Here is a 56,885-nt window from a genome sequence, read left to right as displayed (position 1 = left end):
CACCGACGAATCGGGAGTGACCACGCTCGAAGAGCTGGACGGGAAGAAATTCAATCCCGGCATCCGGGGATCGGCCGCCGAGACGCTGACGACCAATGTCCTGTCGATGTTCGATATCAACGCGGACCTGGTGCATGGTGCCGTCGGTGACGCCGTGGAAGGCATCAAGAATCGCCAGCTTGTCGGCTACAGCAAATACGGGGCCGCGGATTCGGTGGATGCAACCCTGCAAGAGTTGATGACCAGCACCAAAATGCGCCTGATCGGCTTCTCCGACGAGCAGGAGAATGCGGCGAAAGAGTCCATGGAGGGTGTCGGTTTCATCACGCTTCCCGAAGGGCTCATTCCCGGTTCCGAAGCAATGCGGGTGCCCAAGCTCAACGTTTTCTTCCTGACCCGCACCGGTGTCATGGATGAGCAGACCGCCTATGACATCGCCCGCAGCATCCACCAGAACATGAATCTGCTGGTCGAAGCCTGGCCGCAGCTGGCCGACTACGACATTGCCGCCGATGCCGTCGCCACGATGGAGGCGGGTGTCACCTATCATCCGGGCGCGGAGCGTTACTGGAGAGAGGCCGCCGGAAGCTGACCGACATCCCGGGCCGTCAGGACGGCCGCGTGGGCTGACCAGGCGGGGAGCTGCGGGCACCCCGCCGCTGCCGTTATCGGAGAGAACATGACGCAGACATCGACCGCGATGCCGTATTGGGAAAGGCGCGGAGGACAGGCGCTTGGCGCATTGTTCGCGGCATTTGTCGCGCTGCACTTCTACAATGCCCTGTTCGGCCAGTTCGAACCGCTGGTTCAGCGACCGATCTTTGTCGGTTTCGGAATTGGCGGCGCGTTCTTTCTGTATGCCGCGCGGACCTCGAGGACGGGTGCGCGAAGCGGGATTGAACGGGCGGTGGATATCACGCTCGGTCTGCTGGCCTTTGGGGTTTGCCTCTACGCGATTGTCAATCGGGATCGCTTTTCGGATATCATGGTGCGCTATGGGCCGCTCGACAAGGCGGCCGGTCTGGTGGCTGTCCTGCTGACCCTTGAGGCGGCGCGCCGGGTGATCGGCTGGTTCCTGCCGCTGCTGGCGCTTTGCACCGTTGTTTATTTCTATTTCGGTCATGATCTGATCGAGGGTGCCTGGCGTCCGCCGCGCGTTTCGGCACGCACGGCTGTCGAGACATTCTACAGTTCGACCACCGGGCTCTTTGGCTACCTGGCCGATATCGGGGCCCGGGTCATCGTGATCTACGTGCTGCTGGGGGCGCTGCTGTTGTCCACCGGGGCGACCGATGCCTTCATGAAAATGGCCACATGGATCGCCGGGCGCTCTTATGGCGGCTCGGCAAAAGTCTGTGCCCTGTCTTCGGCGATGTTCGGGACGGTCACCGGCTCGGCGGTGGCCAATGTCATGGCGACCGGCTCGATCACCATTCCCACGATGAAGCGGCTGCGCTATCCGTCGGCATTTGCCGGGGCGGTCGAGGCAGTTGCCTCCTCCGCCGGGCAACTCACCCCGCCGGTGATGGGGGCGGCGGCCTTCATCATGGCTGAGTTCCTCAACATCCCCTATACCGATATTGTCATCGCGGCGATCGGTCCGGCATTTCTATACTATCTTGCCGTATGGCTCGGGGTGGATCTCTATGCGCGCCGCACAGAGCTGCAACCGACACCGAAGAGCGAAATGCCCGAACCGGCGGAATTCCTCGCGCTTGACAAGTCGATCCCGCTGTTTCTTCCCATCGCGGCGATGGTCTTTTTCCTGTTCAACGGCTACACGCCGAGCTATGCGGGTGCGGGTGCGATCATCATGCTGGTTTTGGCCTGTGTGGTGGTGCGACCATTCTCGCGCGACGGCAGAGAGCAGGGTGTGCTGGCCTGCTGGGCCAAGCTGGCGCGCGACGTCCATGGAGGGATGGTCGAAGCAGGGCGGGCGTTGGTGATGATCGCGGCGCTGCTGGCCTGCGCCGCCATCGTCGTCAAGGTTCTGACGGCGACGGGTGCCGGGGTCAAGGTCTCGAACCTGTTGTTTTCCGTGTCGGGTCAGGGGCTGATCGTGGCGTTGTTGCTGGCGGCTGTACTGGCGATCCTGCTGGGCATGGACGTTCCGACGACTGCCTCCTACGTGCTGGCAGCGGCGATTGCAGCGCCGAGCCTCGTACGGCTTGGCCTGCCCGAACTGACGGCTCATCTCTTCGTCTTCTACTATGCGATCCTGTCAGCCATCACGCCACCGGTCTGCGCCAGTGTCTATGCGGCCGCCGCCCTGGCGGGGGCCAATTTCTGGCGGGTGGCGGGGCGCGCGCTGATGCTGGCCGGAGCGATCTATGTGGTGCCATTTCTCTTTGTCTTCCGACCGGGCATCATGGGCCAAGGCACAGCGGGCCAAATCCTTCTGGACATGGGTGTGGCCTGCGCCGCGGTTTTTGCCGTCAGCGTTGGCACGAGCGGCTGGTTTCGTGGAAAGGTGCCGGCCCTCGGCCGGTTGCTGTTCCTGTCGGCGGCGGCCTTGCTGTTTTATGCCGCGCCGACGGCTGACATTCTTGGCGGGCTGGCGCTGGCTGGGCTTTTGGCGTGGCGGTTTCTGCAAGGAGCGCCGCAACCCGGCCGCGCCGGGTGACCCCCGAAAAGCGAAGAGCCGCCGCAGATAAACTCTGCGACGGCCCTTCGACATCCGAACCCGAAGGGGCGATACCTCCGGCCTCAGATTATTTTGAAGTTGGGAAAGGTAACTTCGTCGGTTGCCTTGACGAAGGTCACCTCTACCTTGGCCCCGATATGAACCTTCTCGGGATCGTCGGTCTGGATCCGGCTCATCATCCGGGGGCCTTCCTCCAGTTCGATCAACGCCACGACATAGGGCACGTCATCCGCGAATGCCGGGCCTGCCGGACGGCGCGCGATCGTGAAGGTATGCACCTCGCCACGCCCGCTCACGGTCTCGAAACGGAGATTGTCGGAATGGCAGTAAGGGCACACGGAGCGCGGATAGAAATGATGTTTGCCGCAATCGCCGCATAGCGGGATGTCGAGGCGGCCCTGGCGCGCGGCCTCCCAATAGGGGGCGCTGTCATGGTCGATCACCGGAAGCGGTTTTTCGGAACTCATCGGATCAGTCCTTCTGCAGGATTACGGTCGCACCCGAGGACAGGGTGCCTCCGGTGCCATGCACCAGCGCGGTCTCGGCGCCCTCGACCTGGCGTTCGCCGCCCTCGCCGCGAAGCTGCCGGGCGGCCTCGATCAACAGGAACATCCCGAACATGCCCGGATGCAGCGCCGAGAGGCCACCGCCACTGGTGTTCATCGGAAACGCTCCGCCCGGTGCCGTGCGCTGGCCCGACACGAAATCGCCGCCTTCGCCGGTCTTGCAGAAACCCAGAGCCTCGAGCGAGAGCAGAACAGTGATGGTAAAGCTGTCGTAGATCTCGACTACGTCGATATCGGAATGGCTCACCCCGGCCATCTTCATCGCGCGTTCCCCTGCCCTTTGCGCGGGAAGCAGGCGGGCGAGATCCGGCATCTCGCCGATGGCCCAATGGGTATGCGCTTCGCCATAGCCCTTTACCGCGACAGGCTTGGTTTCAAGATCCTTGGCCCGTTCGGCGGTGGTCATCACGATGGCACCGGCCCCGTCGGTGACGAGGCAGCAATCCAGCAGATGCAGCGGCTCCGAGATCATCGTGCTGGACAGCACGTCGTCGATGGAAAGCGGATCGCGCCGCGTCGCGTCGGGGTTCAACTGTGCCCATTTCCGGGTCGCGACGGCGATTTCGGCCAGGTTCTCGGAGGTGGTGCCGTATTCATGCATGTGGCGCTGTGCGGCCATCGCATAGCCGCCCACGGGCGTCGGCATTCCGTAGGGTGTCTCATGCTGCATGGACAGGACCGAGGGTCGACCACCCAGGTTGCGGCTACGCAGGGATTTCTGGTCCGAGCTGTAGACGATCAGCGCAACCTCGCAATAGCCTTCGCGCAGGGCCATGGCGGCGTGCGCGACGTGGGCCTCGAATGCCGAACCGCCAATATTCGTGCCGTCGACGAATGTCGGCATGATGTTGAGATACTCGCCAAGCGTCACCGTCGCCAGCTGGCCGGGCCCCGGCACCCCCCACATGCCGGCGGTCAGAAGACCATCTACATCGCTCAGTTCCAGCCCGGCTTCTTCGACGGCAGCCTTTGCCACCAATGCGGCATGGCCCAGGACCGAGGCCTTGGTGACAAACTTGCCGCCCTCCAGGGCCGCGTCGGCCACACCGACGATCACCGGATCTCGTCCGTTCTTCATATGCTCTTTCTCCTTCTTGTCGGGCCGTGCCGATCCGGTCCGGGCGGTCAGCCCGGACGCATTGTCTTGGCGATAAGCGTGCGCTGGATCTGCGAGGTGCCGCCGCCGATGGTGCTTTGCATCCCTTCGCGAAAGTAACGCTCCATGTCCGCTTCGGGCAGCATCGAGTGGCCGCCGAGGATCTGCATTCCGTTACGGGTGACTGTCTGAAGGGTCTCGGAAGCATAGAGTTTCGCCATCGAGACCTCTCGCATGCAGGGCGTCTTGGCCGCGGCCAGACTGGCGGCGCGATAGACCAGCAGCCGAGCCGCGTCGACCTGGGTCTGCATGTCCGCCAGCATGTGGCGGATCACCTGAAAGTCGAAGATCGGCTTGTCGAACTGGATCCGTTCGTGGGCATAGCGCAGGGCATCGTCGACCGCCGTCTGGGCATTGCCGACGTAGGCTGCGGCCACGGCCACACGTTCCAGTTCCAGATGGTCCGTGATGATCTTCCAGCCATCGTTCTCGGTGCCCAGCAGCGCATCGGCGGGCAGTTTCACGTCGTCCACGAAGATCTCGGTTGTGCCAGTTGCGCGGCGCGCCATTGTCGGCAGCTTGCGAATGTCCAGGCCTTCGGTGTTGTTGGGGATCAGGAAGACCGACAGCCCCTTGTGCTTGGGGGCGTCCGGATCGGTCCGGGTCAGCATTGCAAGGATGGCATTGTCAGCCGCAGCGCCCGAGCACCACAGTTTCTGCCCATTGAGGGCCCAGCCGTTGCCGTCACGCCGCGCGCGGGTCTTTGTCGAAGCCGCATCCGACCCGGCGCCCGGCTCGGAAATCGAGATCGAGAAGCGGATGTCGCCATCGAGGAAAGGCTGAATGTACCGCTCTTTCTGCTCGGGCGTGCCGAATTTCTCGACATTCATCGCGGTGAAGGTCGCCACCATCAGGCCGGTCGAGAAATCGAAACCGTACTTGGCCAGCCCCTCGCACATCAGCGCATAGTCCATGATGTCGCCACCAAGACCGCCGCTCTCTTCCGAAAACAGAATGCCGAGCCAGCCCTGCTTGGCCACCTTCTCGTAGGCCTCGTAGGGGTATTCGCGCTCGCGGTCGCATTTTCGGATATAATCGCGGCCGATCTCTTCATCGACGAAACGCTCGACGGTCGCGCGCCACATCTCCTGTTCCGGGGTCAAGAAGTTCATGAGGACGTTCCTTGTGTCTTTTCGTGCACCGCGCGGATCTTGTCCGGCTCTCCGGGGCGATCCAGACGCGCCTTGCGGATCAACAGGCTGAACGCGCAGCGAAGGACCGTTTCGTCGCGCTGGTTGATACCTTCCAGCTTGCTGGTCACGACGCCGTGCTTTTCGTCGTGATCCTTCAGATCGGTGATTTCGACGCGGGCCCAGAGGGTGTCGTTGATGAAGGTGGGCCGCAGAAAACGAAGATTGTCGCAGCCATAGAACGCCGCCAGCACAGAACTGTCGAAGGGGATCATCGCATTGACGATCGAAAACACCAGGCTGCCCTGCACCAGGCGCTGGCCATAAAGAGACGCCTTGGCGTGCTCGACGTTGGAATGCAACTCCAGCCAGTTTCCGGTCAACATGCAGAAATTGACGACATCGGTTTCGGTCATCGTCCGCCCGCTTGAAACGCCGGTCTGGCCAAGCGACAACTCTCCGAAAGGGTGACGTATCACGTTGAATTCTCCTGTTCGTCCGCCTTGGGTGACAAAACGATCAGGGCATCGGCAGCGGTCAATCCCTTCCCGTTCGCCCGAACCATCACAGGGTTGATTTCGATTTCCGAGATCAGATCGGCGTTCTCAGCGAAGAAAACAGATATGCGTGAAATCAGGTCTGCCAGGGCATCTCTGTCGGCCGGTTCCGCACCCCGCAATCCCTCCAGAAGCCGCGCGCCCGGACCCGAACGCAGCATGGACTGGGCGGTTTGCGGTGCTGCGGGCGCAAGCCGGATTTCGGCCGCATCGGTCAGTTCAACAAGAATGCCGCCAGGGCCGGCCAGAACGATCGGACCAAAGGTGTCGTCACGTTTGCAGCCGATGATCCATTCGGCCACGGCCCCTTCTTCCATTTCCTCGATCAACGCCGTACCGCCCGCAAATCGTTCCGCCATTTCGGCGGCGGCCTGTTTCGCCTCGTCGGGGGAAAGCCCCAATCGGACGAGCCCGTGATCGGATTTGTGCGGATAGTCATCATGACACATCTTGGCGACACAGCGCCCGTTGGCCGGATCACGTCGGGGCACCGGCACACCGATCCGTTGCAGCAGGGATTTCGCGTCGGCCTCGTGGACCACCTTGCGCCCGGCACGCTGCCAGTTTTCCAGTGTTTCCCTGTGGGTCATGTCACTTCTCCCGTGGTGGCCGCCAGCGCCGCAAGGCCCGATGCTGCCCGGGCCGGCGAATCGTAGACAGGGACAGCCCGTTCGCGCAGGGCCTCACCCGAGGCATTGCTGCGCGCCGAACCGGTCCAGACGATCAGAATCGGCTTGTCGGTGCGGTCGAACGCCTCGGCCAAAGCCTCGATGAACTGCTGATCCGGCACGAATGTGATAATTGCGATGGCAATATCCACGCCCGGATCGGCCGCTACGGCCTCCAGGCAACGGCCCACATAGGTGGGATTCGCCAGAACGACGCCGGTCAGATCGACCGGATTCGACACCGAGCCGTAGAACGGCACATAGCGCGACAGAGCGGTCTGCGTTGCCTCGTCCAAGACCGGAACCTCGAAGCCAGCGCTTTCGGCCAGGTCGGTCATCTCGACTCCGAGCCCGCCGGTGACTGAGATGATGCAGACCCGGTTGCCGGCAGGCCGCCTGCCTGCGGCGAGGGCCGTGACGGCATCGACGGCAGCCACGGATTCGCGGGCGCGGATAACCCCGGTTTCGCGGAAGACCGCGCTGATCACCCGGTCGTCCCCGGCCATGGCGCCGGTATGCGACTGGACCGCACGCGACCCGGCGCGGCTGCGGCCACCCTTGACCGCGACAACATGCTTCCCCGCCCTTGTCAGTCGTTGAGCCGCTTCGGCAAAGCGGCGTCCGTCGCGCAGCTCCTCGACGTAGCAAAGAACCACCCGCGTCTGGGGATCGTTGCCGAAATAATCGAGCAGATGCGCCGCGGTCAGGTCGGTTTCGTTGCCACTCGAGACGATGGCGTTGATGCCCACGCCGCGTTCGCCCAAGCGCAACGCCATAAGGCCTGCAAGCGCGCCGGACTGGGAAATCATCGCCACGGGACCGGGGCGAAGGCCGTTGAACATCGGGCTGAAGGTCAGTTGCAGGTCCGACGCGGGGCGCACCACGCCTTCGCAGTTCGGCCCCACCAGGCGAAACGGCGCGTCCTGCATGATCTTGCGCAGACGCTCTTCGTTCTCGTGCCCGTCGTCCCCGGCTTCCGAAAAGCCCGACGTCACCCCGACGACGACCTTCACGTTGAGCCGGGTGCAGGTTTCCAGAGCGTCAAGGGCGGCACCGACCGGGGTTGCCAGCACAACGACGTCGATCGGGCCGTCAATCTCTTCGAGGTCGCGCCCGGCCTGGAGGCCCTCGATCTCGCCGCCGGAGGGGTTCACGGGAATGATCTTGCCGCCGTAGCCGTTGCTCTTCAGCAGAGCCAGAACAGCCTGCCCCAACTTGCCCTTGGTGCGGGATGCGCCGACCACCGCGATGGTGCGCGGATCGAACAACCCGTCCAGTGCCTCGGCAACCGTGGGCCGGCATGCCGCCATTTGATTCGTGCTTGGCTCTGCCACAATTTCCTCCGTCAAGTGAAAAAGCATCGGCTCATTTCATCGATCTAACGACTGTTCGATTATTCTCGCAATGGATTTTGGTTCCGGACAGAGTGTGGCTGTCATAGCCGCAAACTAGGGCTTGACGTCGGAAAATTTCGCAAAACGAGGCAGCCGCGTGAAAATTGAGAATGGACCACTGAGCGATGTGAGGGTGATTGAACTGGGTCATGTGATCGCCGCACCGATGTGTGGCGCATTGCTGTCCGACTTCGGCGCCGACGTGGTCAAGATCGAACGTCCGGGACAGGGGGACATGCTCCGGGTGCTGAGCGCGCGCGCCAAGGATGGCGTCGGTGTGTGGTGGAAGACGCTGGCACGAAACAAACGTCTGATGGCGCTGGACTGGAAGAGTGAAGACGGTCGCGCCATTCTGCGCCGACTGGTCGAAAACGCCCATGTACTCATCGAGAACTTTCGCCCCGGCGTTCTGGAAAGAGCAGGGTTGGCACCAGAGGTCTTGCATGACTGGAACCCCGATCTGGTGATCGTGCGGATCTCGGGTTACGGCCAGACGGGGCCACGCGCCTCTTGGCCTGGTTTCGGTCGGGCCGGTGAAGCCATGAGCGGTCTGGCCCACATCACGGGCTTTGCTGACAATGCACCGATGCATCCCGGTTTCCCTGCGGCGGATTCGACGACCGGTCTAATGGCGGCCTACGGCACGATGATGGCGCTGCATGCGGTGCGAAACGGCAGTGCCCGGGGGCAGGTGGTAGACCTGGCCATTTTTGAGCCGCTCTTGCGTTTGATCGACTACCACGTGCCCACGCGCACCGGCGCGGGACTGCCGGTTGACCGAAATGGACTTCAGGCCCCGAATTCCTACGCCCCGGCGGGGGTGTTCCGTGCCCGGGACGGAAAATGGATCACCGTCAGCGCGGGCAGTGCGGCAACCGGGCGGCGCCTGCTGGAGGCGGCAGGTGGCAAGACATGGGCGGAACAGCCGCAGTTCCAGAGCCTCGACGGTTTTGCAGAGCATATGGACGAAATCGTCGACCGGCTCGGGGCATTCGTTGCCAAGCATGACGCGAAGGAGGCAATCGACATCTTTGACGCCCACGATGCGGTGGCAGCGATGGTCTATGACGTTGATGACATCCTGGCCGATCCTCAGATCGAAGCCCGGGGGAGTATTGTCGGTGTGGATGGCGACGACACCAAGGTCGTAGGGCCGGTGCCAAAGCTGGACAAGACGCCGGGGCGGCTGCGCTGGCTTGGGCGCGGCGAACTGGGCGCCGACAGCCGCGCGATCTTGCAGGAACTCGCCTATGACGCCGATGACATCGAAGCGCTGATTGAAAAGGGCGCCGTGGCCGAGCCGGGCCACTGATCCACGTCCGCAAGATCCAAGGAGGAAATCATGACCTATCAGATGACTTCAGAGCAGCAGGGAATCCGCGATGCCGTCCTGCGGATCTGCGAGGAATTCGACGACGAGTTTTGGCTGACCCGCGATCGCGAAGGCGGGTTCCCGCGGGAGTTGCATCAGAAACTGGCCCGCGATGGCTGGCTGGGGATTGCCATTCCCGAAGAATACGGGGGCTCCGGTCTTGGGATCGTCGATGCCGCGATCATGATGCAGGCCATTGCGGAATCCGGCGGCGGCAACAGTGCCGCCTCGGCGATCCACATGAACATCTTCGGCCTGAACCCGGTGGTGAAGTTTGGCACCGAAGACCAGAAAAAGAAGCATCTTCCGCCCTTGGTGGCAGGCGATGAACGTGCGTGTTTCGGCGTGACCGAACCCACGACCGGCCTGGACACCACCAAGCTGAAGACACGCGCCGTTCGTCAGGGCGACCGCTACGTGGTGCACGGCCAAAAGGTCTGGATTTCGACCGCCCAGATCGCCGACAAGATCCTGCTTCTGGCGCGCACGACCCCGCTTGAGGACGTCAAGAAACCGACAGAAGGCTTGAGCCTTTTTTACACCGATCTGGACCGAACATTCGTTAGCGTGCGCGAGATCGAAAAGATGGGCCGGAAATGTGTCGACTCGAACGAACTGTTCATCGACGGTCTTCCGATCCCGGCCGAGGACTTGATCGGGGAAGAGGGCCAGGGCTTTCGCCAGATCCTGCACGGGCTGAACCCCGAACGGGTCCTGGTCGCCGCCGAAGCGGTGGGCATCGGGCGCAACGCGCTTCGGCGTGCGGCGGATTACGCCAATGAGCGTGTCGTCTTTGGCAGGCCGATCGGACAGAACCAGGGTGTGCAGCACCCGCTGGCCGCCTGCTGGGCCGAGCTGGAAGCCGCTAACCTCATGGCGATGAACGCCGGCGCGCTTTACGATGCCGGCAAGCCCTGCGGAAACGAAGCCAACGCAGGCAAATACCTAGCCGGCGAAGCGGCGGTGAAAGCGACGCAGACCGCGCAGCTGACCTTTGGCGGATTTGGATATGCCAAGGAATACCATGTCGAGCGCCTGGTTCGGGAAGCGATTCTGTTCCGCATCGCGCCGGTGACCCCGCAACTGGTGCTTTCGTTCATCGCGGAACACGCGCTCGGCCTGCCAAAATCTTACTAGGAAGAACCAAAGGAAGACCCATGCGAATTCACGGAATGGATGCAGTTTTTGCCCCTCGCTCGGTGGCTGTGATTGGCGCCTCGGGCGACCCCAAGCGCATCGGCGGGAGGCCGGTGGACTTTTTGATAAGGCACGGCTTCGATGGCCCGATCCTGCCTATCAACCCCAAATCGCCCCAGGTGCAGGGCCTGGCGGCCTATCCGTCGATCTCGGAGGCCCCGACGACGCCCGACATGGCCGTGATCGCGCTGCCCGCGCCGCTGGCCGTTCAGGCAGTCGAGCAATGCGCGGCCCGCGGTGTTCGGGGCGCGGTGATCTTCAGCTCGGGCTTCTCGGAGGTTGATGCCGACGGGGCCGCGCTGCAGGCGCGCATGGTCGACATCGCGCGCGAGGGCGGCATGCGGCTCGTGGGGCCGAACTGTCTTGGCATCGCCAACGTTCGCCACAACCTCTATGCAACGTTCACTCCGGGGGTCGAGAAACACTTGCCAAAACCGGGCGGCGTTTCGATCGTCAGCCAGAGCGGCGCCTTTGGCTCCTATTGCATGACGCTCGTTCGAATGCGCGGCCTCGGGGTCAACATCTGGGCAACGACGGGCAATTCCTGCGATGTCGATTTTGCCGACGCGGTGGCCTATTGCGCGCAAGATGACGATACCCGCGTGATCATGGGATATCTCGAAGGCGCGACGGATCGCGACAGACTTGTCGAGGCCCTTGAAATGGCGCGGGCCCGGGAAAAGCCGGTGGTCATGATGAAGGTCGGACGCAGCGCGGTCGGCGCGGAGGCCGCGCAGTCGCACACGGCTTCGCTGGCCGGGGCCGATGCGGTCTATGACGCGGCTTTCCGGCAATACGGCGTTTACCGGGCGCAATCGGTCGATGAAATGTTCGATGTGACCTATGCTTGCGCGGAATCCGGTTCGATGATGCAGGGCGACCGGCTGGGCCTTGTTACGGTCTCGGGCGGCGTCGGAGTGCTTATGGCCGACGAGGCCGAGAAGCTGGAACTGGACGTGCCCGCGCTTCCCGATCATGCCCAGAAAAAGCTGAAGGAGGTGCTGCCTTTTGCCGGTGTCCGAAACCCGGTCGATGTGACGGCGCAGCTTGTCAACCAGATTGACCTCCTGGAAACCAACATGGATGTGTTGTTTGGCGATGGCGAGATCGACGGGGCGATTATCTTCATGTCGACGGTCGGTCTTGTCGCCGACCTGAACGAAGCCATTCGAAGCGGTCTGGAGCGGATTCGCGAGAAGTATCCCGGTCGGCCGATGCTATTCTGTTCGCTAACAGAGCCAGAGGGTCGTGCCGCATATGAAAAGTCAGGGTTCATCGTGTTCGAGGAACCTACCCGCGCCGTCCGCGCGATGGCCGCGTTGCGCTATTTCGCCCGATCCTTCGCACGAGCAGGCGAAAATGATCCGATACCCGAACTGTCCAACCTGTCGCCGTTGCCGGACGGAATGGTGAACGAGATCGAAGCCAAGGCCCTGCTTGCCGAGGCTGGCATCGGGATCGTGCACGAAACCCTGGCCACCACCCCCGAAGCGGCAGCCCAAGCAGCGCAAGAAATGGGATTCCCAGTTGTTCTGAAGATTGCCTCGCCCGACATCCTGCACAAATCCGACATCGGGGGCGTTGCGCTGGACCTGCGTTCGGTCGAAGATGTCCGCGCCGCCGGGGCACGGATCCTGAAGCTGGCATCCGAGAAAATGCCTGACGCGCGGATCGACGGGCTTGTCGTCGCCGAACAGGCAGAGCCCGGACTGGAAGCCATTCTTGGCGTGACCCAGGACCCGGCTTTCGGGCCGGTGGTCATGTTCGGTCTGGGCGGCGTGTTTGTCGAGGCTCTCGAAGACGTGTCGTTCCGTGTTGCGCCGTTCGGCCCGGCCGAAGCGAGTCGCATGATTGACGAAATCCGCAGCCGCAAACTTCTGGACGCATTCCGGGGCGCGCCTGAACGCGACATTGACGCGCTCGCCGACGCTCTTGCGCGGCTGTCTGCCTTTGCAGTGCAACACGGGGCAGCGCTTGATACCATTGATGTCAATCCATTGATCGTCGGGGCCAGCGGGCAGGGCGCTGTCGCCGCTGACGGTGTAATCATACCCACCGAGCGAGGAGGCCACTGATTACCGAGGCCGAAATCTCTCCTGCTATCCAAGCCGCGAGTGGCGCGCCTCCTGCGATTTTCTAACAGTTGACAGAATCTGTATGCGCAATCATTCTGCTTTACAGAACGCTGTGCACATAATCGCACGCAGGGGAGGGGAACATGGAAAACGCGCGTCAGGCCTTGGTAAAGACAGGCGGCGATCACATCGTGAAATCGGTGGCGCGCACCTGTCAAACTTTGGTGTACTTCGATGAAGTTCGCCGTCCGCTGTCGGTCGTTGAAGTAGCCAAGGAACTGGGGTACCCACAGTCGAGCACCTCGGCGCTGCTCAAAAGCTTGGTCAAGCTTGGATTTCTCTCGCACGACGCCGGGAGGAAGAGTTACTTTCCCACCGAGCGCGTTCCGCTTTTGGGTTCGTGGATGAATCCAGATCTGTTCGGCGAAGGCACGATCCACCGGCTGCTAAGGGCAGTTTCGGAACGCACACAGCATGTGGTGGTTTTGGCAACTAAGAACGGGGACGAAGCCGAGTATTTACAAGTTATCCGTCCGAAAAAATCGTCGATCCACCACATATCACTCGGGACGCGTCGTCCGCTGGGGAACTCGGGTGTTGGGCGTGTTCTGCTGAGCCGCTTCAGCGACGACGAAGTGAGTAGTCTGCTCCGCAAGATCAATGCTTATCGCGCGCCCGATCAACCGGCAGTGGACGTGAAGGCCTTCGTTGCCTCGCTGGCAGAAACCCGTGCGAAGGGATATTATCTTTCGACCGATCAGGTCGTTCAAGGGAGCGGGTTGATTTCCATGCCGTTTCCTAACCACCTGAGTTCGCGTCTTTTCGCTGTCGGGGTTGGTGCTCCAACTGATGTTATCTTGCGGTCCGAGAAAAAGATCGTAGGGATCATGCGCGAAGAAATCGTTCAAAAACTGAGAAAGATGAGTTAACGGTCCCTGACCTGCAGCAAGCGTCGTGAAATATGGTCCGACTTCACTAAAAAGAGGGACTAATCGGCGCCGAGGGCGAGGCGTTCGCCATCGCCAAGCATTACCTAAATGTGGGTCGCTGTTTCGTTTCCTTCACCTGTCTCGGTCTGTCAATTGCAGCCTATGAGGCGGCACTGCGCTATGCGGGCGAGCGAGAACAGTTCGGACGTAAGATCGCAGGGTTTCAGCTGGTACAGCAGATGATCGCTGAAATGATGACTGGCGCGGAAACCTCGCGGCTGCTGGCCTGCCGCGCCACCGACGCACTGGATCGTGGGGGTGCTGGATCGCGGCCGGGCCTGTCCCATGGCCAAGCGCCAAAATTCCGACACGGCACTGTGGGTTTGCGAGACCGCCTTGCAGGTGCACGGCGGGGCTGGCTACACCCGTGATTTCCCGGTCGAACGCTACTATCGCGATGTGCGACATCTCACGATTGCTGAAGGCACCAACCAGCTTCAGGCGCTGCTTCTGGCGCAGGGGGCTTTGGGCATCTCGGCCCTGCGGGGCTGACTGCCTTGCCCCCCGGCCCGAGGCAAAGCTTGGATCGAACTGCGTAACGCCGTTGGGCGGGAACGATCATGAAGTGGCTGCACTGTCTGTGCCGTTCCCGCCCGGGCGTGTTTCAGAACGCATTCAGGCCGGTCAGGTTGCGCCCAATGACCAGCTTCTGGATCTCGGTCGTTCCGTCCGGGATTGGCATTACCTTGGTATTGCGGAAGTGCCGTTCGACGGGAAACTCCTTTGTGATGCCGTTGCCGCCGTGGATCTGCACGGCCTTGCTGGCGATTTCGACAGCCATTTCCGTCGCATACCATTTCGCCATCGAGGTCTGGGTGTCGCAGCGCACGCCCAGGTCCAGAAGTTGCAGCCCGCGCTGGCACAACAATCGCGCCGCATCCAGCTGCGTAGCCATGTCGGCCAGGTAGCCCTGGATCAACTGGTGCCCGCCGATGGGCTTGCCGTGCTGTTCGCGTTCCTGCGCATATTTGACGGCACATTCCAGTGCTGCCTGGGCAATGCCAATGCTGGTCAGGCCGACAAACACGCGTGCGCTTTCAAACAGCTTCAAAGTCTGGAACAGGCCCCCGCCTGCATTACCGAGAACATGTTCGGCGGTGGTTTCGGCCCGGTCGAAAAACAATTCGCAGGTCGATGCACCAACAAGCCCCAGCTTGCGCAATTCGCGGCTTTCGTATCCGCCGGTGTCACGGTCGACGATGACCATGGCAATACCGTCATCCAGATTGCAGACAACGATGGCGAAATCCGACTGGGCCCCATTGGAAATCCAGAGCTTCTGGCCGGTGACGAAAATCTTGTCGCCCTCGCGGTCTGCGCGGGTTTTGACCTCGCGCACGTTCGAGCCGACCTCTGGTTCGGAAATACAGGTGGCACAGATTCGTTCGCTGCGCAGGAGCGGCTTCAGATAAGCCTCTTTCTGCGCCGGATTTCCCAGAAGGTTGACCGCAAACACGGCGTGGCCTTGGATCAGGACCGCAATTGCCAGATCTGCCCATATCCGGGCCAGTTCCTCGTAAAGGATGCCATAGGTCATGCGGTCGATTCCGGCACCGCCGTCTTTCTCGGGGATCAGGCCGCTGATCAGCCCAAATTCCTCGACCTTGGCGAACAATGATTTCAACGTGTCCGCGTCGGGCGGGTGGCCCAGCTCTTCGTATTTCTCCGCCAGCGGAGCGAACTCTGCCTCGGCCATCTTGCGGAAGTTCTCCAGCAACATGCGTTGCTCGTCTGTATAGATTGCCTGAGCGGCGGCGATCACGTTTTCCATAATTCTATTCCCTGTTTCAGCGGCCGAGAATGGTGACACAGGCGGCAGCTTCTTCTACCCCGTGCAAGCCCCCACCGTTTTCGGCGATGGCGTTCTGCGCCCCTTCGACCTGACGCGCGCCGGCTTCGCCGCGCAGTTGCGTGACCAGTTCAAAGACCTGCCCGATACCGGTGGCCCCGACCGGGTGGCCCTTGGATTCCAATCCGCCCGAGGGGTTCACCGGAATGCGTCCGCCGATCTTTGTGTCGCCGCGCAAACTGGCCGGGCCGCCCTCACCGAATTCGACAAACCCGAGGTTCTCGATCTGGATTACTTCACCGACGGCGGTGGCGTCATGCACTTCGGCCACCGACATATCCTCGGGGCCGAGCCCGGCTTGGTTATAGGCCTGAAGCGCGGCCAGCCGGGTCAGGTGGTTCTTGTAATCTTCCGGCGGACGATCGGTGCCCGAGCGCAGGATCGCGGCCTTGACCTTGATCGCGCGGGCGGGATCGAGCCCCAGCCGTTTGAGGCCCTCGCCCGTACAAAGCACCGCCGCCGCGGCACCGTCCGAAATCGGGGCGCACATCGGCAGCGTTAGCGGATAGGTGATGGGCGGGGCGGCCAGAACCTGATCGACACTCATTACATCGCGGTACTGCGCCAGCGGGTTATGCGCGGAATGTGCATGGTTCTTGGCGGCGACGGCGGCGAACTGTTCCTGCGTGGTGCCAAAGGTATTCATATGCAACCGCGCGAAGCCTGCATAGACATCCATGAACACGCTGTAGGGCTTGGGCGATTTGAATCCTTCGGGTTCCTCGACTCCGGCACCCAGATCGGCCAGCCGTTGCGCGACCTCGTCGCCGTTGCTGACGTCCCAGCCGCTGTCGAAGGCCGAAAACATTAACGCGCGGTCGTCGGAATACATCTTTTCGGCGCCTACGGCGAGGCAGCAATCGCCATTGCCCGCCTTGAGAAAATCCACCGCCAGTTTGAACCCGGTCGAGGCGCTGGCACAGGCGTTTTCGACATTCACCACCGGAATGCCCTGAAGGCCCATCTCGCGTAGTGCGATCTCGCCCCGTATCATGTGCTGGCCTTCCATGTGACCCTGCACCGCGTTCGAGAAGAACGCGCCGTCGATGCGATCAACCGTAACTCCGGCGTCTGAAAGGGCGGCGACGACGGCCTCGCCGGTCATGGCCTTGATGGTTTTGTCCCGGAATTTTCCGAACGGCGTCATCCCGATGCCAACGACGTAAATGTCCTGCATCGTTTGTCCTCCTGATCTAGTATCCGCGAAACTGCGGTTTTCTCTTTTCGTTGAACGCCGACAGGCCCTCGTGCATGTCCCAGGACCGCATGTGCGCGCGCAGGTTCAGCATCTCTTCGGACAGGGCGGCGGTTCCGTCCACGTCCATTGATCGGTTGGCAACCGCCTTCATACGGCGCAAAACCGCCGGGCTTTTGTCTGCCAGTCTGTCGGTAAAGGTCTGCACCGCGTCGCGCAGGTCTTCGTCCGCGACGACCTTGTTGACCAGCCCCCAGTCCATCATGTCCCGCGCCGAAACGTTCTCGCCCGAGAACAGCAGGTATTTCGCGCGGTTCAGGCCAATCCTGCGCGGCAGGACCGCCGCACCGCCTGCTCCGGGAAAGACCCCGAAATTGGAGTGTGCGTCGCCCATCTGCGCGCTTTCGGCGGCAAAGACCAGATCGCAGGCCATCACCATTTCCAGACCGCCCGCCATGGCCAGCCCGTTCACGGCGGCGATCATGGGTTTGGGGCCATGTCGCATCAGTCCAAACGTGTGATCGACGAGGTCGAGAAGATCCGGTTCGCCGGGCGCATGTTTGGCGCCCGCAACCTCTTTCAGGTCGGCGCCGGCGCAGAACGCCCGGCCCGAACCGGTCAGGACGATCGCGCGCACCGCGTCGTCTGCCATCGCCGCTTCCAGCACATCTGTCATCTCGCGCAGCATCTGCGTGGACATGGCGTTTAACTGGTCGGTCCGCTGGAAGGTGATCCATTCGGTTCGGGCTATCCGTTCGACGGATAGCGTTTGCTTGGCTTCAATCACGGTAAGCTCCTGAAAGATATGGATATTATGCCATTTTCAACTTGTCATTTCCAGCAATTTGCGCTGCTATGAGGCGGACCCGCACGCGGATAAACCGAACATTGGAGCCCGATATGAGCAACGCACCCCTGGCCGGCCTGAAAATCCTCAGCCTCGCCGAACAATTCCCCGGTCCCTATGCGACCATGCTGTTGTCGGACATGGGGGCCGAGGTGATCATGATCGAACGACCGGGCGTCGGCGATCCGGCCCGGCAGTTTCCGCCGCTGTTTCGGGCTCTGAATCGCGGCAAGCGCAGCGTGGCGCTTGACCTGAAATCCGCCGAGGGGTTGGCACGGTTTCGCGGTCTGGCCAAGGACTCGGATGTTATCGTCGAAGGGTTCCGACCCGGCAAACTGGCAGCCCTTGGTGCCGGGTTCGTAGACATGCGCCGGGTCAACCCACAGCTGGTATATGTGTCGATTTCGGGCTACGGGCAGGACGGCCCTTACCGTGACAGGGCGGGGCATGACCTGAGCTATGAGGGCGTTGGGGGCCTGCTGGCCGAACAGGCCGATGCCGGGCAGCCCGGTGCCGTGCCCGCGATCCCGCTGGCGGATGTTGGCGCGGCGCTGTTCGCGGCGATCGCAATCCTGTCGGCGGTGGTGTCGAGCCAGCGGACGGGGCAGGGGCGTTATGTGGATGTCTCGATGTCGGATGCGGTGGTTTCCATGCTGACCGCCTTCCTCGTTCCGGCCGCCAACGGCACGCCGCTGGGCGAGTTCATCGCCGAGCCGGGCTATGGCGTGTTCACCTGTAAAGACGGCAAGCTCATGACCTTGTCCATCGCGCATGAGGACTGGTTCTGGCAACCGTTCTGCGATGTGATCGACAGAGCGGATCTTGCGCCGTTGACAGGCCGCGACCGTGTCGCCCGCAAAGACGCGCTCCGCGAAGAGATCGCGGCGGTCATGGTGGGCAAGACGCGCGCCGAATGGGGCAATCTTCTGGACAAGGCGGGCGTGCCATGGGGACCGGTCAATTCGCTGGTCGAAACGCTGGACGACCCGCATGTTCGTGCGCGGCAGTTGCTGCGCACGATTGCGCATGAAGGCGGCAAGACCGAGACATTCCTCGTCCAACCTCTGAAATTCGACGATTTCGAATGTGCGACGCCTGGCCTGCCGCCAGAGCTGGGCGCTGACACTGACAGCGTTCTTGCAGCGGGCTCCGTCTGACGGAGCCCACCCACATTTGCGGTCAGCAGGCAAAGGAATATCCCCCGTTCACCGGATAGGTCTGGCCGGTGATCCAGCTGGCGGCATCAGAGCAGAGAAACAGGATCATTCCGGCGGGATCTTCCGGTTCGCCCAGACGGCGGATCACATATTGCGACAAGGCCCGCTTCTCGGTCGCTTCATCCGGGATCAGGTCGGCAACCGCCGGGGTTCTTGTGCCACCCAGAGCGACGCAATTCGCGGTAATCCCGAACCGGCCGCCGGCCTTGGCAATTGCCCGCATGAAGCCCGCCGCGCCGGCCTTGGCCCCGGAATAAACCGCCAGATGCGGTTCGCCGACGCGACCGGCATCGGAAATGACGGTTACGATGCGGCCATAGCCGCCCTTGACCATCAGGGGCATGGCGTGTCGGGTGCAGTTCAGAACCCCGTCGAAATTGGTGGCCATCCAGCGGCGCCATTCGGCGGGATCGGATTCCCAGAACGGAACAAGATCGTCCAGCCCCGATGTCGGCCCGGCATTGCCTGCGTTGTTGACCAGAATATCCACGCCGCCAAAGGCGGTCTGCGCCTCGGCAAACGCCGCGCGGACGGCATCGAAATCCGAGACATCGAAGGCCAGCGGCAGCGCCTTTGCCCCGGCGGCTTCCACTTCTGCGGCAACGCTCTGTGCCCGGTCGGCATGGAAATCGTTGACGACAACAGCACCCGCGCCGTGTTCCGCCAGATACAGCGCGACCTGACGGCCCACGCCCTGACCGGCCCCGGTCACGAAAGCGGTGCGTTCCTTGATGGCAAGCAATTCACTCATTTCAGTTCCCTTCCTATCCCAGCCATCTCTTGCGGCGGCGATAATGTTTGATGTCGCGATAGCTCTTTCGTTCGCCGGACGCGGTAACGCCAAGGTAGAATTCCTTGATGTCCTCATTGTCGGCGAGCTTGTCTGCCGGGCCGTCCATCACGATCCGTCCGTTTTCCATCACATAGGCATAGTCGGCGATGGACAGCGCTGCTGCGCTGTTCTGTTCGACCAGGAAAAAGGTGGTGCCTTCGGATTTGAGCTGCTTGAGAACGTCATAGACATCCCGGATCATCATCGGCGCCAGTCCCAGGGACGGCTCGTCGATCGCGATGATCTTGGGCTTGGCCATCATAGCCCGGCCGATCAGCAACAGTTGCTGTTCGCCGCCGGACATGAAGCCCGCGGTGCGGTTGCGCAGGTCCGCAAGCCGCGGAATCAGGGTATAAACATGATCCAGCCGGGTTTTCAGCTCGGCGGCGTTGGGCACCATATGCCCGCCCACGATCAGGTTTTGCTCAGACGTCAGATGACGCAGCACGCGCCGGCCCTCCATTACGTGGATCAGGCCGTTCTTCACAACCTTCGACGCTTCCATGTTCTGAACAGGGGTGCCGTCCAGAATGATGGACCCCGCCGAGACGTTGCCATCCTCGGATTTGAGCGTTCCCGAGATGGCCTTGAGTGTCGTGCTCTTGCCCGCGCCATTGCCGCCCAGCAGCGCAACACATTGACCTTCCTGCACTGTCATGGACACGCCTTTGAGCGCCAGGATGACATCGGAATATGTCACTTCTACGTTGTTGAGTTCCAGCATGGTCGTATTGCCCGGGGCTGAGGATAAGGACGGGCACCGCTGATGCGGTGCCCAGTTTGGTTCACCATTTCTTGACTTCAGGAATATCGACGCCGGTCGCTTCGATGGTGATTTTCCCGTTTTTGACGGTCCCGACATTCACTTTGAGGCCTTCCAATGGAAAAGGCGCTTCGGGAGTAAACGTGAGGGAGGGAAGAAAGCCGTGGGTTTCTTCGGTCGTGATCGTTTGAGCAAAAAGGGCTTCGCGTACTTTCTCGCCGGTCAGTCCTTCGGCGCCGTTCGCCTCGATCGCGTGCTGGATCACGGTCACGGTATAAAGACCCTGCGACACACCCATTGCTGTCACGACGTTCCAAGGTGCCTCGAGCCCGTACTCTGTAACCAATGTCTCGTAGAATTGTCGCGCGGGAGTGTCCTCATCGGCCGCAATCGCCATGCCGTAGGCTTCAAAGTCTCCCTCCAGTTGCTCAAGACCGCCAAGTGCCGCCCCCGAGGCTGGAAGACCGTTATGCGAACTCATCATGATCGGGATGTTCGCCCCATTGGCCTGCAGGCCACGTTTCGCGGCAACCACGATAGAGGTGTTCGTTTGGATAATCAGCGCCTCGGCCCCGGCCCGTACAACGCGGCGCATTTGCCCCGTCAGATCGGTGGGTTGCACCTCGGTATAAATGACCTCTACGAGGTCGATCTCTTTGGGGTGCTCTTCGGCATAGAGTTCAAGGCCCTTTGCCATGTCGACATAGGCAGGCGAGGCTTCGGAGGCGAGGATTGCAACCTTGAACGGTTCGTCTCCGCCGCGCTGTTCACGCATCCAGTTCAGAAAGCCCGCGCTTTCGTGCGAATAGGTCGGGCGTGGGTTGAAAATCCAGGCATCCGGCTGCCAGGCAAAACCGTAGGCCGCTGTCGCCATGAACATCGGAATTTTGTCTTCCGGCAGGCGTTCGGAAAGAGCCGCCACGTCAGGCCCGCCGAGCCCGACAACCGCAATCGGGTCCAGTTCCGATTTGATCCCGGGCCAGAGACTTGCCACCTGTGCCGCGTCATAGCGGGTTTCGTAATTCTTGTAGTTCAGCGTGACGCCAAGGTCCTGACCTCGGGTTTCATTCCACCAGGTGAACACGGCTTCGCGTCCGCCGGCCAGAATGGGCATGATGTCAGCATAGGGGCCGGAAAAGTCCGACAGCAGGGCCAGATTATAGATCTCTTCGGCCTTCGCTTTCAAAGGCATGGTCGCCGCGACGGCCATAGCGCCCGCTGCCAGAAAGCCGCGAAGCCCCCGTTTCGTTTGGTATGTCATGTTCTTCCTCCCAGGTTGAATGCCGCCCCAGATCAGTAAGGAAACGGCCAGATACGGTATGATGATTTCAGGATGTTCCAGCGGTGCATCAGCCCCTTGGGTTCAAGGATCATGAACATCGCGATCACGCCGCCAAGAACGACATTCATGCCGGCGAACACGATATCGCCGCCAAGAAAGGACACCGACTCGGCGATATTGGGGCCAACCGTCGCGATGATTTCCTGAATGATGCGGATGACGAAGACCCCGACCAGAGCCCCCACGATCGAGCCCATGCCGCCGACGATGATCATTGCCACGAAGAAGATCGAATGGAACAGGGTGAACTGATCCACCCCGACAAAGCGGATCAGATAGGCCCACAGCGCCCCGCCGACGCCGGCATAGAACGCTCCGATCAGAAAGGCATTCGCCTTTGTGGCCGCGACATTGATCCCCATGATCCCCGCTGCCACGTCGTCGTCCCGGACCGCCACAAATGCGCGGCCAAAGCGGGATCGCACGATCCCGAACGCGCCCGCGATCATGATTGCCGCGACTGCAAGATTCAGGTAGAACTGAGAAGTCTCGCCGACAAAGCGCAGTCCTAAAAGTTCTGCCGGCGGGACGGTGATCCCGTTTGACCCGCCCATCCAGCTCGATGGCAGGTTCAGGACGGCAAAGTGAAAGATGAACTGCGCCGCAATCGTGGTCAGAGCCAGGTAAAATCCCTTGATCCGTGCCGCAGTCAGGCCAAAGAGAAAACCGAACAGGGCGGCCGAGATCCCGGCCAGGGGAATCGTCAGCAGGAATGTCAGACCGGTCTTGGAGGCCAGTATCGAAGCCGTATAGGCCCCGACCCCCATGAACGCCGCCTGGCCCAGGTTGATCTGGCCCGCATAACCGGTGCAGATCTGAAGCCCGACAGCAATGACGGCGCTGATCAGCATCATGTTCAGGATGGCGATGATGCGCCCGCTCACCAGATAGGGTGCTGCCAGCATCAGAGCCATGAAAACGACCAGGGCAAGCGCCTGCCAGCGCGTCCGGACAACACGTCTGTCACTGCGATAGCTTGTGGAAAAAATGCCGGAAGGATCCATGGTTTACACCCGCTCGATTGTGCGCCAGCCGAACAGGCCGGTGGGCCGGATCAGTAGGATGGCGAGCATGATGATGTAAGGCACGACACTGCCAAGTGAGCCGCCGATCAACGGATCAAGGTAGTTGGTGGTCAGGCTCTGGGCGACACCGATGATCACACCCGCCAGGATCAGCCCGCCGATAGATTCCAACCCGGCAAACAATGCCACCGGCAGCGCGGCAAACCCGATATCCGAGGCCAGAAAGGTCAGCGACTTGCCGCTGAGAAAGATCATTGCACCAATCGTGGACAGGATTGCCCCGAGAACCCAGGCAAAGGCAATCGAACCCTTGACCGAAATGCCCATCGAGGATGCGACGACGTGATCTTCCGCCACTGCGGTCATCCGCAGGCCCGACCGGGTCCGGTTGAAGAACCACGACAGGCCGACAGCGGCAACAATGGTGATGATCCCGCCGATCAGCAGGTTCATCGGGATCAGCATATCGCCGACGAACAGGGGCTTCAGTGGGAAAATGATCGGGAAGGGCCGCACGGCGGGACCGAACACAAGCAGCACCAGACCGCGCAACAGGATCAGCAGGCCAACCGTGACCATGACCATCGAAAAGACCGATTCACCGATCAGCTTTGTCAGGAAAGTTCGTTCGATTGCGTACCCGACCAGCCCGGCCAGAACCAGCGAAAGGGGTATCGACAACCACAGGCTAAGCCCTGCCTGCATCGTCGTGAACCAGACGATGAAACCGCCGATGATCACCAGTTCACCCTGCGCGAAGTTGAACACCTTGCTGGCCCGGTAAATCACCACGAACCCCATGGCCACCAATGCATACAGCAGGCCGATCAAAGCCCCGGTTATGATGTCATTTATGAAATAGACCATTGTCGCCGACCTCCCCTAATTTTGCGACTGCCGGCTGGCAGCCTTCGATGCGTTTTTGACGTCCGATATGCGAACCGTGGCTTTGAGCACGCCTTGGCGTCCATCCTGATAGGTCACGGCGATCTCAAGGTCAGTCTGGTTGTCGCCGCCATAGATTGCCTCGACAAGCTTGGCATATCGCTCTTCCAGAAAGGCACGCCGAAGCTTGCGGCTGCGGGTCAACTCGCCTTCGTCCGGGTCGAGTTCCTTTGGGAAATTCGCAAACCGCTCCAGGCGTGAGCCTTCGGGCAAAAGCGCATTGATGCGCGCCACTTCGCTTTTTATAAGTTCCAGAATCTCGGTTTTTTGCGACAGATCGGTGTAGGTCGAAAAGCTGATATTGTTCTCTTCCGCCCAGCGGCCAAGGACTTCCATATCGATATTGATCAACGCGCTGACGAAGTTTCGGGTTTCGTCGCCCAGCGTCATGAGATCCTTGATATAGGGGCTGTAGCGCAACCGCGTCTCGATGAATTGCGGCGGATAGCTGTGCCCGTTTGCCAAACGGCGCATGTCCTTGACGCGGTCAAAGAACAAAAGTTCGCCACTGTCGGTCATCGACACCGCGTCACCGGTTTTGTACCAACCGTCTTCGGTCAGCTCCTCGGCGGTCTTCTCGGGCTTGCCGTGATAGCCACCGAAGCCCGATCCGCCACGCACCTGAAGCTCCCCTTCGTCCGAAACCCTGTATTCTAGCGGTTCGCCGTAGTTCTTGTTGCTTTGCATCCAACTGCCGCTGGTTTCCAGCTGATAGCTTTCGCCGACATGCGCGGTCAAAAGGCCGATTTCGGTCGCGCCATACACGTTGCGCAGCTTAACCCCCATCGCGTGGAACATACGAAAAACGTCTGGCGCCATCAGGGCGCCGCCGCTCATTGCGTTTTTGGCCTTACCAAGGCCAAGATTGTCGCGCAGGTGATGCAGCACAAGCGCCTCGGCAAAGGGAAGCTGCAGGCGCGCGGCAAGCCTGGGCTTTCGCCCTTCCAGCCGTTCGACATGAACGTCGCGGCCAACCTTCATACCCCAGTCGTACATCGCATTGCGAAACTTGCCCGCGCCCAGCATCCGGGCCTGAACGATCGAGGCAAGGTTTTCCCATTGCCGCGGGCTGAACACCAGGGCGTCAACCGCCAGTTCGCGGATGTTGGCAAGCACATCCTCGGGGCCTTCGGGAAAGTTGACGACCATGGGCGCGAGCAGCCCGATCGAAAGGCCGAAAATCTGTTCAGTTACCCAGGCGGGGGAAATATAGGTCAGGTATTCGGTGCCCGGCGCGATATCGACCGCCCCCATCACCCGCGAACAGTTGTCGAACAGATAGCGTTGGCTGATGACCACACCCTTGGGCTTTCCGGTGGTCCCCGACGTATAGGACAGCAACGCGATATCATCCGCCCGTCCACGTTTTACGTGTTCTTCAAATCTGGTTGGTTCCTTGGCGTGGATCTGACGTCCTGCCGCGCTTACACTTTCAAAGGAATGCAACAGGGGATGATCATAGCCCCACAGGCCGGAATCGTCCCAGTAAACGATCGCCAACGCACCCGAGTACGTGCCAGAGATCTCGACGCATTTATCGACCTGCTCCTGATCCTGCGCCAGGAATATCCGCGTCTGGGAATCCTCAGCCAGATAGAGGATCTCCTCGGCGGTCTGATCCGGATAGACGGAAAGAACCTTACCACCCAGCGACTGCACCGCGTATTCAGCCCAGAAATGTTCGGGTTCGTTTTCGCCGATCATCATGACGGATTCGCCGGCCGACAAGCCCAGGTTCTCCAACCCGAGAGCCAAGGCGCGAACCCTGTCGAGAACATCGGCCCAGGTGAACTCACGCCAGATACCCAGGCGCTTGTGCCGTTCCGCGAGTTTGGTCGGTGTAGATGTCGCTCGCGCGAGCAAAACCTGCGGCAGGGTTTCGCTATGTGTCACTGCCGGGTCCGAAAAGACCATTGCTGTCCGTTGTTTGACCATGCCGCTACCCCAGATATGCCTTTATGACAGCCGGGTCCTTCTGGATTTCTTCCGGGGTGCCTTCGGCAATGACCCGCCCGAAATCCAGCACCACGATCCGGTCGGCAAGGTCCATGACAACGCCCATGTCGTGCTCGACCAGAACCACTGGGATCTTGCGTGCCTCGCGCACATCGAGAATGAAGCGCGCCAGGTCTTCTTTCTCTTCCGAGTTCATGCCGGCCATCGGTTCATCCATCAGGAGGATCGACGGTTCCTGCGCCAATGCACGGCCCAGATCGACACGCTTTCGCAGCCCATATCCCAACGTGCCCACCGGCCGGTTGCGGATTGCCTCGATCTCTAGAAAGTCGATGATCTCTTCTGCGGCTTCCCGATGTTCCGATTCCTCGCGCATCACGGGACCGAACTGGAAGAAGGCCTGGACCACATTCGATTTCATCAGCATGTGACGACCAATCATGATGTTTTCCACCACGGTCTGCCCGGCAAAAAGATGAGTGCCCTGAAACGTACGCGCCACACCGCGCCGGGCGATCTGATCGACGCGCAGGCCGGTCACGTTCTGCCCCGAGATTTCGACATGTCCCTTTTGCGGGCGGTAAAAGCCGGCGGTCACGTTCAGAAAAGATGTTTTCCCGGCACCGTTCGGGCCGATGATCGCAAGCAATTCATCGTCGTTGACAGAAATGCTCACATCGTTGAGCGCAGTCACACCGCCGAATTTCAGTGTAGCGCCGCGCACCGCGAGCGGTGTTGAAGCATGTCCCGCATCCAGTGTCATGACAAGGCACATGACTGGCCTGAGCAACCCGCCGGGCCGTATTCAACCCGATCGAACGGTGATCCGCTTGTGACATGGTTTCGTCGCATCGTTTCTCCTCCCACCTCTTTTTTCAGAGGCTTGCTGAAAACTAACATATGTTAGAAATTTAAATCAACACCGGAGTCCGTTGACCCTAAAGAACCATTCAGACTTCTGAATATTCGGCGGAAAAACTCCGCATCCCGGTTTGATCCTGGCACCATACTGTTCCGGAGGCACCGGTTCCATCATTATGCAGTTGCAAGTTGCAGGGCAGCGTCAACGGGGCAAGACCCCGGAAAGAAAACCGTCCTGGCGGTTCTTTTAAGGCATCCGCGGCCAGGTTGAGAAGCAGCGTGGCCTGCAAGGGGCCGTGCACAACCAGTCCGCGATAGGACTCGGTTTCGGTCGCATAGACGTGGTCATAATGGATGCGATGCGAATTGAACGTCAGCGCGGAATAGCGAAACAGCAGCACCGGATCGGGTGTCAGGCTTGATGCCAGCGTGGCGGCGTCGGGCGCTGCGGGGGCTGGTGCAGGTGCGGTCCGCGCCGGGCCGGGCGGTGTGATCCCGCGAAAGACAATGGTTTGTGTCTCGCGGATGCAAAGCCGGTCGCCGCTTTGAAACTCCTGTTCGAGGTCAACAAAGACCAACACGCCGCTGCGGCCCTGCTTGGCCGCTATATCCCCGATCGTCGAGCGTCGGGTGACGGTCTCGCCGATTGCCAGCGGCGCGATATGGGTGACATTGCCGCCAGCCCACATGCGGGCAGGCAGCGGGACAGGCGGCAGAAACCCGCCCTTTTCGGCATGGCCGTCCTCTGAGAGGGCCGAGGTCGGCTCGGCATCAAGGGCCAGACACCAGTGAATGCCCAGCGGAACATCGCCCGCGCCGTCCCAAAGATGGCCGCCAAACGTGGCGCGGAACTTGTCGATCAGCCCCTGTGTCAGCAAGTCTTCGCGGGTTTCGGTGCGCCCCTGCCAGGGTGCCAGCGCCTCAAGGTCAATCTCGCTCATGGGCCTCAAACCTCAGAAGGATCGCGGCATGCCGAGGATATGTTCACCGACATAGGAGAGGATCAGGTTGGTCGAGATCGGGGCCACCTGGTAAAGCCGCGCCTCGCGGAACTTGCGCTCGACATCGTATTCCCGTGCGAAGCCAAAGCCGCCATGGGTCTGGATGCAGGCATTGGCCGCTTCCCAGCTGGCCTCCGAGGCCAGCAGCTTGGCCATATTCGCCTGCGCTCCGCAATCCAGCCCGGCATCGAAGCGCCTGCAGGCTTCAAAGCGCATCAGATTGGCGGCCTCGATGTTGACATAGGCCTTGGCAATGGGAAACTGCACGCCCTGGTTCTGCCCGATGGGACGGTCGAAAACGATCCGCTCGCCGGCATAGGCGCGGGCCTTGTCGGTGAACCAGTAGCCGTCACCGATACATTCCGCAGCAATCAGGGTGCGTTCGGCGTTCAGACCGTCAAGGATATGGTAAAACCCGCGCCCCTCGGTGCCGATCAGGTTCTCGGCGGGTATTTCCAGGTTGTCGAAGAACACTTCGTTGGTTTCGTGGTTGGGCATGTTGTCGATCGGGCAGATCTCCATGCCCTTGCCGATTGCCGCCTTCAGATCGACCATGAAGATCGACAGGCCCTGCGACTTTTTCCTGACCTCTTTCAAGGGCGTGGTGCGCGCCAGCAGGATCATCAGGTCGGAATGCTGGATACGGCTGATCCAGACCTTCTGGCCGTTGATCTCATACCGGTCACCCTTCTTGACCGCGGTGGTCTTCAGTTTGGTGGTGTCGGTCCCGGTTGTCGGTTCGGTCACGGCCATGGATTGCAGGCGCAACGCGCCGCTGGCAATACCGGGCAGGTATTTCTGCTTTTGCTCATCCGAACCATGCCGCAGAAGCGTGCCCATGTTATACATCTGCCCGTGGCAATGGCCCGCGTTTCCGCCGCAGCGGTTCACCTCCTCCATGATGATCGAGGCTTCCGTCAACCCCAGACCCGAGCCACCGTATTTCTCTGGGATCATCGCGGCAAGCCAGCCCTCGCGGGTCAGCGCATCGACAAACTCCTCGGGGTAGCTTTCGCGGCGATGATATTCCGGCGGAAACTGCGCACAAAGCGCGCGCATTGCGTCGCGCAGATCATTATGGGTGTCGGGGGCCGAGGTCTGCATCGCCTATTTCGCCCCCGGTCCGGAGGTTTCAAGGATTTCTTCTTCGGCACGCTGCCACAGCTCATAGGAAATCGGGTTTTCGCTTTCCTCGAGGATATGTCCCACCAGGCCGATGGCCCGCGCCATGACGCCGAAACCGCGCACGATCTTCCAGGGGAAGCCGAATTCGCAGCAGATCGCCCCGATCGCGCCGGTGGCGTTGATCGGCAGCATCTTGCCCGATCTTTCCTCGGCCACGGTCTGAATTTTCTGGATCAACGCGATGTATTCGCCGGATTTTCCGTTCTCGGCGGCGATTTGGAAAAGGCGCGGGGTGCGCGGATCGACGGGCTTGTGCACCGGATGGCCCAGCCCCGGCACGATGGCCTTGCGGGCACGGAATTTGTCCACCGTCTCGACGGCCAGCGCATCCAGATCGACACCGGTGCCCAACTTGTCCTGTGGCAGTGCCTCGTAAAGCATTTTCGAGGCACCTTCCATAGAACCGACAAAGACGGTGCCCAGCCCACACAAGCCAGCCGCCACGGCCGCCTGAAGCGATTCCGGCGCCCCCATATAGGTCATCCGCGCCGCCAGGGCCGACGGCGTGATGCCATGTTCGACCAGGGTAATGACGATGGCGTTGAACACCCGGCTTTCCTCGGATGTGGCCTTGCGACCCGTCAACTGAAGAAACGCCAGATCGCCGAGGTTCATGTGGCCCAGGATTTCGTTGGGCAGATCGAGCCCGCGCACGCTGATCTTGTCAGAGGTGCTCCAGGCAATGTCGGAGCTGATTTTTTCTTTGCGTCTTCCCATCAGACAGGATCCCACGAAAAGACATCCGCCGAAACTTCGAGCGGTGTGAATTGCGATTTGAGCGCGGGAATGGCACGCTCGGCGATTTCGTCGGCGGTCCAGCCATCACCGGAATGAACCGACCGCACCGGGCGGGGCTGGTTGAACAGGAAGATTTCGTTCTTGCGAACCGCAAAGATCTGTCCGGACACGTCGGCCGCGCGGTCGCTCATCAGGAAACAGGCCATTGGAGCGACTTTGGCCGGTGTCATTTCCTTGATCTTTTCGACCCGTGCCGCCTGTTCCGGGGTGTCTGTCTTGATAGACGAGATCATCCGGCTCCAGGCGAAGGGCGCGATGCAGTTTGACCGCACGTTCCAGCGTTTCAGGTCGAGCGCGACCGATTTCGAGAAGGCCGCGATGCCCAGCTTTGCCGCCGAATAATTCGCCTGCGCCAGATTGCCAATCAGCCCCGAGGTCGAGGTCATGTGCACCAGAGCACCGCCCTCTTGTTCGCGGAAATAATCGGCCGCCGCGCGGCTGGTGTTGAACGCACCGTAGAGATGGACCTTCACAACCGCGTCGAAATCCTCGTAGGTCATCTTGTGGAAGAACCCGTCGCGCAGGATGCCCGCGTTGTTCACCACCGCGTCGATGCGGCCGAATTCGCTGACTCCGGCTTCGATCATCGCGCGCGCGGCGTCCGGATCGGTGACGTTGCCGCCATCGGCGATCGCATCGCCGCCCGCCGCCTTGATTTCTTCAACGACTTTCTGCGCCGCGGTTTCCGTCTGTCCGGTGCCCTTCAGTGACGCGCCCAGATCATTGACCACCACGGCGGCGCCTTCCGAGGCTGCCATCAAGGCGATATCACGCCCGATCCCACCGCCGGCCCCGGTGACCAGAACCACCTTCCCATCAAGTGCCTTTGTCATCTTCATTCTCCCTCAGCTTGCCTTGCGATATTTGTCCAGGCCGCCGGTATGCATGACCCGGCCCATGAGCGGCACGCCGATGATCTCTTCTGCCTTGTTCGCCGCTGCGATCAGCTTGTCCAGATCAATGCCGGTTTCGATGCCGAGCTCGTGACACAGGAACACCGCATCCTCGGTGCAGACATTGCCTGCGGCGCGGGCGTGACCGTGGCCCGCGAAAGGACAGCCGCCAAGACCGGCGACCGAGCTTTCGAACATGTCCACGCCCATCGACAGGGCGGCATGGAGATTGGCGATCCCCAGCCCACGCGTATCATGGATGTGCATACCGATGCGCGCCTCGGGCGCCATTTCGCGCAGCGCGCCGATCATCCGTTTGACCGCCTCGGGGTTTCCCCAACCCATGGTGTCGGCGACCACGAGGATCGGCACGGGGATGTTCTCTTCTTCGCACAGCTGAAGGATAAAGCGGAAATCGTCCAAGATTCGCTCTTGCGGGATGGGGCCTTCGAAGTTGCAGCCAAAGGCCGTCATCACATAGGCCGCGTCGACGGTATATCCTTCTTCCTTGTAAAGACGGACCCAGTCGCGTTGTTTTTCCCGCATCTCCGCCGAGGAACAATTGTTGTTCGATTGGGCGAATGCCTCGGAGGGATAGAACAGCAGGCGCGGGTCGATATCGACCTCATGCGCGGTCAGGGCCTTGCGAAACCCTTTGTCGTTCAGCCACAGCGATGTGTAATTCACGCCCGGCTTGCGCTTGATACGCTGGAACAACTCGCCGGTGTCGGCCATTTGCGGTACGTATTTCGGGCTGACGAAACTTCCGACCTGAATGCGCTTCAGACCGGTTTCGCTGAGCATGTCGATCAGTTCGATCCGCTCTTCGATCGGATAAATCTTCTTTTCGATCTGAAAACCCTCGCGCGGGCCTTCTTCACGAAATTCGACGAATTTGGGAAAGTCGTTCATTTCATCACTCCTCGGATGGCAGAATCTCGGCGATGACCTGGCCCCGGTCGACCATGTCTCCATTCGAGACGGATATGTGGCTGGCGATCCCGGCCGCGGCCGCCCGGATCGAGATTTCGAGTTTCATGGATTCCATGACCGCAACCACGTCGCCTTCGGCCACGCTCTGACCATCGGAGACCTTGATTTCGACAATCATGCCGGTCAGCGGAGAGGTCACGGCGCGATCCGCCGCGGCATCGCCGCCGGCAAAGGCAAGGGGCGCGGCGGGGCGGAAGACCAGGCGGCCTTCGGGCGTGCCCAGTTCGATCACGCCGGCATGCAGACGTGCCTCGATCAGGTGGACAGTGTCGCCCTCGTTCAGGCGCCAACGGCCCGGCGTGATTTCGCGTGCCGACAGTGTCAGCGCCTCGCCGTTTTCCGAATAGACGGTGTATCTGGCACCCGGTTTGACAGGACTGACGCGCAATTCCTCGGATACCTCGTCAGAATCGGTAAGCGTCACGCGCTGCCCCGCTTCCATCGCATCGCCGCCCAGTCCAAGCCGCCAGCCGGTAAAGGCATCACGGTTGGTCCAGGGATTGGCGTTTGTGTCGCTGCGCGACTGGGTCACGAAGAGAATGGCAGCGGTTGCTTTCCACAGATCGGGGCGGGTCAGGCCGGGTGCCTGTGTCAGCTCATCCAGCCTGCCGTCGATCCAGCGGGTATGCACCTGCATCCGTTCGAATTCATGGTTTCGCGCCAGCGCCGTCAAAAAGGCGCGATTGGTTTCGACACCTTCGACCGCGACATGATCAAGCGCCGTGGCCAGACGTGCCAATGCGGTTTCCCGGTCGGGCGCGTGCACGATCAGCTTGGCGATCATCGGGTCGTAGTAGGGCGTGACGGCATCGCCTTCCTCGACGCCGCTGTCGATACGCAGGCCCGATGGCAGGCTGAGCGTGGTGAGCGTACCCGTCGACGGGGCGAATTGCATCGCCGGATCTTCGGCGTATAGCCGTGCCTCGACCGCATGGCCGTTGATCGCCAGATCCTCCTGCACCAGCCCGAGGCCCGCGCCTTCGGCAATGCGCAGGTGAAGCGCGACAAGGTCCAGCCCGGTGATCGCTTCGGTGACGGGATGTTCCACCTGAATGCGCGGGTTCACCTCAAGAAAGAAATATTCGTCCCCCGCGACCAGAAATTCGACCGTGCCCAGCCCGCGATAGTCCAGCGTTTCACCGAGGCGCACCGCGTCGCGCGCGATGTCGTCCAGAAGCGTGCGCGGCAATCCCCAGGCCGGGGCTTCCTCGATGACCTTCTGGTGACGGCGCTGAAGCGTGCAATCGCGTTCGAACAGGTGCACCACATGGCCCTTGCCGTCACCTGCGATCTGCACTTCGACATGGCGCGCCTCGGGCAGGAAACGCTCCAACAGCAGCCCTTCGGAACCGAAGGTGGATTTTGCTTCGCGCAGCGCGCCTTCGATGTCCTCGACCAGCGTGGTTTCGTCGGTGACGAGCCGTTGCCCTCGCCCACCACCGCCGCCGACAGCCTTGAGCAGCACCGGCAGGCCCATTTGGCGCACCTCCTCGGCAATCTGCTCGGGATCGGACCGCGCACCTTCGGCGCCCGAAATCACCGGGACGCTGGCCGCCACGGCGGCCTCTTTGGCGCTGGCCTTGTCGCCGAAACGTTCCAGCGTTTCCGGCGTCGGCCCCATGAATATCATGCCGGCGGCTTCGACCGCGCGGGCAAAATCGGGGTTTTCGGCCAGAAAGCCGTAACCGGGATGGATCGCATCCGCGCCCACCGATTGCGCGGCGGCAATCACCGCGTCGATCTTCAGGTAACTTTCGGAGGCCGGTCCGCCGCCGATACAGACAGATTTGCCGATCTCGCGGACATGCAGGGCATTGGCGTCGGCCTGCGAATGTATGCCGACAGGTGTGATACCGCTGGCCCGCGCAGTGCGCGCGATCCGGCAGGCAATTTCGCCGCGGTTGGCGATCAGAAGCGTTTTGATTTTCACGGTTCGCTCCTCACATCCTGAACACGCCGAAGTAGGTCTCGACCTTGGGTCTGCGCGATGTCACATCTAGCATCAGCGCCATGACGTCACGGGTCTCACAGGGCTCGATCACGCTGTCGATCCAAAGGTTGGAAGCAAAATTATAGGCTCCCTGAAAATCTTCGTATTCCTCGCGGATCGGTGCCTTGAAGGCCTCCTCCTCCTCGGCGGTCCAGTTTCTGCCTTCGCGTTCGTTGATCTGCGCGCGGACCTGAGCTAGCACGCTGGCGGCCTGTTCCGGCCCCATGATCGCCGACCGTCCCGTCGGCCAGGCGAACATTGCGTCCGGCTGGAACGGGCGGCCCAGCATCGCCAGGTATCCGGCCCCGTAAGAGCCACCGGTGATGATTGTGAATTTCGGCACCCGGGCCGAAGACATGGCCGTGATCATCTTCGCACCGGCTTTTGCGATGCCCATCTGCTCGACCTCGCGCCCGACCATGAAGCCGTTCACATCGGCCAGGAACAGCAGCGGAATATCACGCTGCACGCAGAGATTGATGAAATGCGTGGCCTTCAGCGCGGCTTCGACGAAAAGCACACCTGTATTGGCGAGAATACCGACCTCGTGGCCGTGGATGCGACCCCAGCCGGTCATGATCGTGTCGCCATAAAGCGGTTTGAATTCGTGAAAATCGCTCTCATCGACCAACCGAGCCACGATTTCGCGGTTGTCGGTCGGTACCTTGGGGTCGCGGCTGATGAGTCCATAAATCTCTTCGACCGGGTAGGCGGGCGCACGGGGCGCTTCGGGCGTCTTGCGGGGTTGGGGTTTTTCGCCAAGATGGCTGACAATTTCGCGCGTGATGGCCAGAGCATGGGCGTCATCTTCAGCCAAATGGTCGGTCACGCCGGAGACGGACGAATGCATCTTGCCGCCACCCAGTTCTTCGGCTTCGACCTTTTCGCCGGTTGCGGCAAAGGTCAATTCCGGTCCGCCCAGATACATAAAGCCCTGACCGCGCACGATCACCACTTCGTCACAGAGCGCGGGGATATAGGCACCACCCGCAGTGCAGGGCCCCATGACCACGGCGATTTGCGGCACACCATCGCCGGACATGCCAACCTGTTGGTGAAAGATGGACCCGAACTGGCCTTCGTCGGGAAAGATGTTTTCCTGATCCGGCAGGAAGGCGCCGCCGGAGTCCACGAGGGTGATAACGGGCAGACGGTTCTTCCATGCGATCTTCTGCGCCCGCACATGTTTGCGCGATGTCATGCCGAAATAGGTGCCGCCCTTTACCGTGGCATCATTGGCGATGATCATGCATTGACGGCCCTCGATCACACCGATCCCGGTGATGATGCCCGCGCCCGGCGGCACGCCATTGTATTTGTTCAACCCGGCAAGTTCTCCGAGTTCCAGAAATGGTGTACCCGGGTCGATCAGGCGTTCAATCCGTTCCCGCGGCAGGATCTTGCCCTTCTCCACATGCCGGTCGCGCGCCTTTTTGGGGCCGCCGACACGTTGCAGCAGCCGCAGCGCGTGCAGATCGGAGAGTTTTTCACGGTAGTGTGCGTCATTTGCCCGAAAGTCGTCGGACCCGGTATCAAGCAGGGATTTCATTTTGGTCATGGCAGGTTCGGATATTCCCTGAGAACAAAGGCGACCTTGGCGGCGCCGGGTTTTTCGAAAGTGTCAGCCGCCACCAGGTGAACGTCGGCCTTGAAGACAAGCGCGTCGCGCAGGCGTTGCTCGATCTTCTTCTTGAGGGCGGCGTCATCGGCCGGATCACGACCGGGGCCGCGTTCGACAATCACCGTCAGCGCGCCCTGCGTGGTGTGGCCCTCGAAATCAGCGACGATCCGCATGACGCCATTGGTGTCTGGCACCATCTCGGTGATTACGCTGTTGATGGCGGACGGGAATACATTGGCCCCGCGCACGATCAGCATGTCGTCGGTGCGACCGGTGCAGCGGATCTTGGGGCCGGTGCGCCCGCAGGCGCATTCGGTGTCGATGACCTCGATATAGTCGCCTGACCGGAACCGCACGAGCGGGCTCGCCTGGCGGCCGATCGCGGTATAGATCATCTCGCCCTCGGCGCCCTTTTCCCAGGGAATGATCCTGCCGCTATCGGGATCGAGCAATTCGGTGATGATATAGTCCATGTTGACCATATGCATTCCCGACTGTTCGTCGCACTCGGCCCAGTAAGTCACGCCCAGATCGGTTCCGCCCAGCATTTCGGTGCATTTCGCCCCCCAAGCCGCTTCGATCTTGGCGCGGATAGCAGGGATGCCGCCGCCGGGTTCGCCACCGACGATGACCTGTTCCACGCCCAACTCACTAGCCTTGCAGCCCAGCACTTCGGGCGCTTTTTCGGCCAGGTGCAGAACGAAATTCGGAGCACCAACGATGCAGCGCGGGCGCGTATCCGCGCAGGCACGCAGCAGCCGTTCGGCACCGCCATCCGCCCCCACCGGCACATCGATCGCGCCCATATACTGCAACCCCTGCATCACGGGGATGCCGCCGACAAAGCCCTTGGCCAGCGAAAACGCGTGCAACACCATGTCGCCGGGGCGCACGCCATTGGCAAAGAAGCAGCGCGCTGTCATCTCGTGCCACATCTCGGCGTCGGATTCTGTCAGGGCCACATATGAGGGGCTGCCGGTCGTGCCCGACGAGGCCTGCATCTGGATGATGTCCGACATGGGCGCGGCACGGTGCTTGCCAAAGGGCGGCTCGGCAGCGAGGCTTTCGCGGATCTCGGTCTTGTAGGTATAGGGCAGTTTTTGCAGGTCTTCGATGGTGCGGATATCGTCGAAGTCCACACCGGCCTCGGCGAACTTTTCCTGATAGAAGGTCGAGTTCGCCTTGAGATACGCCATCTGATCGCGCAGCCGCTCTTCCTGAATACGGCGCACCTCGTCGAGCGGTGTGCCCTCGATCGTGTGCCAGAAGCGATCATTTATCTTGTCGGCGGCATCCTGCCGCCTGAAGCGCATTCCAAATTGCATGTCGTTCTCCATGTCGGGCAGAGCGATCAATAAGACCGCGGCAGACCCATGACCTTTTCGCCGATGAAGCTGAGGCACAGCTCGCGGTTCACGGGCGCCGTGCGCAACAAGCGCACCAGCGGGTACATCTCGTATAGTCCCGTATCCTCGGTGAAGCCCGATCCGCCATGCGCCTGCAGCGCGGCGTCCACCGCGTCGATCCCGGCTTCGGCGGCGGCGTATTTTGCCATGTTTGACGACGCCCCTGCCGGCAGTTTGTTGTCAAACTCCCAGGCCGCCCGACGGGTCATCAGGCTGGCCATCTCGACCGCTGTGTGCGCCTTGGCCATCGGGTGCTGCACGCCCTGATGCGCACCGATGGGTTGGCCGAACACATTGCGTTCGGAGGCATAGGCCACGCCCTTGTTCAGGGCGAACCGGCCGATGCCGCAGCACAGGGCGGCCAGGATGATGCGTTCGGGGTTGAGACTGTCGAACAGGATCGAGAACCCTTCGTCCACCTCGCCGACCACGTCCTCCGGGCCCAGATCCACCTCGTCGAAGAACAGGGTCCACTGTTCCTCGGGCAGGGGGATCGAGATCTTCACCCGCTGCTTGTCGACGCCCTTTTTCTTCAGATCCACTGCGAACAGGGTAAAGCCGTCGGTCTTGCGGCTGACCTCGGTATGCGGCTTGGTTCGCGCCACGACTAGGCAATAGTCCGAGACCTCGGCGCCAGTGATAAAGGTCTTTTCGCCCGACAGGCTGAACCGGTTGCCCCGACGTTTGGCCAGCGTAGTGGCCTTCATCGTGTTCGACCCGGCGCCCGGTTCCGTGATCGCAAAACAGAACTGGATATCACCGCGGCAGGCCGCCGGCAGCAGCTCTTTCTTGTGGAATTCACTCCCGTGGCTGGCGATATGAGCCAGCGACATGGTCGGCCCGACCACCATCATCAAAAGCGGAATGCCGTGATTGGCGGTGCCTTCCATGAACAGCGCCATTTCGGTCATGCCGAGGCCCGCGCCGCCGTATTCCTCGGGCACCATGATGCCGAGAAAACCGTCATCGGCAATCTGCTTGAACATATCGTGGGGAAACTCGTGCTTGCGCGCGTGTTCCAGCCAATAAGCATTGTCATATGTCTGCGCCAGCTGACCGCCATATTCGTAAATCTGACGCTGTTCATCGTTCAGAGTGAATTCCATGTTTCGTCCTCAAGCCTTGAATTCGGGGGCGCGCCGGTTCTCGAATGCGTCGAGGCCCTCGGCGACGTCATCGCTGGGCAGTGCGCGCACGGCGGCGTCACGCTCAAGCCGCATCTGCTGGTCGATGCCGAGATCTGCGCCTTCGCGCGCCAGCCGCTTCATTTCCGCGATCCCTGGGCGCGATCGGGTCGCGATCTTTTCGCAATATTCCAGCGCGGCTTGGTGCAGATCCGCATCCGGTACGATGTAGTTGACCAGCCCGACCTCCTTGGCCTCGTCGGCTTTGAGCCAGCGCGCTGAGAACATCAGGTCAAGCGCCCGGCGTTCCCCCATTAGCCGCGTCAGCCGTTGCGAGCCGCCCCAACCAGGGATCAACCCAAACTGTGCGTGTTGATCGCCGAACTGCGCGGTTTCGGCCGCAAAGCACACGTCACATCCCAGCATCAGTTCGACCCCGCCGGCCAGACACAACCCCTGCACTGCGACTACGACAGGGAGGGAGGAGGTTTCGAGCGCTCGCAGGTTTTCCATGCCAAAGGCGAGGAAATGGTCCAGCGCGGCGGGATCGTTCAGTTTGCCCTTCACCTCGGTCAGGTCGGCTCCGGTGCAAAAATGTTTGCCCTGCGCCCGGATCAGGATCGACCGGATATCCGGGTCCGCCTCGAACCTGGCGCGCGCGCTCGAAATGCACTCATGCACCTCAAGCGACAGGCAATTGAACTTCTCGGGGCGCGCCAGCTCGATAATGCCGACGCTGCCTTGGGTGATTACTGCGACGGGAGCGCTCATTTCGATGCCCCCTTTGCTTTCTTGTCATATTGCAGCGCCACGCGGCCGGCCTTTTCGCGGGCGATCACAAGCTTCTGGATCTGTGCGGTGCCGTCACCGATCTGCAGACCAAGCACATCGTTGTAGCGCTGGTGGTGGGGCAGGTCGGTCGTGTACCCGTAATGTCCGTGCAGGATCAGACATTGGTGCAGGATTTCGCAGGCGGTCTTAGGCAGGTACCATTTGCACATCGCCGCTTGCGACGTGTGGGGCATGCCCCGGTCGCGCAGGTCCAGCGTGTAATAGCAAAGCTGACGCATCATGGTCAGCTGGGTTTCGGCCTCGGCCAAGGGAAAGCTGACGCCCTGATACTGTACGATCGGCGCACCGAACGCCTCGCGTTCCTGCACATAGGCCCAGGTTTCATCCACCGAGGCCTGCGCCGCGCCAAGGCATTCCAGCCCGATCAGCGCGCGGGAATAATCGAAGCCCGCCATGATCGTCCCGAAGGCACGGTCCTGCTCGGCCATCAGGTTTTCGGCCGGCACAAACACGTCATCAAAGAACACCGATCCGCGGCCGACAGGCTTGGTGCCGATGTCGTCGAAATGGGTTCGCTTGATGCCGTCCTGGTTCAAATCGACAAAAAAGGCGCTGACCCCGCGCGAACCGCCATCGGGATTGCCGGTGCGGGCGAAAACCACGGCCGCATCGGCCTGGCTGGCAAAGCTCATGGACGTCTTTTCACCGTTCAGCCGCCAGCCGTTTCCGGACTTCTCGGCCTTCAGGATCAGGTTCGCCGCATCCGATCCGCCGCGCGGCTCTGTCAGGCCCAGGCCAATGACGGCATCGCCGGAGACCACCTTGGGCACCCACTCCGCAGCGATATCCCGACAGGCGTGCTTGGCCACCATGCCCCCCATGAGAGAGCCAAGAAGCTGCACATAGCTCGCGTTGAAATCGGCATAGGCGATTTCTTCGACGATCAACCCTGATGTGACAGAGCTTTCGCCGAGCCCGCCGAAGTCTTCGGGCAGATCGGCCCCGATCAATCCAAGCGAACCCATCTCCTTGATCAGGGCGCGATCGAACGTATGGCCGCTTGCGCGCGCCTGATAGGTGGGCGCAAGCTTTTCAGTTGCGAAGCGCTTTGCGGTCTCGCGAAACGCCTTCTGATCGTCTGTTGGCTGGAACTGCATCGGTGCTCCTCCCATGAGCGAAAATCTTCTTTTAAAAAATCTAACAAATGTTAGAATGCAGATCAAGCGTAGTTTTAAGGAGGATGCCCACAGTGGAGAATAAGCCAACGGAGAGCTTTGGGACCATGCTCTCGCCCATCCGCGCAGGCCAGCATACATTGCGAAATCGTGTCATCATGGGGTCGATGCACACGCGGTTGGAAACCGAGCCTGACGGCATAGCCAAACAGGTCGCTTTTTACTCTGAGCGGGCGCGGGGGGAGGCGGCGATTCTGGTCACCGGCGGGTTTTCGCCCAATGCCGAGGGCATATTCGATCCAGAAGGTCCGCGAATCGATGATCCGGAAGAAGCGCTTAGCCTGCGCCCGATCTGCGAGGCGGTGCAGGCCGAAGGCAGCCTGATCTGCGCGCAACTCCTCCACGCCGGGCGCTATGCCAAGATCGAAGGCTGTGTCGCCCCGTCGCCGATCCGCGCTCCGATCAACCGTTTCATCCCGCGTGAAATGACCGAAGCCGACATTCTCCGTACCATCGAGGATTTTGCCGTGGCAGCCGCCAATGCGCAGGCCGCAGGCTTTGATGGCGTCGAGATCATGGGGTCCGAGGGATACCTGATCAACGAATTCACCGTCACCCATACCAACAAGCGCCAAGACGACTGGGGCGGCAGCGCCGCGAACCGCCACCGATTCCCGGTCGAGATCGTGCGCGCGGTGCGCGAACGCTGTGGGTCCGAATTTCTGGTTATCTACCGGATTTCGGCGGCCGATCTGATCGAGGGCGGCGCGCCCGCCGATGAAATTGCCGCACTGGCACGCAAGATCGAGGCCGCAGGTGCGGATATTCTGAACACCGGCATCGGCTGGCACGAGGCCCGCGTGCCGACGATCGCCTATCCGGTGCCGCGCGGTGCCTGGCGCAAGGCGGCAGCCAACGTGAAAGCGGCGGTGTCGATCCCGGTGGTCGCCTCGAACCGGATCAACACACCCCAGCTTTCCGAAGACATACTTGCCTCTGGCGATGCGGACATGATCTCGATGGCGCGCCCGTTTCTGGCCGATCCACATTTCGTGAAAAAGGCGCGAGAGGGCCGCGCGGACGAGATCAACACCTGCATCGCCTGCAACCAGGCCTGTCTGGATTTCATCTTTTCGGACCGGCCGGTCGGATGTCTGGTCAATCCAAGGGCCGGGCGTGAAACGGAATTCCGGGATACGCCAGCCGACACGCCAAAGAAAGTGGCCGTCGTTGGCGGTGGTGCCGCGGGCATGGCCACAGCCGCCGAGGCGGCGCGGCTGGGCCATGCTGTCACGCTGTTCGAGGCGCAGGACAAGCTGGGCGGTCAACTGAATCTGGCCCGCGCCGCACCGGGCAAGGACGAATTCGACGAAACCCTTCGGTATTATGCCGGTCAGATGCAGAAACACGGGGTCACGCAGCGTCTGGGACAGCGGGTAGAGGCGAGCGATCTTGAAGGCTTCGACCATGTGGTTATCGCCACCGGGGTCATGCCGCGCATTCCCGACCTGCCGGGTATCGACCATCACAGCGTCGCGACTTACGCCGAAATTCTGTCCGGCGACCGTGTGGCGGGCGACCGTGTCGTCGTGATGGGGGCAGGGGGCATCGGTCATGATGTGGCCGAGTTCCTGGTGACCGAACCCGCCGAGACCGCCAACTCCGACGTCTTTTGCGAAACCTGGGCTGTGGACCCCGAATTTGTCTCATCAGGTGCCCTGGCGGGCGACCCTCTGGCACCGAAGCCGTCGCGCCGCAAGGTCGTCATGCTGCAGCGCAAGACCGCTAAACCGGGGGCGGGGCTTGGTGTTTCGACAGGGTGGATCCTGCGCAACGCGCTGCGCAAACATGGGGTCGAGGCAATGGGCGGCGTGACCTATGAACATATCGACGATGCGGGGCTGCATATCGTCGCGGACGGAATGCCAAAGGTCATCGCAGCCGATACAATTGTGCTGTGCACCGGTCAGGAACCGGAACGGACCCTGGCCCAAGAGCTTGCCGCGCGCAGCGTCCCGGTTACGATGATCGGCGGGGCAAAGGAGGCCGCCGAACTGGATGCGCTGCGCGCCATTGATGAAGGCGTGCGCCTGGCGCAGGATCTCTGAACCGAAGCTCGGGCAAGGGGGAAACTATGCTGACCGACGTCATCCGCGCGGGGCGCGCTGATCTGTATTCGATCTTTCGAACCCGCGCACATGACTGCGCCCGCGCCCTCGCCATCGAGGACGGCAGCAGGAAATTGACCTATGCCGAGCTGCTGGAGCGGGTCGATCGTCTGGCTGCCGTGTTTCTGGCCAAGGGCGTTGCACCGGGCGACAGGATTGCGATCCTGTCGCACAACCGCTCTGAATACTTGGAGGTCGAACTCGCCGCAGCGGGAATCGGCGCGATCGTCGCCTGTCTGAACTGGCGGCTTGTCCCCGATGAACTGTGGCACTGCATCGATCTTGTTGAGCCGGTGCTCGCGGTTGTCGAACCGGAACTTTCAGAAGCGTATCGCGCCGTCGCGTCGACACCCTGTCTAACCGTCGGGCCAGACCTGGAAACGGCCATTGCCGGGGCCGGGCCGGACCCGCGCATCGGAAGCATGGTCGACGATCCAGAGGCCGGTCTGACGATTCTATATACCTCGGGGACTACGGGCCTGCCCAAGGGGGCGCTCATCAGCCACCGCGCGCATATCGCCCGATCCATGGCATTTGCGGCACAACTGGCGCTGGATCCCGGTGACGGGTTCATCGCCTGGGCGCCGATGTTCCACATGGCCTCCACCGATCATGCGCTGGCAACGATCTTGCGGGGCGGGACCGTGGTGATGGTGGACGGATTGCAGCCTGCAGTCATCAACGAGGCGCTGTCGCGCTACCGGATCGGCTGGTTCGTGATGATGCCCGGTGCGCTGGACGCCTTTATCGCAGAACGACGCGCCAACCCTTTGCCCGTGAAGGGGATCAAGGTTTGCGGCGCAATGGCCGATCTGGTGCCGCCGCATCAGATCGCGGAACTGACAGCCCTTCTGGACACGCCCTATCTGAATTCTTTCGGCGCAACCGAAACCGGCCTGCCGCCGGGGACCGCCGATCTGATTGCGCCGGGTGTTACCCCGGACCGGCTTTCCAAGCGCATCAGCGCATTTTGTGAGGTTCGGCTGGTCGATCCTGACGACCGCGAAGTCCGCGATGGGACGCCGGGCGAAATGGCTGTGCGGGGCCCGACATTGTTTTCAGGGTACTGGAACGCCGAGGACACCAACGCTCGCGATTTTCGCAACGGCTTTTTCCACATGGGCGACTTGTTCCGGCGCAATGCGGACGGCACCGTCGACTTCGTGGATCGGGCGAAATACCTGATCAAGACCGGTGGCGAGAACGTCTATCCGGCGGAAATCGAACGTGTGCTTCTATCTCATCCCGGTGTGGTCGATGCCGCGGTAGTGCGGGCATTCGACGTGAAATGGGGGGAAAGCTCGGTGGCCTTTGTCGCCTGCAGCAAGGGCGGGCCGGATGCCGAGGCGCTGATGAATTTGTGCCGCGAAAACCTCGCTGGCTACAAACGGCCGCGCAAGTTTCTGTTCATCGCGTTCGAGGATTTTCCCAGATCGACCAGCGGAAAGGTCCAGCGGCATATCCTCGAAGCCCGGCTCGCAGATTAATTTTTGCTCCGACCCGATCGTCACCCCGCCACGCCCGTTCGCCCCACTAGCGATTTAAGCGTTCCTGTCATCGTTGCGACGAGCTTCTCATCCCCGCCCTTTGGAGTAGCCCCCTGAAAGTGGTCCACCAACCGGGATAGATTGACCCGCGATTGACGTGCTGCCCTCTGTCGGACCACACGGCTGGGGGTTTCCCGGGGGTTTGAGCTCAGGCGGATTCTTCGATCCCTGAGCCATTCATCAGCGCGATCGGTGGTTTGTTCCCGGTTGCGCTGTGGGGGCAGCAGGTCACCCGGCGCTTCGCACGGACGGGCATGGAATGCCGGCAAGTGCCGGTTGGGGCTGCTGCGGGCCTTCAAGGGAAAGTCGGCGACTATCCGATGTGCGGGACAGAGCGGGTATTCACCAAGCGAACTCAAACGTCCGGTTCTGCACTGCGGCCCGACAAAACGATATCAAGTGATCAGCGGTCAGCCGATTGCACCTGTGTAACAGTCTTCTTCGGCCTTCCTGTCTGCATGATCTGGGACAGGTAAGAATTGCGCCGTCTGATGAAGTCACGCAGAAGAGTCGGGTAGTCTTCACTGACGGCACTCTTCACAGAAACCCGACGCTCCAGTTCATATCGCCAGGCCCTTACACGGGCAAGCCCTGTGAAGACGCCAAACTCTCCGATGGCGTCAAAAACGTCGAAATAGCGGAAGACCGGGCCGAAGACGACATCGACGAGGCTGAACTGGTGGCCGTCGAACCATGGTCCCTCCCCAAGCTCCGCGTCCAGCCGAAGGAACTTTGCGCGGAGCGCCGCGACTTTTGCTTCCAACGCTTTATCGTTCGGCGCCGAGTAGAACCCCGCAATGTCGTTCAAGACAGCAGATCCAAATTCAATCCAGGCACGGTGGCGGGCGCGATCGAGAGCGTCGTGCGGATGAAGCGCGTGGGGTTGTGTATCCTCAAGATATTCGAGGATAACCGCAGATTCGAAAATCGGCGTCCCGTCCACAACCAGGACAGGCGTCTTGCCCAGCGGAGATATGGCAAGAAACCAGTCGGGCTTGTTCGAAAGATCGATGTGAGTTCTCTCGAACGTGACACCTTTCTCAGTGAGCGAGATCGCTGCGCGCTGCACATATGGGCAGAGCGCATGGCTAATGAGGTGGAGGCTCATGTTGTCTCTCCCTCCATCTGCACGTTGCCGGGCGCGAAGGAGGGGCTGAGGGCGAAACGGCCGTCGCCCAGAAGTCCTTGCACGACGGCAAGCAGCGTCAGATAGGCCGGGTATTCCCACCCGCCGTTCTCGTATCCGAACATCCAGCCGTTTCCTGAGTGAGCCCAGGTCGCTCCGGCCAAGATGGGCACGGTCGCCGACGCGACCCACCGAGCCTGTACGCCGAGGACCAAAAGGGCACCGGCAATCGCCTCGACTGCAAAGATCATATAGGCAAACCAGCCGGGCAGCCCGATCGAAACGAAGAACTGCGCCGTTCCGGGAAGTGTGAAAATGAAGAGCTTGAGAAACAGGCTGTGCGCCAGGAACATGATACCGAGTGCTATACGGAGCAGGAATATCCCAAATTCTGTGAGGTGCGATTGTGACATGATATGATCCCATGTGTCGATGCATTTGCATCTATATATAACGCGTCACATGCGACGTCAAGGTTGATGCACTTACATGTATATGATAGGTGCTGGATATGAACGAGATTGACCATGCTACTGAGGCCGCCTGGACAGCCCTCATGACTAAAAGCCGCGTTTTGCTTGAGGCTGTCGAATCGTCTCTGAAATCGGCAGGATACCCGCCACTTGCATGGTATGACGCGCTTCTCGAACTCGAGAAGGCAGGCCCGGACGGACTCCGTCCATTCGAACTCAAAGACCGGATTTTGTTACCCCAATACGGTACATCGCGGTTGCTGGACCGCATGGTGAAAGCAGGGCTGGTGGACCGACGGAACTGCTCGGAAGATGGGCGAGGTCAAAACATTTCTATCTCTGAAAAGGGTAAATCTGTCAGGAGGGCGATGTGGCCGATCTATGAACGGGTTCTGTCGGAAAGGATCGGCGCAAAGCTGAAACCCAAAGACGCCGCTCAATTGGCCACGCTACTCTCAAGGCTCTGAAGTCTCGGTCGACTGACGCGAAACCTGTCTTTGACTTTCCACGCTAAGTGGCCCTGATTTTTTTCACGTTAATTGGCCGACAGTTGCCTATGTCGGTGTGCGAAGGGTGTTTCGGGCTGTTTCGACGTCCTTTCGCATCCAACAGACTTCTGCGTGATCGTTGATAAATCCCATGGCCTGCATGAATGCATATACGGTGGTCGGTCCCACGAATTTGAAGCCAAGCTTTCGTAGATCTTTGGACAGGGTCTCGGACGCTGGTGATTTGGACCGCATTTGTGGCAGTGCGTCGTCCTTGGCAGGTTCATATAGCCAGATGAATGCAGCGAAGGAGCCTTCCTCTTGGACGACCTCGAAAGTACGGCGAGCGTTGTTGATCACGGCTTCGAACTTGCCTCGATAGCGAACAATTCCTTCATCGGCAAGTAGGCGCTCAATGTCGTTGTCGTCAAAGTTCGCAACTCCCCGAAAGTCGAACCCGGCGAGGGCAGCACGAAAGTTTTCGCGCTTGGCCAGAATGGTGCGCCAGCTCAGCCCTGACTGGAAACTCCGGCGTGACGGCAGCCCATCGGCACCGTGGGCGTCCATCCGTTCCAATTACGGTTGCAGCATCAGGCCGCTGCAGCATAAACTTGAACAGAAACCGAACCAGATCCTCCGTTACGATACAGTCTCAGCTCTCCGAAAAACCCTGATGACGGACAATCGGCGACCGCACTGCTAAAGGCTAACATTACCGCTTGGCAGGTCTGAACCTGCTGGCGGCGATCTGGATACCGCGCGCGCCTACGGGAAACGGTTGGCCGAGGTCGCGAGCCGCTGGAACAGCTGATCCAGCTGTCTGAATAATCGGCCCGGCCGCCCGGATCGGATGTGCTGCGGCCGGGTTGCGCTCAGTCCGCGACCCCCGCCCGCCCGATCAGCGCCATGAGCGTTCCGGTCATCGTTGCGACGAGCTTTTCATCCTGGCCCTTCACGGCATAGGCACGCGCCTCGCATATGGTCAGCGTCCTGCCTGGTTTCACCACGTCAGCGACGAAGCGAAACCGTTCGCCGTCCGCCGGGTTGAGTAGGTTGATCTTGAATTCGGCCGTCAACACTGCCGCGTCCGCTGGCATCAGCGAAAAGGCCGCGTATCCGCAGGCGCTGTCCAGCGCTGTCGACACGATTCCGGCATGCAAAAACCCATGCTGCTGGGTCAGTGCAACCTGATGTGCCATTTCCAGAACGATGCAGCCGGGTAACAACTCGGCAATGCTGATCCCCAACGTGTTCATTGCCTTCTGGCGATCGAAACTGTCGCGCACGCGTGCGTCATAGTCGGGGTTTTTCGGTTTGAATTGTGTCATGGCGGGTCTTCCTCTTCGATTTCATTCGTCAATGACCAATCTTAGGCGGTCTTTGAGGCGCGTATCTTGTAGCGAAAGGTCAAAACGACGCGGAATAGACAGAGCGCGCAACGCGCCGGGCGGTTTGCCGGCGAAGATCCGGCAAGCGGCGGACAAGTGAGATTGATCGTAATATCCGGCGTCCAGCGCCAGATCGCACAGCGGCAGGGTCTTTGACGCAAGCTGCCCGAGAGCCCGGCGAAAGCGTCGCAAGGTCGCAAGCCGCCGCCGCGACACGCCGGTTTCCGCCCGCGCCTTTCGACGTTTGGTCCGGTCGCTGTAAGCTCCGGGTGGTGCGGCAAAGCGCAGGTCTCTCGCAAGGCCGTCAAGCACCGCGATGAGCGCAGGCAGGTCATCGTCCCCGGTCTGAACCCGGGCCAGTTCTGAGGCCAGCATGTCCAGCCCTTTGGAGTCGGGAAATCGCTGCGGTCGTGACGACAGTCGCAGCCCGGCCACGACACCCTGGAATGGCCTTGGGCGGGGCGAAAAATAGGGGCGCGGTTCTGCCAGCGATACGCGCCCGCCGCCGCTGTCGTCGCGCGTTACCGAAAGGGTAAAGAGGTCGGTTGCGAACCGCCCGCGTCCACCACCGCTCAGCACACCGGTATCGCGGAACACGAACAAGTGGTCGATCTGTCTGGGCGCTTCCTCAGGCGGCGCCAGTTCGAGATAAAGCGGCGCCGCCATCAGGTTACTTGACGAAAGCATCCCGGTTTTCGGCGACGAAATCGGCAAACCGGCGCGCCGGGCGTCCCAGCACGTCGCTGACCGTAGTTTCTATGCCAGCAAGATAGCCCTTGGGCGCGATGGAGGCCAGTTCGACCATGGCCCCGGCGACCTCGTCCTGCATTCCGCCTGCGATCATACCCGCCTTGGCATCCTCGGCCGACAGGGGTGCGCAGGTGACAGTCCGACCTGTCACCTCGAACAGAAGCGCCGCGATATCCTCTCCGGCAAGAGCTTCGGGTCCGGTCAGACCAAGACCCTTGCCTTCGTACCCCGGAGCGGTCAGCGCCTCGGCAGCGACATCCGCGATGTCGCGGGCGTCGATCCAGGCCACAGGGCCGCCCAGATCGTCGTAATAGACCCCATCTTTTGCAATATTTCCGGCCTGCCAGAGCAGGTTCTGCATGAAATAGGTCGGCTGGACGAAGGTCCAGTCAAGGCCGCTTTGCTTCAGCAGTTCCTGGGTTTCGGAATGCCATTTCCCAAATGTCAGCCCCGCCTTGGGCGAGGCGCCAAGCCCGGTGGCCACGACAACATGGCGCACCCCCGCGGTCTTGGCCGCCGCGATCACATTCGCCTTCCACTGACGCATGTCCAGATGGGCAGGCGTGACCAGGTATATCTTTTCTGCCCCGTCACAGGCCCGCGCCAGCGCGGCAGGGTCCGTGAAATTCGCAACGACCGCCTCGCATCCTTTGGCTTTTAGCGCATCGAGCCTGGAAGGGTCGCTGGTGACAGCACGCACGGTCGCGCCTTTTGCCATAAGCGTATCGACAAGAGGGGCGCCGGTGGTGCCCGTGGCTCCGAAAACAGTGATCATGGCTTTTCCTTTTGCAGGTCTGCGATGGGTTGAATGGTTTCCGGGTTGCTGATCGACGACAGATCGCCCGGATCTTCGCCCAGAAAGGCCGCGCGCACGATCCGGCGCATGGTTTTCATGCTGCGGGTCTTGGGCAGGGCCTCGACAAAGTGGATCTCGCGCGGGCGGAAGGGTTTCGAGACGATCTCTCCGACCCGATCCTTGAGCCGCTCCACAAGCTCTGCGTCAGGCGTGACGCCCTGGGCTGCCACACAGACGCAGACGACGGCCACGCCTTTGATATCGTCGGGTGCGGCAATGGCAGCGGCGTCCACCACCTCTCCGGTTTCGGTCAGGGCCGCCTCAATCTCGGGCGGGCCGATGCGTTTGCCGGCGATGTTCAGCGTGTCGTCGGACCGGCCCAGAATATACCATGTCCCGTCCGGATCGCAGCGCACCCAGTCGCCGTGCCGCCAGAGGCCGGGGAAGGTGGACCAATAGGTTTCAAGATAGCGATCGCGGTCCCCCCAAATGGCCGGGGTCAGACCCAGTGGCGGTTGAGTCACGACCAGTTCGCCGACCTCGCCCGGCGCGGCTTCGCTGCCGTCCTGGCGCAGCACCTTGGCGCCGACACCCAAGGCCTGGGCCGAAAATCCGCCGGGCTTGATTTCATGCAGCACGGTCGAGGTCAGGATCGCGCCAAAAAGCTCGGTCCCGCCCGAGATGTTCAGCGGCACCGCGCGGCGGCGGCAGATATGATCGAGCTGCCAGAGCCAGGCGTCGTCGGTCCAGGGTTCACCGGTCGAGGCGACAATGCGCAGGGGCGACAGGTCGTAGCCCGACAAAGGTTCAGTATCCTGCGTCATGAACTGCCGGACCAGAGTCGGGGCCACGCCAAGATGCGTGACCTCCATTTCGGACGCAAGGCGCAGAAGTCTGAAGGGATCGCCGGGCATTGAAGGTGCGCCTTCGGCCAGCACCAGCGTCGAACCGGACAAGAGCACCGACAACAGCGTGAGCGGCCCCATAACCCACCCCATGTCGGTCATCCAAAGATGCCGGTCGTCCCGTTTCATGTCGAGACAAAGCAGGAAATCGGCGGTGGCCTTGGCCTGTACCCCCAGATGGGTATGCACCACCCCCTTGGGCCGCCCGGTGGTGCCCGATGTATAGGCGATCAGAAAGGTGTCGTCGGCACTGACGGGAATGGCGGCAAACTCCGGACTGGCGCGGCCCACGGTTTCGGTCCAGTCCAGATCGCGGGCCGGATCGGCCACCGCACCGCCGAACCGTCGCAGGCTGATCACGGTATGAACCGATGGCACGTCGGTCAAAGCTTGGGCAAGGGTCGCTTCCATCCAGACCGGCTTGCCTCGCCGGGGTGTGGCATCCGCCGTCAACACCGCCACGGCATCCGCGTCGTTCAGACGCGATACGATGGCATGGGGCGCAAAACCGGAAAACAGCGGCACCGCAACCGCGCCCAGCCGGGCAATACCAAGAAGCGCGGCCTCGATTTCGGGGATCATCGGCATATAGATGCCCACCGCCTGACCCGGCTTTACACCGCGCGCGGCAAGGGCCGAGGCGACGCGGGAGGCTTCGGCGGTAAGGTCGGAATAGGTCCAGCGGCGGCGGCTTCCGTCTTCGCCGACCCAGTCGATTGCGACCTTGTCGCCCAAGCCATCGGCAATTCGGGCGTCAAGACAGGTTTCCGTCAGATTCAAAGTACTCCCGACGGCCCACCGGATCGATTCGGGCCCTTCGGAGATATCTCGCAACCGGCTGTAGGGCCGCGCGAACCGTATCCCGGCATGGTCAATGATCTGGCCCCAGAACCAGTCTGGGTCTTCATTCGAACGGCGGACGAGATCCTCGTAACTGTCAATGCCGCAGCCCCTCAGAAATGCGGTCAGCGTGCTTGTCCGCTGGATGTCAGAGCCTGGCTGAAACATTCGCAACCTTTCTACAACGAAAAAGGGCCGCACTTAAGGCGCGACCAGTCGGGGAGGTAACTCTTGGCACGGTTTGGCTGCAGCGCCTTGTGTCCGGCGCTGCTGCCAGCGTTTTAACCGTGCATGGACAAGCCGCCCGAAACCGAAATCACCTGGCCGGTAATGAACCCTGCGTCGTCCGACGACAGGAAGCAGATGATGCCGGGGTAATCTGTCGGCTGCGCAAGACGCTTCATCGGAATCGCCCGCTTGAGACCTTCGGCGATCTTTTGACCGGCCTCGCCCTCGGCAACCTGAGCGAACAGCGGCGTATCGGTCGGGCCGGGGGCGACCGCATTCAATTGAATACCTTTACGCGCCAGTTCGCGGGCTACGGTTTTGGTGAACGAGATGATGCCACCCTTGCAGGCCGAATACACGGCTTCGCCGGATGATCCGACGCGTCCGGCGTCGGACGCGATGTTGACCACACGGCCGCCCCCGTTCTTGACCATGCCCGGAAGCACCGCGTGATGCATATTCAGCGGACCGTAAAGATTGATGTCGATGACCTTTTTCCAAAGATCGGCATCTGTGTCGAGGAACGGTTTGATTACGTCCCAGCCGGCATTGTTCACCAGCACATCGACCGGACCCCCGGCCTCGAACTCGGCTACAGCCTTGTCGACCTGGGCACGGTCGGTGATGTCCACCTTGAAGGCCTGCGCCTTGCCGCCGGCCTCGGTGATCAGGCGAACCGTTTCCTTCGCCCCGTCTTCGCTCATGTCAAAGATCGCAATCTCGGCACCTTCTTCGCCGAACCGTTCGCACACCGCGCGCCCGATGCCGCTGCCGCCGCCGGTCACGATCACGCGTTTTCCACTCAACCCTCGCATATGGAGGTCCTCCTCTTCCGCTATCATCTTGGCAAAGAACTTGATTCGGAACGTTCCTTGCGTTATTCTAACATTTGTTAGATTTAATGCAATGGACAGTCTCGTGTCCCGCAAGTATCGAAATGGAATGGTACACAAGACTGACCCACCCAGGACACTGAGCGACGACTTGAGCAAGTCTGAGAGGACACGCGAAGGCATCCTCTCGGCGGCTGCTCGACTGTTTCGATACGAAGGTTACTACGCAACGACTATGCGCGACATCGCGCAGGAAGCTGGCATTGAGGCCGGCAGCATTTATTATCATTTTCAATCCAAGGACCAGATTCTGAGCGAAGTTCTCGATCTTGGCGTCCGTCAACTATATGAGGCGGTCAGTGAAATCGTTCGGTCGGCACCGACAAGTTCGGAGGATTTTCGCAAGACTTTCGAACTGCTGATTGAAACACACCTTACCTACCTATTGACCGACAGCGACTTTACGTCAGCCAATATTCGGAACTATCCGATGTTGTCGGACGAAACACGCGCCCCGCATCGCGAATTGCGTGCATCATATGCGGGTGCCTGGGGCAAATTCCTGAATGACGCCAAACGCGCCGGCCACCTTCGAAGCGACATATCCACTGCTGTGATCCGCCAGTTCATCCTAAGTGCCATGAACTGGACCGTAGAATGGTACGATGTCGACAAGTATCCGGTGCGCATCCTCGCGGAACGAATGAGTAAGCTGATACTTGACGGAATGTGTCTGCATTGTAAGGCGGATACCGAAGGCTTGAAGCTGTGCCCCGCCACACACGTCAAAACTCCGGACCCCGACGGCAAGGCGGCTAAGACCCGTGCAGAAATCCTGACGGCCGCGGCGCGCGTTCTGAGGGACAATGGCTACAAGGCGACGACGCTCAGGAAGATCGCGGAAGAAGCGAACATGAAGGCGGGCAGCGTCTATTACCACTTCGATTCCAAGGATGCAATCGTTGACGAAGTTCTAAACGCCGGACTGAAGGACTTGCTATCAGGTGTCGAAAGCGCCGTGCGGAAATTCGATGCCCCGTACGATCATCACGCCAGGATAGCGACTGCAATCTGGGCGCACCTGGATTTCCTCTTCAAGGCAAGCGAATTCACTTCGGCGAATATCAGAAGCTATGGAATGCTCCCCAATCATTTCAGGGAGAGGCACAGGGGTATTCGCCATGAATATGGAGAACTCTGGGACGGGGTACTCCGTGACGCTCAGGACGACGGTGCCATACGGTCAGATATCAAGATCGTCCCCTTGCGCCAAGTAATGTTGGGCGCCTTGAATTGGACGGTGGAATGGTTCGACCCGAACAAGGCAGGAGTGGAAGGATATCTATCACTGCCTGAATTCTCCAGCATGCTCATCAATCTGTTACTCGAAGGAATTTGTAACCGGGAGGCGACCCCGTCCACGGGACAAGGCACGCCCTGAAAGCGATTGGCTTTTGTCAAACCAGAAGGAAGTGATACAACCCCTCGGCAACCGCCTTTTCCCGTTCCGCCTGCCAGCTTTGTACGCTAACGCTGGCCATCCTATGGCCCTTGCGCGTGACATTGGCGCGCGCAAGAAGCGGTCCTTTCACACCGGGTCTGAGGTAATCGACGGTTAGGTTGATCGGCTTGGCCGGAACGTCGGCGAAATCGGGCTGTACCGCGATGGCAGCCGTGGCTTCCATAAAACTCGCGATTATACCGCCATGGTAGTACTCCATGACCGGGTTCCCGATATGGCGGTCATCAAAGGTCATTTCCGCTTCGGCATGGAGGCTATCCAAACTGTGGACTTCAAAGTTGAGGAATCGAAAAAACGGCACTCGGGATACGTGCGCATTGACAGTTTGCAAATCCATCACGAGGCTTTTCCTTTTGTCATCGCGTCAAACAGGCTGGTCGCACCGCGCGTCAAAGCAAACGACGCGGTTCCACGGGCTATTTCAGCGTCCTCATGGCCATCGAACCAGACGTTGCCGGAATTGAAGGCGATGTGGCGAGTCTCGCGAAAACAATGCGCTTGAACGATGACATCCGCGCGCGAACGAGCAGGGCGCAGGTAATCAACTCTCAGGTCAAGAGTGGCCATGGTACTGACGCCTTCGATGGCCACAAAGTTTGCCAGTCCGAAGACACTGTCCAGAAGGGCCGTCAGGATACCACCATGAAGCAGGGTTTGTGCCGCATCGACGCAAAAGTCCTTATTGAACGGCATCCGAACGCGAACGACTTCGGTCGAGACCTCTTCGATCTCAAGCGCCATATGCGTAATCAGACTCTTGCCGCGCGCATTCCACATCTGCGCGATTTGCTCCATCTTCTTTTGGGTGATGTCAGACATGCGATCTTTTCCTTAACGCCCCGTGAAGTTGGGTTTTCGTTTCTCGATGAACGCAGCAACCGCCTCGTGATGGTCTTCGGTCTGATGCATGAGCGCCTGATAAGCCGCCGCAGAATTCAGGTAATCCGGCAGGTCCATCCGTTCGGCATTGCGCATCAGACGCTTGGCGATCCGAACCGCGCGCGGCGGTTTCGCGGCGATGACAGCGGCCCGTTCGCGGGCTCGTGCCATCAATTTTTCATGCGGCACCAGCTCAAGCACCATGCCAAGCTCCAGCGCTTCCTTGGCCTCGACCATGCGCCCTGAGAAGGTCAGATCGGCGGCCTTCTGGTGGCCCAGACGACGCAACAGGAACCAGCTGCCCGCATCGCCCGGAATGATTCCGAGATTCAGAAACACCTCGCCGAACCTTGCTTTTTCCGACGCGATGCGCATGTCGCACATCATGGTCAGGTCACACCCCGCGCCAACCGCCGGGCCATTGACTGCGGCGATGGTGGGAATGTCCATGTTGTAGAGCGCCTGCGGCAGGCGCTGCACCCCGTCGACATAGCTCTGCGCCGCCGCCAGCGGTTCCTTGCGGAACACGCTTTCGGGATCGTTCATCTCCTTGACGTCGCCGCCGGCACAAAAGGCCGGGTCGGCGCCGGTCAGGATCATGACGCTGACTTGCGGGTCGGCCTGCACCTTGGCGAAGGTCTCCAGAAGGGCAGCGATCATGTCGTTGCCGGTGACCGGGTTGCGCCGCTCGGGGTCGTTCAGCGTGACCGTGGCGATCCTGTCGGAAATCTCCAGAAGGACGGGTTGCTTACTCATTCTTGCCATCTCCCCGTTCGCGTTTCTCGAACATCGCTGGGTTGATCATGTCCCGCGCGTCGTGACCCATGTGCAGGGTTTCACCGCCGTCTACATAAATGTCTTCTCCGGTGATGAAACCGCCAAGTTTCGAGGCCAGGAAAATGATCGTGCCTGCGATGTCCTCGGCCGCCCCCATCCGGTTTAGCACCGAGCGGTTCAGCTTTTTCCACTGTTCCGGCGGAATCGGATAGCGGCCAAGCGCATCGGTCTTGATCGTGCCCGGCGCGACACAGTTCAGGCGGATGCCGTATTCGCCCCATTCGGCGGCCAGCGTTTTCATCATGCCCGTCACACCGGCGCGGGCGGCGACGGTGTGTGTAAAGCCGGTAAGCGCGGTGCGCGCCGAGATGGCGGTGACAAACACAACCGATCCACCATTGTCGTACATGAAGTGATCCGCCGCTGCCCGGGTCATTTGCCAAGATCCGATCAGGTTGTTTCGGATCACGGCTTCGAAGCCCTTGTTGGTGATATCACGGGCGGCCGCGATATATTGGCCGCCGGCATTGTTCACCAAAACATCCAACTGCCCGTAGTGGTCCTTGATCCGCCCCATCGCAGTTTCGATACTGACTTCGTCGCGGGTATCTCCGGGCACGACAAAGGCCTCGCCCCCCGCCGACCGGATCATCTCGGCGGTCTCCTCCAGCGGCTCTTCCCGGCGCGCGAACAGCACAAGCCTGGCCCCGCAAGAGGCCATTTCGATCGCCGTCGCCCGGCCCATTCCGGATCCGGACCCCGTGACCAGGGCAACCTGGCCCGCCATGAGATCCGACGCGTAACGCGTTGATTTCGCTTCGCTCATGTTCCGCCCCTAGTTCTTCAGCAATTCGCCGGATATGATGAGTTTGCGAACCTCCTGGGTGCCCGCGCCGACCTCAAGCACGCGACCGGTCCGGTACAGCCGGTTCACTTCGGTATCACGCATGTAACCCGAGCCGCCGTGAATCTGGACGGCCTTGTCGAGCACGAAGGACGTCGCCTCGGCGGCCTTGTAGATCGCCGCAGCGGTGAGCTTGTGGATTTCGCCACGCCCGCCTTCGCCCTCTTCGAGGCCTTCACACATGGCTGCGGTGCGCAAGGAAAGGCTCCGCGCGGCCTCGATCTGCGTATACATGTCGGCCAGCATCGCCTGAACCATCTGAAAACTGGCGATCGGTTTGCCGAATTGCTGGCGTGTCTTGGCGTAATCGATGGAAATATCCAGTGCCCGCTGCGCGATGCCCATTGCGTTGAAACAGACGATGGCACGTTCCAGATCAAGCCCGGACATGGTCACGGCAACGCCGCCATCGAGCTTGCCCACCATGTTCCCCGCCGGAACGCGGCAGTCTTCGAACACGAGCTCCCCCGTCGGCGAGCCGCGGAACCCCATCTTGTTGAGCTTCTGCGCAACCTTGAAACCCGGCGTGTCGGTTTCCACGATGAAAGCGGAGATACCCTTGGCTCCCTTCTCGGGCGCGGTCTTGGCATAGACCAGCACCAAATCGGCGATCGGCCCATTGGTGATGTAGATCTTGGCGCCATTCAGGATGTAATCGTCGCCATCCTTCGTGGCCGTGGTCCGCATGGACCCAAGCGCATCGGACCCCGCGCCGGGTTCGGTCAGACCCAGAGCGCCGATCAGCGTGCCATCGCACAGGCCCGGCAGATATTTGTGGCGCAGATCGTCATTCGCGTTGCGATAGATGTTGTTGACGCACAGGTTGTCGTGGGCCACGTGGGTCAGCCCGATCGCGGCAGAGGCCCGCGACATCTGTTCGGTGATGATACAGGCCGAGGTGAAGTCCAGCCCGGCACCGCCAAATTCCGGCGGTACGTTGAGGCCCAGATAGCCCATCTCGCCCAGCTTGGGAAAGACCGAGGCCGGCAGGTCATCGGTATCGTCCATCTCCGCGTTCAGGTGATGAAACTCGGACATGAAGAACTTTTCGGCCTGATCGGCCAGGGCCTGCTGTTCGTCGGTCATGAAATGGGTGGGCAGAGCGGTGTCGTTGCGCAGTTGCTTGTTCATGGTCTTGTCTCCCTCAGGCGCGCAGAAGTTCTTCGGCGATGATGATCTTGCGGACTTCGCTTGTGCCCGCGCCGATCTCCAACAGCTTGTTGGCGCGGTAGAGCCGGTTGATCTCGGTGTCCTGCATGTAGCCAGAGCCGCCGTGGATGTGGCAGGCTTCGGTCACTGCCTTGTTGAAGGCCTCGCCCGCATAGAGACAGGCCGCCGCCGTCAGTTTGTGTATTTCACCGCGACCCCCGGCTCCCTTCGGCAACCCGGTACAGGCGGCCAGCGCCCGATAACTGAAGGCACGCGCGGTTTCGACCTCGGTGTAGATCTCGGCCAGCTTCGACTGCATCATCTGGAAGCTCGAGATTGGTCGGCCGAATTGTTCGCGAATCTTGGCGTATTCCAGCCCCAGTTCCAGCGCGCGTTCCGCCATGCCCACGCAGACCGAAGCGACCATCGCGCGTTCAAGGTCCAGCCCGCTCATGACCACCGAAACGCCGGTGTTTTCCTGTCCAACCATGGCGGACGCGGGTACGCGGCAGTCCTCAAACACCAGTTCTCCGGTAGGCGAGCCGCGAAAGCCC

Annotated in this window: 54 protein-coding genes (2 of these 54 only partly in view); 13 read left to right on the top strand and 41 right to left on the bottom strand. The window is 60.9% G+C overall.

The window, feature by feature from the left end; all coding sequences use genetic code 11:
* Together OB2597_RS00545 and OB2597_RS00540 are read left to right on the top strand one after the other, a co-directional pair.
* Positions 1-592: the 3' portion of a TAXI family TRAP transporter solute-binding subunit gene (locus OB2597_RS00545; RefSeq protein WP_238529683.1), read on the top strand. It extends 425 nt beyond the left edge of the window; only the last 592 of its 1,017 coding nucleotides appear in the window; its start codon lies off the left edge, out of view; the stop codon is at positions 590-592.
* An 87-nt stretch (positions 593-679) separates the two neighbouring features.
* Positions 680-2,623: a TRAP transporter permease gene (locus OB2597_RS00540; protein ID WP_148234629.1), complete on the top strand. Its 1,944-nt coding sequence runs from the start codon at positions 680-682 to the stop codon at positions 2,621-2,623.
* Between the two features lie 83 nt (positions 2,624-2,706).
* On the opposite strand, the gene OB2597_RS00535 is transcribed toward OB2597_RS00540, so the two are convergent.
* From OB2597_RS00535 to OB2597_RS00510, 6 genes are read right to left on the bottom strand one after another with little or no spacing between them, the layout of a single operon-like run.
* Positions 2,707-3,087 carry a Zn-ribbon domain-containing OB-fold protein gene (locus OB2597_RS00535; protein WP_238529682.1) on the bottom strand — a complete coding sequence of 127 codons (381 nt, stop codon included), beginning with the start codon at positions 3,085-3,087 and terminating at the stop codon, positions 2,707-2,709.
* Positions 3,088-3,115: 28 nt separating this feature from the next.
* Positions 3,116-4,288, bottom strand: a complete 1,173-nt coding sequence (locus OB2597_RS00530) for an acetyl-CoA acetyltransferase (RefSeq protein ID WP_009803541.1) — start codon at positions 4,286-4,288, stop codon at positions 3,116-3,118.
* A gap of 47 nt (positions 4,289-4,335) precedes the next feature.
* The gene (locus tag OB2597_RS00525; protein ID WP_009803540.1) at positions 4,336-5,478 is read right to left on the bottom strand and encodes an acyl-CoA dehydrogenase family protein; all 1,143 of its coding nucleotides are present in this window, start codon (positions 5,476-5,478) and stop codon (positions 4,336-4,338) included.
* A complete protein-coding gene (locus OB2597_RS00520) occupies positions 5,475-5,912 on the bottom strand; it encodes a MaoC/PaaZ C-terminal domain-containing protein (protein ID WP_050759171.1) in 438 nt (145 codons plus the stop codon). Before OB2597_RS00520 ends, OB2597_RS00525 begins: the two co-directional genes overlap by 4 nt.
* 59 nt (positions 5,913-5,971) lie before the next feature.
* Positions 5,972-6,643 carry an acetate--CoA ligase family protein gene (locus OB2597_RS00515; protein WP_009803538.1) on the bottom strand — a complete coding sequence of 224 codons (672 nt, stop codon included), beginning with the start codon at positions 6,641-6,643 and terminating at the stop codon, positions 5,972-5,974.
* Complete coding sequence (locus tag OB2597_RS00510) at positions 6,640-8,031, bottom strand: acetate--CoA ligase family protein (protein WP_009803537.1); 1,392 nt, start codon at positions 8,029-8,031, stop codon at positions 6,640-6,642. The genes OB2597_RS00515 and OB2597_RS00510 overlap by 4 nt, the downstream gene beginning before the upstream one ends.
* 181 nt (positions 8,032-8,212) lie before the next feature.
* On the opposite strand from OB2597_RS00510, the gene OB2597_RS00505 reads away from it, so the two are divergent.
* From OB2597_RS00505 to OB2597_RS22615, 6 genes are all read left to right on the top strand, one after another.
* On the top strand, positions 8,213-9,427 hold the full coding sequence (locus OB2597_RS00505) for a CaiB/BaiF CoA transferase family protein (protein WP_040608751.1): 1,215 nt from the start codon (positions 8,213-8,215) through the stop codon (positions 9,425-9,427).
* 30 nt (positions 9,428-9,457) lie between these two features.
* Entirely contained in the window at positions 9,458-10,624 is a 1,167-nt protein-coding gene (locus tag OB2597_RS00500; protein ID WP_009803535.1) for an acyl-CoA dehydrogenase family protein, read from the top strand.
* A gap of 20 nt (positions 10,625-10,644) precedes the next feature.
* Positions 10,645-12,759: an acetate--CoA ligase family protein gene (locus tag OB2597_RS00495; RefSeq protein ID WP_238529681.1), complete on the top strand. Its 2,115-nt coding sequence runs from the start codon at positions 10,645-10,647 to the stop codon at positions 12,757-12,759.
* Positions 12,760-12,902: 143 nt separating this feature from the next.
* Entirely contained in the window at positions 12,903-13,688 is a 786-nt protein-coding gene (locus tag OB2597_RS00490; RefSeq protein WP_009803533.1) for an IclR family transcriptional regulator, read from the top strand.
* 62 nt (positions 13,689-13,750) lie between these two features.
* A complete protein-coding gene (locus tag OB2597_RS22710) occupies positions 13,751-14,119 on the top strand; it encodes an acyl-CoA dehydrogenase family protein (RefSeq protein ID WP_407636174.1) in 369 nt (122 codons plus the stop codon).
* On the top strand, positions 14,007-14,240 hold the full coding sequence (locus OB2597_RS22615; RefSeq protein ID WP_009803532.1) for an acyl-CoA dehydrogenase family protein: 234 nt from the start codon (positions 14,007-14,009) through the stop codon (positions 14,238-14,240). Before OB2597_RS22710 ends, OB2597_RS22615 begins: the two co-directional genes overlap by 113 nt.
* Before the next feature lie 112 nt (positions 14,241-14,352).
* Here OB2597_RS22615 and OB2597_RS00480 read toward each other — a convergent pair whose 3' ends face one another.
* From OB2597_RS00480 to OB2597_RS00470, 3 genes are read right to left on the bottom strand one after another with little or no spacing between them, the layout of a single operon-like run.
* Positions 14,353-15,519, bottom strand: a complete 1,167-nt coding sequence (locus OB2597_RS00480) for an acyl-CoA dehydrogenase family protein (protein WP_009803531.1) — start codon at positions 15,517-15,519, stop codon at positions 14,353-14,355.
* A 16-nt stretch (positions 15,520-15,535) separates the two neighbouring features.
* A complete protein-coding gene (locus OB2597_RS00475; protein ID WP_009803530.1) occupies positions 15,536-16,774 on the bottom strand; it encodes a thiolase family protein in 1,239 nt (412 codons plus the stop codon).
* A 16-nt stretch (positions 16,775-16,790) separates the two neighbouring features.
* A complete protein-coding gene (locus OB2597_RS00470) occupies positions 16,791-17,579 on the bottom strand; it encodes an enoyl-CoA hydratase/isomerase family protein (RefSeq protein WP_238529680.1) in 789 nt (262 codons plus the stop codon).
* Between the two features lie 68 nt (positions 17,580-17,647).
* On the opposite strand from OB2597_RS00470, the gene OB2597_RS00465 reads away from it, so the two are divergent.
* Positions 17,648-18,796: a CaiB/BaiF CoA transferase family protein gene (locus OB2597_RS00465; protein ID WP_238529679.1), complete on the top strand. Its 1,149-nt coding sequence runs from the start codon at positions 17,648-17,650 to the stop codon at positions 18,794-18,796.
* Between the two features lie 22 nt (positions 18,797-18,818).
* On the opposite strand, the gene OB2597_RS00460 is transcribed toward OB2597_RS00465, so the two are convergent.
* The 18 genes from OB2597_RS00460 to OB2597_RS00375 all read right to left on the bottom strand — a co-directional run bounded on the left by OB2597_RS00460 (position 18,819) and on the right by OB2597_RS00375 (position 39,648).
* Positions 18,819-19,724: an SDR family NAD(P)-dependent oxidoreductase gene (locus OB2597_RS00460; protein WP_238529678.1), complete on the bottom strand. Its 906-nt coding sequence runs from the start codon at positions 19,722-19,724 to the stop codon at positions 18,819-18,821.
* Entirely contained in the window at positions 19,621-20,412 is a 792-nt protein-coding gene (locus OB2597_RS00455; RefSeq protein ID WP_009803526.1) for an ABC transporter ATP-binding protein, read from the bottom strand. The genes OB2597_RS00460 and OB2597_RS00455 overlap by 104 nt, the downstream gene beginning before the upstream one ends.
* A gap of 61 nt (positions 20,413-20,473) precedes the next feature.
* On the bottom strand, positions 20,474-21,712 hold the full coding sequence (locus OB2597_RS00450) for an ABC transporter substrate-binding protein (RefSeq protein ID WP_040608746.1): 1,239 nt from the start codon (positions 21,710-21,712) through the stop codon (positions 20,474-20,476).
* Positions 21,713-21,744: 32 nt separating this feature from the next.
* Positions 21,745-22,707 (bottom strand): branched-chain amino acid ABC transporter permease, encoded by a 963-nt coding sequence (locus OB2597_RS00445; RefSeq protein WP_009803524.1) that lies wholly within the window; start codon positions 22,705-22,707, stop codon positions 21,745-21,747.
* Between the two features lie 93 nt (positions 22,708-22,800).
* Positions 22,801-23,685 (bottom strand): branched-chain amino acid ABC transporter permease, encoded by an 885-nt coding sequence (locus OB2597_RS00440; protein WP_009803523.1) that lies wholly within the window; start codon positions 23,683-23,685, stop codon positions 22,801-22,803.
* A 15-nt stretch (positions 23,686-23,700) separates the two neighbouring features.
* A complete protein-coding gene (locus OB2597_RS00435; protein ID WP_238529677.1) occupies positions 23,701-25,698 on the bottom strand; it encodes an AMP-binding protein in 1,998 nt (665 codons plus the stop codon).
* 4 nt (positions 25,699-25,702) lie between these two features.
* Positions 25,703-26,482, bottom strand: coding sequence for an ABC transporter ATP-binding protein (locus OB2597_RS00430; RefSeq protein WP_040608818.1), 780 nt, complete (start codon positions 26,480-26,482; stop codon positions 25,703-25,705).
* Between the two features lie 187 nt (positions 26,483-26,669).
* Positions 26,670-27,521, bottom strand: a complete 852-nt coding sequence (locus tag OB2597_RS00425; protein WP_009803520.1) for an FAS1-like dehydratase domain-containing protein — start codon at positions 27,519-27,521, stop codon at positions 26,670-26,672.
* Between the two features lie 12 nt (positions 27,522-27,533).
* Positions 27,534-28,685: an acyl-CoA dehydrogenase family protein gene (locus tag OB2597_RS00420; RefSeq protein ID WP_009803519.1), complete on the bottom strand. Its 1,152-nt coding sequence runs from the start codon at positions 28,683-28,685 to the stop codon at positions 27,534-27,536.
* 3 nt (positions 28,686-28,688) lie between these two features.
* Complete coding sequence (locus OB2597_RS00415; RefSeq protein WP_238529676.1) at positions 28,689-29,498, bottom strand: citryl-CoA lyase; 810 nt, start codon at positions 29,496-29,498, stop codon at positions 28,689-28,691.
* Positions 29,483-30,397, bottom strand: a complete 915-nt coding sequence (locus OB2597_RS00410) for an SDR family NAD(P)-dependent oxidoreductase (RefSeq protein ID WP_040608815.1) — start codon at positions 30,395-30,397, stop codon at positions 29,483-29,485. The genes OB2597_RS00415 and OB2597_RS00410 overlap by 16 nt, the downstream gene beginning before the upstream one ends.
* 12 nt (positions 30,398-30,409) lie before the next feature.
* The gene (locus tag OB2597_RS00405; RefSeq protein ID WP_233152272.1) at positions 30,410-31,432 is read right to left on the bottom strand and encodes a hydroxymethylglutaryl-CoA lyase; all 1,023 of its coding nucleotides are present in this window, start codon (positions 31,430-31,432) and stop codon (positions 30,410-30,412) included.
* On the bottom strand, positions 31,374-33,380 hold the full coding sequence (locus OB2597_RS00400) for an acetyl/propionyl/methylcrotonyl-CoA carboxylase subunit alpha (RefSeq protein WP_009803515.1): 2,007 nt from the start codon (positions 33,378-33,380) through the stop codon (positions 31,374-31,376). The genes OB2597_RS00405 and OB2597_RS00400 overlap by 59 nt, the downstream gene beginning before the upstream one ends.
* Before the next feature lie 10 nt (positions 33,381-33,390).
* Positions 33,391-34,998 (bottom strand): acyl-CoA carboxylase subunit beta, encoded by a 1,608-nt coding sequence (locus tag OB2597_RS00395; protein WP_009803514.1) that lies wholly within the window; start codon positions 34,996-34,998, stop codon positions 33,391-33,393.
* A complete protein-coding gene (locus OB2597_RS00390; protein WP_040608814.1) occupies positions 34,995-36,386 on the bottom strand; it encodes a phenylacetate--CoA ligase family protein in 1,392 nt (463 codons plus the stop codon). The genes OB2597_RS00395 and OB2597_RS00390 overlap by 4 nt, the downstream gene beginning before the upstream one ends.
* Positions 36,387-36,412: 26 nt before the next feature.
* Complete coding sequence (locus tag OB2597_RS00385; protein ID WP_009803512.1) at positions 36,413-37,573, bottom strand: acyl-CoA dehydrogenase family protein; 1,161 nt, start codon at positions 37,571-37,573, stop codon at positions 36,413-36,415.
* A gap of 9 nt (positions 37,574-37,582) precedes the next feature.
* Positions 37,583-38,362, bottom strand: coding sequence for an enoyl-CoA hydratase/isomerase family protein (locus tag OB2597_RS00380; RefSeq protein WP_009803511.1), 780 nt, complete (start codon positions 38,360-38,362; stop codon positions 37,583-37,585).
* Positions 38,359-39,648, bottom strand: a complete 1,290-nt coding sequence (locus OB2597_RS00375) for an acyl-CoA dehydrogenase family protein (RefSeq protein WP_238529675.1) — start codon at positions 39,646-39,648, stop codon at positions 38,359-38,361. The genes OB2597_RS00380 and OB2597_RS00375 overlap by 4 nt, the downstream gene beginning before the upstream one ends.
* On the opposite strand from OB2597_RS00375, the gene OB2597_RS00370 reads away from it, so the two are divergent.
* Together OB2597_RS00370 and OB2597_RS00365 are read left to right on the top strand one after the other, a co-directional pair.
* The gene (locus tag OB2597_RS00370; RefSeq protein ID WP_193371875.1) at positions 39,624-41,666 is read left to right on the top strand and encodes an FAD-dependent oxidoreductase; all 2,043 of its coding nucleotides are present in this window, start codon (positions 39,624-39,626) and stop codon (positions 41,664-41,666) included. The genes OB2597_RS00375 and OB2597_RS00370 overlap by 25 nt on opposite strands.
* A gap of 26 nt (positions 41,667-41,692) precedes the next feature.
* Positions 41,693-43,213, top strand: coding sequence for a class I adenylate-forming enzyme family protein (locus OB2597_RS00365; protein ID WP_009803508.1), 1,521 nt, complete (start codon positions 41,693-41,695; stop codon positions 43,211-43,213).
* 463 nt (positions 43,214-43,676) lie between these two features.
* On the opposite strand, the gene OB2597_RS00360 is transcribed toward OB2597_RS00365, so the two are convergent.
* Both OB2597_RS00360 and OB2597_RS00355 read right to left on the bottom strand, forming a co-directional pair.
* Positions 43,677-44,381 carry a glutathione S-transferase family protein gene (locus OB2597_RS00360; RefSeq protein WP_009803507.1) on the bottom strand — a complete coding sequence of 235 codons (705 nt, stop codon included), beginning with the start codon at positions 44,379-44,381 and terminating at the stop codon, positions 43,677-43,679.
* On the bottom strand, positions 44,378-44,812 hold the full coding sequence (locus tag OB2597_RS00355) for a DoxX family protein (protein WP_040608736.1): 435 nt from the start codon (positions 44,810-44,812) through the stop codon (positions 44,378-44,380). The genes OB2597_RS00360 and OB2597_RS00355 overlap by 4 nt, the downstream gene beginning before the upstream one ends.
* Before the next feature lie 98 nt (positions 44,813-44,910).
* On the opposite strand from OB2597_RS00355, the gene OB2597_RS21130 reads away from it, so the two are divergent.
* Positions 44,911-45,339 (top strand): MarR family winged helix-turn-helix transcriptional regulator, encoded by a 429-nt coding sequence (locus OB2597_RS21130; protein ID WP_084658444.1) that lies wholly within the window; start codon positions 44,911-44,913, stop codon positions 45,337-45,339.
* A gap of 87 nt (positions 45,340-45,426) precedes the next feature.
* On the opposite strand, the gene OB2597_RS00350 is transcribed toward OB2597_RS21130, so the two are convergent.
* The 6 genes from OB2597_RS00350 to OB2597_RS00325 all read right to left on the bottom strand — a co-directional run bounded on the left by OB2597_RS00350 (position 45,427) and on the right by OB2597_RS00325 (position 51,082).
* Positions 45,427-45,927 (bottom strand): DNA-3-methyladenine glycosylase I, encoded by a 501-nt coding sequence (locus OB2597_RS00350; protein WP_009803504.1) that lies wholly within the window; start codon positions 45,925-45,927, stop codon positions 45,427-45,429.
* 305 nt (positions 45,928-46,232) lie between these two features.
* Entirely contained in the window at positions 46,233-46,688 is a 456-nt protein-coding gene (locus OB2597_RS00345) for a PaaI family thioesterase (protein ID WP_009803503.1), read from the bottom strand.
* 21 nt (positions 46,689-46,709) lie between these two features.
* Complete coding sequence (locus OB2597_RS00340; RefSeq protein WP_238529674.1) at positions 46,710-47,414, bottom strand: AraC family transcriptional regulator; 705 nt, start codon at positions 47,412-47,414, stop codon at positions 46,710-46,712.
* 4 nt (positions 47,415-47,418) lie between these two features.
* Positions 47,419-48,273 carry an SDR family oxidoreductase gene (locus OB2597_RS00335; RefSeq protein ID WP_009803501.1) on the bottom strand — a complete coding sequence of 285 codons (855 nt, stop codon included), beginning with the start codon at positions 48,271-48,273 and terminating at the stop codon, positions 47,419-47,421.
* On the bottom strand, positions 48,270-50,207 hold the full coding sequence (locus tag OB2597_RS00330; protein ID WP_009803500.1) for an AMP-binding protein: 1,938 nt from the start codon (positions 50,205-50,207) through the stop codon (positions 48,270-48,272). The genes OB2597_RS00335 and OB2597_RS00330 overlap by 4 nt, the downstream gene beginning before the upstream one ends.
* A 113-nt stretch (positions 50,208-50,320) precedes the next feature.
* Positions 50,321-51,082, bottom strand: coding sequence for a glucose 1-dehydrogenase (locus tag OB2597_RS00325; protein WP_040608731.1), 762 nt, complete (start codon positions 51,080-51,082; stop codon positions 50,321-50,323).
* Between the two features lie 169 nt (positions 51,083-51,251).
* On the opposite strand from OB2597_RS00325, the gene OB2597_RS00320 reads away from it, so the two are divergent.
* Positions 51,252-52,541 carry a TetR/AcrR family transcriptional regulator gene (locus OB2597_RS00320; protein ID WP_238529673.1) on the top strand — a complete coding sequence of 430 codons (1,290 nt, stop codon included), beginning with the start codon at positions 51,252-51,254 and terminating at the stop codon, positions 52,539-52,541.
* Between the two features lie 16 nt (positions 52,542-52,557).
* Here the strand turns inward: OB2597_RS00320 and OB2597_RS00315 are convergent, their stop codons facing one another.
* The 6 genes in view from OB2597_RS00315 to OB2597_RS00290 are tightly spaced (at most 13 nt apart) and all read right to left on the bottom strand, a layout consistent with a single transcriptional unit that may run on beyond the window.
* Positions 52,558-52,959, bottom strand: coding sequence for a PaaI family thioesterase (locus tag OB2597_RS00315; protein ID WP_009803497.1), 402 nt, complete (start codon positions 52,957-52,959; stop codon positions 52,558-52,560).
* The gene (locus tag OB2597_RS00310) at positions 52,959-53,441 is read right to left on the bottom strand and encodes a PaaI family thioesterase (protein ID WP_009803496.1); all 483 of its coding nucleotides are present in this window, start codon (positions 53,439-53,441) and stop codon (positions 52,959-52,961) included. The genes OB2597_RS00315 and OB2597_RS00310 overlap by 1 nt, the downstream gene beginning before the upstream one ends.
* Positions 53,442-53,453: 12 nt before the next feature.
* Positions 53,454-54,257 carry an enoyl-CoA hydratase-related protein gene (locus OB2597_RS00305; protein ID WP_009803495.1) on the bottom strand — a complete coding sequence of 268 codons (804 nt, stop codon included), beginning with the start codon at positions 54,255-54,257 and terminating at the stop codon, positions 53,454-53,456.
* Positions 54,250-55,104 carry an SDR family NAD(P)-dependent oxidoreductase gene (locus OB2597_RS00300; RefSeq protein ID WP_009803494.1) on the bottom strand — a complete coding sequence of 285 codons (855 nt, stop codon included), beginning with the start codon at positions 55,102-55,104 and terminating at the stop codon, positions 54,250-54,252. Before OB2597_RS00300 ends, OB2597_RS00305 begins: the two co-directional genes overlap by 8 nt.
* A gap of 9 nt (positions 55,105-55,113) precedes the next feature.
* A complete protein-coding gene (locus tag OB2597_RS00295; protein WP_009803493.1) occupies positions 55,114-56,313 on the bottom strand; it encodes an acyl-CoA dehydrogenase family protein in 1,200 nt (399 codons plus the stop codon).
* Between the two features lie 13 nt (positions 56,314-56,326).
* Positions 56,327-56,885 carry the 3' end of an acyl-CoA dehydrogenase family protein gene (locus OB2597_RS00290; protein WP_238529672.1) on the bottom strand. Its footprint extends 695 nt past the window's final position, so 559 of the gene's 1,254 nt are visible here — the last part of the coding sequence; its start codon lies off the right edge, out of view; its stop codon occupies positions 56,327-56,329.

This window comes from Pseudooceanicola batsensis HTCC2597, from assembly GCF_000152725.1.
Taxonomy (GTDB): Bacteria; Pseudomonadota; Alphaproteobacteria; order Rhodobacterales; family Rhodobacteraceae; genus Pseudooceanicola; species Pseudooceanicola batsensis.
This window is presented reverse-complemented; position numbering and strand designations above follow the sequence as displayed.

What these genes read in the sequence shown, in the direction of transcription:
- OB2597_RS00480 (WP_009803531.1), bottom strand. Translation starts at nt 15,519, where the DNA reads ATGGAAAACGTGATCGCCGCCGCTCAGGCAATCTATACAGACGAGCAA.
- OB2597_RS00405 (WP_233152272.1), bottom strand. Translation starts at nt 31,432, where the DNA reads ATGGAGACATGGTCGACCGGGGCCAGGTCATCGCCGAGATTCTGCCAT.
- OB2597_RS00330 (WP_009803500.1), bottom strand. Translation starts at nt 50,207, where the DNA reads ATGTTTCAGCCAGGCTCTGACATCCAGCGGACAAGCACGCTGACCGCA.
- OB2597_RS00430 (WP_040608818.1), bottom strand. Translation starts at nt 26,482, where the DNA reads ATGACACTGGATGCGGGACATGCTTCAACACCGCTCGCGGTGCGCGGC.
- OB2597_RS00295 (WP_009803493.1), bottom strand. Translation starts at nt 56,313, where the DNA reads ATGAACAAGCAACTGCGCAACGACACCGCTCTGCCCACCCATTTCATG.
- OB2597_RS00500 (WP_009803535.1), top strand. Translation starts at nt 9,458, where the DNA reads ATGACCTATCAGATGACTTCAGAGCAGCAGGGAATCCGCGATGCCGTC.
- OB2597_RS00360 (WP_009803507.1), bottom strand. Translation starts at nt 44,381, where the DNA reads ATGAGCCTCCACCTCATTAGCCATGCGCTCTGCCCATATGTGCAGCGC.
- OB2597_RS21130 (WP_084658444.1), top strand. Translation starts at nt 44,911, where the DNA reads ATGAACGAGATTGACCATGCTACTGAGGCCGCCTGGACAGCCCTCATG.
- OB2597_RS00455 (WP_009803526.1), bottom strand. Translation starts at nt 20,412, where the DNA reads ATGCTGGAACTCAACAACGTAGAAGTGACATATTCCGATGTCATCCTG.
- OB2597_RS00345 (WP_009803503.1), bottom strand. Translation starts at nt 46,688, where the DNA reads ATGACACAATTCAAACCGAAAAACCCCGACTATGACGCACGCGTGCGC.
- OB2597_RS00410 (WP_040608815.1), bottom strand. Translation starts at nt 30,397, where the DNA reads ATGACAAAGGCACTTGATGGGAAGGTGGTTCTGGTCACCGGGGCCGGC.
- OB2597_RS00385 (WP_009803512.1), bottom strand. Translation starts at nt 37,573, where the DNA reads ATGGAATTCACTCTGAACGATGAACAGCGTCAGATTTACGAATATGGC.
- OB2597_RS00380 (WP_009803511.1), bottom strand. Translation starts at nt 38,362, where the DNA reads ATGAGCGCTCCCGTCGCAGTAATCACCCAAGGCAGCGTCGGCATTATC.
- OB2597_RS00335 (WP_009803501.1), bottom strand. Translation starts at nt 48,273, where the DNA reads ATGATCACTGTTTTCGGAGCCACGGGCACCACCGGCGCCCCTCTTGTC.
- OB2597_RS00370 (WP_193371875.1), top strand. Translation starts at nt 39,624, where the DNA reads ATGCCCACAGTGGAGAATAAGCCAACGGAGAGCTTTGGGACCATGCTC.
- OB2597_RS00325 (WP_040608731.1), bottom strand. Translation starts at nt 51,082, where the DNA reads ATGCGAGGGTTGAGTGGAAAACGCGTGATCGTGACCGGCGGCGGCAGC.
- OB2597_RS00420 (WP_009803519.1), bottom strand. Translation starts at nt 28,685, where the DNA reads ATGCAGACCTCGGCCCCCGACACCCATAATGATCTGCGCGACGCAATG.
- OB2597_RS00460 (WP_238529678.1), bottom strand. Translation starts at nt 19,724, where the DNA reads ATGAGGACATCAAGGAATTCTACCTTGGCGTTACCGCGTCCGGCGAAC.
- OB2597_RS00395 (WP_009803514.1), bottom strand. Translation starts at nt 34,998, where the DNA reads ATGACCAAAATGAAATCCCTGCTTGATACCGGGTCCGACGACTTTCGG.
- OB2597_RS00445 (WP_009803524.1), bottom strand. Translation starts at nt 22,707, where the DNA reads ATGGCTCTGATGCTGGCAGCACCCTATCTGGTGAGCGGGCGCATCATC.
- OB2597_RS00475 (WP_009803530.1), bottom strand. Translation starts at nt 16,774, where the DNA reads ATGCAGGACATTTACGTCGTTGGCATCGGGATGACGCCGTTCGGAAAA.
- OB2597_RS00520 (WP_050759171.1), bottom strand. Translation starts at nt 5,912, where the DNA reads ATGACCGAAACCGATGTCGTCAATTTCTGCATGTTGACCGGAAACTGG.
- OB2597_RS00440 (WP_009803523.1), bottom strand. Translation starts at nt 23,685, where the DNA reads ATGGTCTATTTCATAAATGACATCATAACCGGGGCTTTGATCGGCCTG.
- OB2597_RS00435 (WP_238529677.1), bottom strand. Translation starts at nt 25,698, where the DNA reads ATGGTCAAACAACGGACAGCAATGGTCTTTTCGGACCCGGCAGTGACA.
- OB2597_RS00465 (WP_238529679.1), top strand. Translation starts at nt 17,648, where the DNA reads ATGAGGCGGACCCGCACGCGGATAAACCGAACATTGGAGCCCGATATG.
- OB2597_RS00310 (WP_009803496.1), bottom strand. Translation starts at nt 53,441, where the DNA reads ATGTCTGACATCACCCAAAAGAAGATGGAGCAAATCGCGCAGATGTGG.
- OB2597_RS00305 (WP_009803495.1), bottom strand. Translation starts at nt 54,257, where the DNA reads ATGAGTAAGCAACCCGTCCTTCTGGAGATTTCCGACAGGATCGCCACG.
- OB2597_RS00530 (WP_009803541.1), bottom strand. Translation starts at nt 4,288, where the DNA reads ATGAAGAACGGACGAGATCCGGTGATCGTCGGTGTGGCCGACGCGGCC.
- OB2597_RS00525 (WP_009803540.1), bottom strand. Translation starts at nt 5,478, where the DNA reads ATGAACTTCTTGACCCCGGAACAGGAGATGTGGCGCGCGACCGTCGAG.
- OB2597_RS00350 (WP_009803504.1), bottom strand. Translation starts at nt 45,927, where the DNA reads ATGGACGCCCACGGTGCCGATGGGCTGCCGTCACGCCGGAGTTTCCAG.
- OB2597_RS00355 (WP_040608736.1), bottom strand. Translation starts at nt 44,812, where the DNA reads ATGTCACAATCGCACCTCACAGAATTTGGGATATTCCTGCTCCGTATA.
- OB2597_RS00540 (WP_148234629.1), top strand. Translation starts at nt 680, where the DNA reads ATGACGCAGACATCGACCGCGATGCCGTATTGGGAAAGGCGCGGAGGA.
- OB2597_RS00365 (WP_009803508.1), top strand. Translation starts at nt 41,693, where the DNA reads ATGCTGACCGACGTCATCCGCGCGGGGCGCGCTGATCTGTATTCGATC.
- OB2597_RS00450 (WP_040608746.1), bottom strand. Translation starts at nt 21,712, where the DNA reads ATGACATACCAAACGAAACGGGGGCTTCGCGGCTTTCTGGCAGCGGGC.
- OB2597_RS00340 (WP_238529674.1), bottom strand. Translation starts at nt 47,414, where the DNA reads ATGGCGGCGCCGCTTTATCTCGAACTGGCGCCGCCTGAGGAAGCGCCC.
- OB2597_RS00490 (WP_009803533.1), top strand. Translation starts at nt 12,903, where the DNA reads ATGGAAAACGCGCGTCAGGCCTTGGTAAAGACAGGCGGCGATCACATC.
- OB2597_RS00315 (WP_009803497.1), bottom strand. Translation starts at nt 52,959, where the DNA reads ATGGATTTGCAAACTGTCAATGCGCACGTATCCCGAGTGCCGTTTTTT.
- OB2597_RS00300 (WP_009803494.1), bottom strand. Translation starts at nt 55,104, where the DNA reads ATGAGCGAAGCGAAATCAACGCGTTACGCGTCGGATCTCATGGCGGGC.
- OB2597_RS00495 (WP_238529681.1), top strand. Translation starts at nt 10,645, where the DNA reads ATGCGAATTCACGGAATGGATGCAGTTTTTGCCCCTCGCTCGGTGGCT.
- OB2597_RS00425 (WP_009803520.1), bottom strand. Translation starts at nt 27,521, where the DNA reads ATGAGCGAGATTGACCTTGAGGCGCTGGCACCCTGGCAGGGGCGCACC.
- OB2597_RS00390 (WP_040608814.1), bottom strand. Translation starts at nt 36,386, where the DNA reads ATGCAATTTGGAATGCGCTTCAGGCGGCAGGATGCCGCCGACAAGATA.
- OB2597_RS00510 (WP_009803537.1), bottom strand. Translation starts at nt 8,031, where the DNA reads ATGGCGGCATGCCGGCCCACGGTTGCCGAGGCACTGGACGGGTTGTTC.
- OB2597_RS00515 (WP_009803538.1), bottom strand. Translation starts at nt 6,643, where the DNA reads ATGACCCACAGGGAAACACTGGAAAACTGGCAGCGTGCCGGGCGCAAG.